Source organism: Pseudomonas sp. S2_A02 (assembly GCF_054668495.1).
In genome coordinates this window covers 3,451,325-3,508,995 of record NZ_CP162776.1, presented here as the reverse complement: position 1 = coordinate 3,508,995, position 57,671 = coordinate 3,451,325, and the positions used below count along the sequence as shown (strand labels likewise).

Genomic DNA, 57,671 nt, shown 5'->3' with positions numbered 1-57,671 from the left:
CGGTGGTTTTCCCCGCTTCGATGGTAATCACGGCGCCGTTGCTGAGCGTCACGGTCACTGGTGTACCGGCCGCGTTGCTCAGGGTCGCCGTGTAAGTAATCTGGCCCCCTTCATCCACGGCGCCGGTCGCGGTCAGCGACAGGTTGGTGGTGTCCTGGGTATCAGTCACCGAGGTGTCGGCTGATTTGCCGTCAACTTCCAGCTTCTCGTAGTTGCCGCCCGTAGCGCCGTCGATTTTGACGCTCAGGGAGTTACCACCGGTCAACGCATCGTTTGGCGCAGTGAAATTGACGCTGGCGCTGCTTGAGCCGACCGGGATGGTGATGGTCTGGCCGTTGGACAAAGTGACAACCACCGGCGAACCAGTGACCGGTGAGGTTACGGATGCGGTGTAGACCACCGTCCCGCCTTCAGCCACAGTGCTGGTCGCGGTGAGGTTCACGGTCGAGGTGTCGATGGTGTCAGTCACCTCGGTGACCGCAGCCGCCGGATTGGTCGCCAGATTTTCAAAGTTGCCGCCCGCGGCATCCTTGATGGTGGCTTCGACGGTGCCGGCGTCTTTGTAGACGTCGTCTTTCGGTGCGTCGACGGTCACGCTGCCGGTAGTCGCGCCGGCGGCGATGGTGATGACGGCGCCGTTGCTCAGCGTGACGGTCACTGGTGTGCCGGCGGCATTGGTCAGGGTCGCGGTGTAAACGATCGAACCACCTTCAGCGACCGAGTCGGTCGCGCTCAGGCTGAGAGTGGTGGTGCTCGCGGTATCGGTCACCGAGGTGTCGGCTGATTTGCCGTCAACTTCCAGCTTCTCGTAGTTGCCGCCCTTGGCGTCGTCGATCTTCACGCTCAGGGATGTACCGCCGTTCAGGGCATCGTTTGGTGCGGTGAAGTTGACGCTGGCGCTGCTCGACCCGACCGGGATGGTAATGATCTGGCCGTTGGAGAGGGTCACGACGACTGGTGAACCGGTGACCGGTGCGCTGACGGACGCGGTGTAGACCACCGTCCCGCCTTCAGCCACAGTGCTGGTCGCGGTGAGGTTCACGGTCGAAGTGTCGATGGTGTCGGTCACCTCGGTGACCGCTGCCGCCGGGTCAGTCACCAGGTTTTCAAAGTTGCCACCGTCGGCGTCCGTGATGGTCACTTCAACCTTGCCGGCATCTTTATAAACATCATCGGCAGGCGCATCGACGCTCACGCTACCGGTGGTCGCGCCGGCGGCGATGGTGATCACTGCACCGTTGCTCAACGTCACGGTGACCGGCGTACCGGCTGGATTGGTCAACGTCGCGGTGTACAGAATCTGACCACCTTCGGCCACTTCGGTGGAAGCCGACAGGCTCAGACCAGTGTCGTCTTTCGAATCGGTGATGGTAGTGAGTGCCGGTTCGATGCTCGGGGTCAGTTGCTCGAAATTGCCGCCGGTGGTGCCGGTGATCGTGGTGCTGACGGTGCTGCCATTGTTGTAGACGTCGTTGGCCGCGGTGTCGACAGTCACGCTGCCGGTGGTCTTGCCCGCTTCGATGGTAATGACCGAGCCGTTGCTCAAGGTCACGGTCATCGGCGTGCCGGCCGGGTTGGTCAGGGTCGCGGTGTAGGTGATCTGGCCGCCTTCGACGACGCTGCCGGTGGCACTGAGGCTCAGGCCGGTGTTGTCGATCGAATCGGTGATGGTGGTGACGGCCGGCGTGGTGCTCGGTACGAGGTTCTCGAAATTGCCGCCGGTAGCGCCAGTGATCGTGGTGCTGACGGTGCTGCCGTTGTTGTAGACGTCATTGGCCGGGGTGTCGACGTTCACGGAACCGGTGGTTTTACCCGCTTCGATGGTGATGGTCGAACCGTTGGACAAAGTGACGGTGACCGGTGTCTGCGCCGGGTTGGTCAGGGTGGCGGTGTAAGTGATCTGACCGCCTTCGGTCACAGTCGAGCCGGCCGTCAGCGTGACGGTGGTGGTGTCGACCGAATCGGTAATGGTGGTGACGGCCGGGGTCGGGTTCGGCACCAGATTTTCGAAATTGCCGCCGGTAGCGCCCGTAATCGTGGTGCTGACGGTACTGCCGTTGTTGTAGACGTCATTGGCCGGGGTGTCGACGTTCACGGAACCGGTGGTTTTACCCGCTTCGATGGTGATGGTCGAACCGTTGGACAAAGTGACGGTGACCGGTGTCTGCGCCGGGTTGGTCAGGGTGGCGGTGTAAGTGATCTGACCGCCTTCGGTCACAGTCGAGCCGGCCGTCAGCGTGACGGTGGTGGTGTCGACCGAATCGGTAATGGTGGTGACGGCCGGGGTCGGGTTCGGCACCAGATTTTCGAAGTTGCCGCCGGTAGCGCCCGTGATCGTGGTGCTGACGGTGCTGCCATTGTTGTAGACGTCATTGGCCGGCGTCGGAACGTTCACGCTGCCGGTGGTGTTGCCCGCGGCGATGGTGATGGTCGAACCGTTGGACAGGGTCACGGTGACCGGTGTCTGCGCCGGATTGGTCAATGTCGCGGTGTAGGTGATCTGGCCACCTTCGGTGACGGTTGAGCCCGATGTCAGTGTGACCGTTGTGGTGTCGACGGTGTCGGTGACCTGGGTCACGGCCGGAACGGTGGGCGGGGTGACCACGATACCGCTGCCGCCCGTGGTGCCGGTGACGGTCACATTGATCTGGGTTGGATCGTTATAAACAGTGTCGTTGGGTGCCAGCGGAACGTTGACGGTACCGGTGGTTTGGCCGGCTGCAATCACGATCACCGAGCCATTGGACAAGGTGATGGTCAGGTTGGTCAGCGGCGCCTGAGTCAGGGTCGCGGTGTAGACCAGCACGCCGCCGGCCTCGGTGATGGTTGGCGTGGCGCTCAGGCTCAGGGTCGATTCGCGCAGGGCGTTGGTGCTGGTATCGGCAGTCTGGCCGCCGGTGGTGTTTTGTGTTGCCAAAGCGGCAGTGCCGATGCCTGCGGTCGGGAAACCAATGGTCGGGTCGACCCGGCCAGCGGTTGCATCCAGCACCACGAAGCTGTGGCCACCACCGGCAGCACCACCCGTGCCCGCAGCCGTAGGGCCGGCGGCGGTGGCTTCAAGAGCGGTGGTCGGGTCGACGCCAGCGGCGATGGCTTGCTGCAATTCGTCAACCGATGGCGCGGCTTGTGCAGTGGCTTGCGCAAGGTCGGTACTGGAATCCGGGTTGCTGCCGCTCCACTGCGTGTCGCGGCCCAGGTCCAGGGTTCGGCCGTCAGCCAGTTCGAGCGTAATGGCGCCGGCGGCACCGGTGTCTATCTGATCGCCGACGAATAACCGGTCGCCTTCAACGAGTACGCGGCGGACGCCTTCTGGCGACACCGCAAAAACCTGACCAACAATGCTTTTGACGATGGCAACAACACTGCTCATTGAAGACTCTCCGGGTGTCACGTTCAGTTGACTTCCATGAACCGCTCGGCGTGTTCACCGATAGGGGCTGGACGTTGTTACAAAATTCGATACATAACTTTGACGCGTGAATCGTCAATAATTTGGCTATATTTTTTCGAAATTAACTTTATGCCAAACTATTGACCTTCCGGGTGCCATCCTAAACAATCGTCCCGGTAATGTCACATTGATATTTAAGCGGCGACCTGTCCTACAGTGTGTGATCCAGTTCCGATTTTGAACTTTCCGACATGCGGTCATTCCGGTTGCCATCATCCGATGCAGTGCCACGTTCTGCAGTGATTCCAAGACAAGAAGTCCCGGGAAATTCCAACTATGCGTTTGCACCTGTTCAAGGTTCTACCCTTCGCCCTTGCCACCAGCTTTGTTCAGGCACAAAGCCTTCCGCAAGCCATGCAGCAGGCGCTGGATGTCCATCCGGAAATCCAGGCAGGGGTCAACAGTCGATTGGCCGCGGATTATCAGTTAAAGGCCGCCAAAGGGGGATACCTGCCAAGGGTCGATCTGCTGGGCGGTTATGGTCGCGAAGGCACCGACAGCGTCACTACCCGTACCACCGGCAACAACAATCACTGGGAAACGCTGAACCGCAGCGAGTCAAGTTTACGTCTGTCGCAAATGGTTTTTGACGGTTTTGCGACGTCCAGCGAAGTGGGGCGTCAACAAGCCACCGTTAATTCCCGCGCATATTCCTTGATGGGCACGTCGGAACGAACCGGGCTGACCGTCGCTCAGGTCTATCTCGATGTGTTGACCCGTCGCGAATTCGTGCGCCTGGCCGAAGACAATCTGAAGAATCACGAACGGATTCTCGACCAGATCAAGTTGCGCACCCAGCGCGGCGTGGGCAGCGGTGCCGACCTTGATCAGGCTGACGCGCGTATGGCCCAGGCCCGCAACAACCTGATCACTGAACAGACCAACCTGGCGGATGCCGAAACCAACTTCCTCAGCGCCGTCGGCCAGATGCCCGATCAACTGGAGCGGCCTGCCGATTTCATGGCGCTGTTGCCGGCCAACCTGAATGAAGCCCGGGCGCAGATGCTGGAAAACAGCCCGATCCTGCGTTCCGCCGAATCCGATATCGCCGCCGCCGAGAAGCAGTACGAAGCCGCCAAGTCGAGCTTCTACCCGCGCTTCGATGCCGAACTGGGTCGCACCGCCGATAACGATCTCGATGGTCAGAACGGTCACAACAACGAATGGCAGGCCATGCTGCGCATGCGCTTCAATCTGTTCGCCGGTGGCAGCAACAAGGCTGACCTGGAATCCAAGTCCTACCTGTCGAACCAGGCGCTGGATGTTCGCAACAACGCCCTGCGCGTATTGAATGAAGAGCTGGGTCTGGCCTGGAACGCCCTGAACAATGCCAACGCCCAAGTGCCGATCGCCCAGCAATATGTCGATCGCAGCGCCAGTGTACGCAGCGCGTATCAGAAGCAGTTCAGCCTTGGCGAACGCACCTTGCTCGACCTGCTCGACAGTGAAAACGAGCTGTTCAGCGCTTCCCGTCGGCTGGCCGAGATCAAAAACATTCAGTTATTTACTCAGTACCGAATCAAGGCGACCATGGGCGAATTGCTCAAAAGTCAGGGCGTAGTCGCACCGTTGGCATCCGTTGTGCAGAACGACGTGAAGCCCAAGGTTCAGCTGCCCGGGATGAATTGAGTCCTGCCCCATTTTAATCGTTAGCCAAGAGTGTCGAGCGTGGAATCAGAAGTCAGTCGAGTTCAACTCATTCATGATCCGCGCGCGCTGCATGACGATCCGTTACTGGACGGCCTGTTAGCCCTTTGCACTTTGCACCAGAAACCGGCCAGCGCCGCGATGCTGACCACCGGCCTGCCGCTGCCCAAACAACGCCTGAGCGTCGAACTGCTGCCCCGTGCGGCCGCTCGCGCCGGGCTGCAAGGGCGGGTGTTGCAACGCAAGCTGGAGCAGATTCCGGCGATTGCCATGCCGGCGCTGTTGCTGCTCAAGGACGGTCGCAGTGCGGTGCTGCTCGGTTGGCACGGTGAAGACCAGGCCCGCCTGCTGCTCAGCGAAAGCGATGGTGGCGAGGTCTGCGTCAGCCGTGAACTGCTCGCCGACGATTACAGCGGCAAAGTCTTCTTCGCCCAACCCCAACATAAATTCGACGTTAACCACGGCACGCTGATCCCGCGCGCACGCTCGTGGTTTCGCGACACCCTCAAGCGTTCGCGCTGGCTGTATGTCGATGCCATCGCTGCCAGTTTTCTGATCAACATCATTGCCATGGCCGCGCCGCTGTTCGTGATGAATGTCTACGACCGCGTGGTGCCGAACCAGGCCGAGTCGACCCTTTGGGTCCTGGCCATCGGCATTACGGGCGCTTATCTGTTCGACCTGATCCTCAAGAGCCTGCGCAGCTTGTGCCTGGACCTGGCCGGCAAGAAAACCGACCTGATCATCTCCGCGACGTTGTTCGAACGCATCGTCGGCATGGCCATGAAGTACCGCCCGGCTCGGGTCGGCAGCTTCGCCCAGAACATCCATGAGTTTCAGAGCCTGCGGGACTTTCTCGCGTCGCTGACCCTCACCAGCCTGATCGACCTGCCGTTTACGCTGCTGATCTTCATGGTCATCGCGATTCTGGGCGGGCATCTGGTGTGGATTCCGGTGTTGGCGTTCCCGATTGCCTTGCTGATCGGTTATGCCTTGCAGAAACCGCTGGTGGCGACCATGGAACGAACCATGGCCCTGGGCGCCGAGCGCCAGTCGAGCCTGATCGAAACCCTCGCCGGTCTCGATGCGGTGAAGGTCAACAACGCCGAAAGCGAACGCCAGTATCAGTGGGAACAGACCATCGGCACCCTCAGCCGCCTCGAACTGCGGGTGAAAATGCTGTCCGGTCTGGCGATGAACATCACCTTGCTGATTCAGCAACTGGCCGGGGTGATCATGATTGTCTTCGGCGTGTACCAGATCATCGACGGCCATCTGAGCATGGGCGGTTTGATTGCGTGCTACATGCTCAGCGGTCGCGCCCTCAGCCCATTGGCTTCGTTGTCCGGCCTGTTGACCCGCTACCAGCAGGCCCGCGTGACCATGACCTCGGTCGATCAGATGATGGAGCTGCCGCAGGAGCGCAATTTCGAAGAGCGTCCGCTGAGCCGCAAGGTGCTGCAGGGCGCCATTGAATGCCGCCAGTTGAACTTCACTTATCCGGATCAGCAGAACCCCGCGCTGAAGAACATCAACCTGATCATCAAGCCCGGCGAGAAGATCGGCATCATTGGCCGCAGTGGCTCGGGCAAAAGCTCCCTGGCTAAATTGCTGGTGGGCCTCTATCAGCCGGACGACGGCGCGTTGTTGGTGGATGGTGTGGATATCCGTCAGATCGACGTCAGCGAATTGCGCCACAACATCGGCTACGTGCCCCAGGACATTCAATTGCTCGCCGGCACGTTGCGCGACAATTTGGTATCGGGCGCGCGCTATGTCGAAGACGAGCTAGTGCTGCAAGCCGCGGAACTGGCCGGCGTTCATGAGTTCGCCCGTCTGCACCCCCAAGGTTATGAGCTGCAAGTCGGTGAGCGTGGGCAGAACCTCTCCGGCGGTCAGCGTCAGAACGTCGCCCTGGCCCGAGCGCTGCTGCTCAACCCGCCGATCCTGTTGCTGGACGAACCGACCAGCGCCATGGACAACACCGGTGAAGAACGCCTCAAGCAACGCCTCGCTGCAGTGGTTGAAAACAAGACCGTGGTGCTGGTGACGCACCGGGCTTCGCTGTTGTCGCTGGTGGATCGTCTGTTGGTGATCGACCGTGGGCAGATACTCGCCGATGGCCCGAAAGCCGCCGTGATGGAAGCGTTGAAGAAGGGGCAGATCAGTGTTGCTTAAGTCCGGGGTCAAAGATTCCATCCGCCGCTACTTCAAAGGCTCCGCGTCGCTGCAAGGCCAGCCTCTTCCCGAGGTCAACAAAGCGCTGATCGAAGACGCCCCGCGCGTGGTGCGATTGACGATCTGGGCGATCATCGGCTTCTTCGTGTTCCTGATGCTCTGGGCCAACTTCGCGGTGATCGATGAAGTCACCAAGGGCGACGGCAAGGCGATTCCGTCGTCGAAGATCCAGAAAATCCAGAACCTTGAGGGCGGCATCGTCTCCGAGTTGTTCGTCGCTGAAGGGCAGATCGTCGAGGCCGGCGCGCCGCTGATTCGTCTGGACGACACGCGGTTTGCCTCCAACGTCGGTGAAACCGAGGCCGATCGGCTGTCGATGCTGCTGCGTGTGGAGCGCTTGAGCGCCGAGGTCGATGACCGTCCGCTGAACTTCCCCGCCGACGTGCTCAAGGCTGTTCCCACTCAGGCTGCCAGTGAAGAGTCGCTGTACATCAGCCGTCGTCAGCAATTACACGATGAGATCGGTGGCTTGAAGGAGCAGTTGATTCAGCGTCAGCAGGAGCTGCGCGAATTCACCTCCAAACAGGCTCAGTACCGCAGTGGCCTGGCCTTGCAGCGTCAGGAAATCAACATGTCCGAGCCGTTGGTGGCTCAGGGCGCGGTGTCACCGGTTGAGGTTTTGCGCCTCAAGCGTGCCGAGGTCGAAACCCGCGGGCAACTGGACGCCACCACTCTGGCGATCCCGCGCGCCGAATCGGCGATCAAGGAAGTTCAGCGCAAGATTGATGAGACTCGCGGCAAATTTCGCAGCGAAGCCCTGACCCAACTCAACGAAGCACGCACCGACCTGAACAAGGCCAAGGCCACCGGTAAGGCGCTGGAAGACCGGGTCAGCCGGACGCTGGTGACATCGCCGGTGCGCGGCATCGTCAACAAGTTGCTGGTGAACACCATCGGCGGCGTAATCCAGCCGGGCAGCGATCTGGTGGAGATCGTGCCACTGGATGACACCTTGCTGGTGGAAGCCAAAATTCGTCCGCAAGACATCGCCTTCCTGCATCCGGGACAGGACGCCACGGTGAAGTTCACGGCTTACGACTACACCATTTATGGTGGACTGAAGGCCAAGCTGGAGCAGATCGGCGCCGACACCATCACCGACGAAGACAAGAAGACCACGTACTACATCATCAAATTGCGCACCGAGCGCAGCCACCTCGGGACGGATGAAAAACCGTTGCTGATCATCCCGGGGATGGTGGCGTCGGTGGACATCATTACCGGCAAGAAGACCATACTCAGTTATTTGCTCAAGCCGATTATCCGGGCTCGCGCCGAGGCGTTGCACGAGCGGTAATTCTCGAGTGGGGTTGATGGCCTCTTCGCGGGCAAGCCTCGCTCCTACAAGAAATTTGTGAACACACCATCCCCTGTAGGAGCGAGGCTTGCCCGCGAAGGCGCCCTCAAAGACACCACATCTCAATTGCCATATCGTTATTCACTAACGGTATTTAAATTTCAATTCTTATACCTATAAAGTCAATCCCCTGCGTACCTGCCGACCAATCGGCGCGCCGCACGACACGAACCAACACGGGACCTCCGTGAGTTTCTGATCGACGCGCGCCCTTGAGCGTGCCGTGCGTGGGAGTGATTTTTATGTCAGCCGTCTCTTTTTCTCTAAAGCCTGCGTCAGCCAGCGCCGCCACCCTTGCGTCGCAAGTCTTCGAAGTCCGTCCGTTCAGCGGTGCCGTCGGTGCCGAAATCATCGGGCTGGACCTGTCTCGCCCGATCAACGATCAAGATTTCGCCCGCGTCCATCGCGCACACCTGGATCATCACGTGGTGGTGTTCCGCAACCAGCGCATTACCCCCGAACAGCAGATCGCCTTCAGCCGCCGTTTCGGCGTGTTGCAGATCCACGTGCTCAAACAGTTCCTGCTGACCGGGCATCCGGAAATCCTCATCGTTTCCAACATCATCGAAAACGGCCAATCCATCGGCCTCGGTGACGCCGGCAAGTTCTGGCACTCGGACCTGTCCTATAAAGAACTGCCAAGCCTGGGCTCGATGCTGCATGCCCAGGAGCTGCCGTCCGAAGGCGGCGACACGCTGTTCGCCGACATGCACAAAGCCTGGGACAGCCTGCCCGAAGCACTGCGTAAAGCCGTCGAAGGCCGCTCGGCCGCGCATTCCTACACAGCGCGCTATAGCGAGACAAAGTTTGAAGGCAACTGGCGCCCGACCCTGACGCCGGAGCAACTCGCTCAGGTTGCCGAAGTGGTTCACCCCATCGTCCGCACTCATCCGGAAAACGGCCGGAAGGCGTTGTTCGTCAGCGAGGGTTTCACCACCCGCATCGTCGGTTTGCCGGAAGACGAGAGCAAGCAACTGCTCGACGAGCTCTACGCCCACAGCGTGCTGCCGCAAAACATTTACCGCCATCAATGGCAGGCCCACGACCTGGTGTTCTGGGACAACCGTTCGCTGATTCACCTCGCCGCCGGATGCCCCAGCCATCTGCGCCGCAAGTTGTATCGCACCACCATCCAGGGCGACGCGCCTTTCTGATTTCGGAGAACTCCCATGTCCAAACGTCTTCCATTCGCACCCTTGGCTGCGGCCATTGGCCTGGGTTTCAGCCTGCTCGCCGGCAGCCTGGTGGCGCCGACCGTGGCTCACGCCGAAGGTGAAATCCGTATCGCCGAACAGTTCGGCATCGTGTATCTGCTGCTCAATGTGGTGCGCGATCAGAACCTGATCGAGAAATACGGCAAGCAGGAAGGTATCGACATCAAGGTCGACTGGACCCAGCTCTCCGGCGGCTCGGCGGTCAACGATGCGTTGCTCTCCGGCTCCATCGATATTGCGGGGGCGGGCGTCGGTCCGTTGCTGACCATTTGGGACCGCACTCACGGCAAACAGAACGTCAAAGCCGTGGCTTCCCTGGGCAACTTTCCTTACTACCTGGTGAGCAATAATCCCAAGGTCAAAACCATCGCCGACTTCACCGAAAAGGACCGCATCGCGGTGCCGGCGGTCGGGGTGTCGGTGCAGTCGCGCTTCCTGCAATACGCGGCGGCCAAGCAGTGGGGCGACAAGGAATTCAATCGCCTCGACAAGTACACCATCGCCGTTCCGCACCCGGATGCCACCGCGGCACTGATCGCCGGCGGCACCGAGTTGAGTGGGCACTTCTCCAACCCGCCGTTCCAGGATCAGGCGCTGGAAAACCCCAACGTGCATGTGGTGCTGAATACCTATGATTTGCTCGGCCCGAACTCGCCGACCGTGCTGTTCGCCACCGAGAAATTCCGCGACGAGAACCCGAAAACCTACAAAGCCTTCATCGCCGCGCTGACCGAAGCGGCCGAGTTTGCGCAGAACGATAAAGGTGCGGCGGCCGACACTTATATCCGTGTCACCAAGGCCAAAATCGATCGCGCGGCGTTGCTGAAAATCATCGACAACCCGCAGTTCGAATTCAGCATCACACCGAAAAACACTTACCCGCTGGCCGAGTTCCTCTACCGCGTCGGCGCGATCAAAAACAAACCGGATTCGTGGAAGGACTACTTCTTCCAAGACACTAAATCGCTGCAAGGGAGCTGACCGACATGAACGCCCCTTTGCAAGGCCACACGGCCAGCAAGCCGATCGCGGCAGCTCAAGCGCTGCTGTCGGTCGACCAGGTCAGCCTGGAATACCGCACGCCTGCGCGGGTGGTTCGAGCGACCCATCAGGTCAGTTTCGAGATCGATCCGGCGGATCGCTTTGTGCTGCTCGGTCCTTCCGGCTGCGGCAAGTCGACGTTGCTCAAAGCCGTTGCCGGGTTCATTCGGCCCTGTGAGGGCGAGATACGCCTGCAAGGCCAGCGAGTCGATGCGCCAGGGCCGGACCGGATCGTGGTGTTCCAGGAGTTCGATCAACTGCCGCCGTGGAAAACCGTCAAACAGAACGTGATGTTTCCGCTGCTCGCTTCCAAAACCCTCAAACGCAAAGAGGCTGAAGAGCGGGCGCTGCACTATCTGGACAAGGTCGGTTTGGCGGCGTTTGCCGATGCCTATCCGCATACCTTGTCTGGCGGCATGAAAGCTCGCGTGGCCATCGCCCGTGCCTTGGCCATGCAACCGAAAATCCTGTTGATGGACGAACCCTTCGCCGCCCTCGACGCGCTGACCCGGCGCAAGATGCAGGAAGAGTTGCTGCTGCTCTGGGAAGAGGTGCGTTTCACGCTGCTGTTCGTCACTCACTCCATCGAAGAGGCGTTGGTGGTGGGTAACCGGATCCTGCTGCTGTCGCCCCATCCGGGTCGGGTGCGGGCGGAAGTCCACAGCCATCAATACGACTTGCACAGCTTGGGTGGCGTGGCGTTCCAAGAATCGGCGCGGCGGATTCATCGGCTGTTGTTCGATGAAGGTCAGTCGCCGGAAACCGAGCGTGCGCTGGATTTCGCCGACATTCGCATCGCTTATTGAGCCATTGGAGGATTGCCCGATGAGCCATTCATTATCTGCGCGTAAAGAGTACGAAACTGTTTTGCAGCCGCTGACCAGCGTACCGCTGGAGCGTGAATTGCCGCTCGGCCAGCGCCTCTGGCAGCAGGGCTGGCTGCGTAAAAGCCTGATCCTGATGTTGCTCGCGGTGCTTTGGGAAGCCGTCGCCCGCTATCAGAACAACGACTTGCTGCTGCCGAGCTTTTTGCAAACCGCCAGCGCGCTGCAGGATGGCCTGCTCAGCGGCGAACTGCTGAGCAAGGTATGGATTTCGCTGGTTGTTTTGCTCAAGGGTTACCTGATCGGCATCGTTCTGGCGTTTGTCCTGACAACGCTGGCGGTGTCGACCCGGTTCGGTCGTGATCTGCTGAGTACACTGACCTCGATGTTCAACCCGCTGCCGGCCATTGCCTTGTTGCCGCTGGCGCTACTGTGGTTCGGGCTGGGGCAGAACAGCCTGATTTTTGTACTGGTGCATTCGGTGCTCTGGGCGTTGGCCTTGAACACCTATGCCGGGTTTCTTGGTGTCTCGGAAACCTTGCGCATGGCCGGGCGCAATTACGGCCTCAAGGGCATGCGATTCGTGTTGTTCATCCTGATCCCGGCCGCGCTGCCGTCGATCCTCGCCGGGCTGAAAATCGGCTGGGCCTTCGCCTGGCGTACGCTGATTGCCGCCGAACTGGTGTTTGGTGCTACCAGTGGCAAGGGTGGTTTGGGCTGGTACATCTTCCAGAACCGTAATGAGCTGTACACCGATAAGGTATTTGCCGGGTTGGCGGTGGTGATCCTGATTGGGTTGCTGGTGGAGAATCTGGTGTTTGATACGTTGGAGCGGGTGACGGTGAAGCGGTGGGGGATGCAGCGCTGAGTTTTGCAGTGTCTGATCTGGCGCCATCGCGGGCAAGCCCGCTCCCACAGGGTTCTGTGTCGAACACATAGTCCGCATTCACTGAAGATCACTGTGGGAGCGGGCTTGCCCGCGATGGCGGCAGACCTGCCGATACATCAGTCAGGAGGATGTTTGCTAGCATTGCGTCTGAATCAATCTAGATCAGACACGAGTGCTCAGCATGCAACTCCCGGACATGAACCTGTTAGTCGCCCTCGACGCCTTGCTCGACGAGGGCAGTGTGGTGGGCGCTGCGCGGCGGATGAATCTCAGCCCGGCGGCGATGAGCCGGACGCTGACGCGGATTCGCGAGGCCATCGGCGATCCGATTCTGGTGCGCGCCGGTCGTGGTCTGGTGCCGACGCCCAAGGCACTGGAGTTGCGCGAGCAGGTGCGGGACCTGGTGGAGCAGGCCGCTTTGCTGTTCCGCTCAGCCGATGACGTGGATCTGGGCAGTTTGCGCCGGCGGTTCAGCATTCGCGCCAATGATTTCTTTGTTGGCGTCTACGGCGGCAAGCTATTCGACACGATGGAACGCCAGGCTCCGCATTGTGAATTGCGCTTTGTCCCCGAGGGCGATAGGGACGACGAAGCCTTGCGTGAAGGACGCATTGATTTAAGCGTCAGCAACAACCGGCCGCTGATGCCGGAAGTGAAGGTGCAGAACCTGTTTTCCACTCACTTTGTCGGGCTGGTGCGTGAAGATCACCCGTTGTTCGATGAAGAGATCACCGCCGAACGGTACGCCGGTTTTTCCCATATCAGCATGTCGCGCCGGGGGATCGCCCGTGGGCCGATCGACACGGCGCTCAACGCCTTGGGGCTGGAGCGGCGGGTGGCGGTGATTGCACCGAGTTTCCATGCGGCGATGTTCGCCTTGCCGGATTCCGATCTGATTCTGCCGGTGCCCAAGGAGGCATTGCTCAGCGTGCGACGCCTGGGTTTGAAACTGCGCTCGTTTACCCTGCCGATTCCGTTACCGACCCTGATGCTGACCCAGGCCTGGCATCCGCGTTTCGACAAGGATCCGGCTCATCGCTGGATGCGCGAAACCCTTAAGACCTGTTGCGATGAGACCTGGTTGGCGGCGCAGCCAACCTAAAGTTGATCCCCCAATCCCACAGGGGTTCTGTATTGCTGCATAAAACACACTTATAAGCTGCCAATAAGTCAATTTTCGTAAGCTTCCATGCTCCCTAAAATGCTTCGGTATTCCCCTTCCGGAGCTTGCAGTACATGACTTCCCTCACGGTCGCGGCGCCTCTCGTTGCGGCCAAACCAGCGACCGCCATCACGCCTCCGGTCTTCGGCCCGCGAATCATCATTGGCTTGGTGGGCGTGTTGCTGGCGGTGCTGGTGTCGGGCCTGAACGAGATGGTGACCAAGGTCGCCCTGGCCGATATTCGCGGCGCGTTGGCCATCGGTTACGACGAAGGCACCTGGTTGGTCGCCAGTTACACCGCGACCTCGGTGGCCGCCATGGCGTTTGCCCCTTGGTGTTCGGTGACGTTCTCGTTGCGGCGCTTCACGCTGTGCGCGATCAGTGCGTTCACCCTGTTGGGTGTGTTGTGCCCGTTCGCTCCGAATTACGAAAGCCTGCTGGTCATGCGCACCTTGCAAGGTCTGGCCGGCGGTGCGCTGCCGCCGATGCTGATGACCGTTGCCCTGCGGTTCCTGCCGGCCAACGTGAAACTCTATGGCTTGGCCGGTTATGCCCTGACGGCGACCTTCGGCCCCGGCCTCGGCACGCCGCTAGCCGGGTTGTGGACCGAGTACGTCGGCTGGCAATGGACCTTCTGGCAAATCGTCGTGCCGTGCCTGTTTGCCATGGCGGCGGTGGCTTACGGTTTGCCTCAGGATCCGCTGCGGCTGGAACGCTTCAAGCAGTTCAACTGGCGCGGCTTGCTGCTGGGGTTTGCGGCGATCGGCATGTTGGTGATCGGCATTCTGCAAGGCAATCGACTGGACTGGTTCGAGTCGAGCCTGATTTGTGGACTGCTCGGCGGCGGGCTGCTGTTGCTGGTGCTGTTTCTGATCAATGAGTGGTCGCAACCGATTCCGTTCTTCAAGTTGCAGATGCTCGGTATCCGCAACCTGTCGTTCGCGCTGTTGACCCTGGCCGGCGTGCTGGTGGTGTTGCTCGCGGTGGTCCTCATTCCTTCCAGTTACCTGGCTCAGGTCCAGGGTTATCGCCCGGTGCAGACCGCGCCGATCATGCTGCTGGCGGCATTGCCACAATTGATCGCGCTGCCGTTGGTGGCGGCGCTGTGCAACCTGCGCTGGGTCGATTGCCGCTGGGTGCTGGGGATCGGCCTGAGCATGCTGACGCTGTCTTGCCTCGGTGGTTCGCAGCTGACGCCGGCGTGGATTCGCGACGATTTCTATGTCCTGCAATGGCTGCAGATTTTCGGCCAGCCTATGGCCGTGCTGCCGCTGTTGATGCTCTCCACCGGCAGCATCACGCCGATGGAAGGGCCGTACGCCTCGGCCTGGTTCAATACCGTGAAAGGCCTGGCGGCGGTGATCGCCACCGGTGTGATCGAGGCGCTGACCACGGCAAGGCTGCATTTCCACTCGACCATGCTGGTGGACAACCTGGGTAATTCGCCTCTGGTTGACGGTGCTAGCGCTGGTCTCGCTCACCGACTGCATCAACAGGCCGTGGTGCTGACGTCCTCCGATCTTTATCTGTGCATGGCCGGCGTCGCCGTGGCGCTGATCCTGCTGATTTTCTGGCTGCCGACGCGGATCTATCCACCGCGCGCGCCGACTTGAATGTTTCACTGAAACAGAAGGTTTTTATGACGACTCAATCAAAGCAAAAAGTTGCTGTCGGCGTTGCTGCAGTGATGGCGCTCGGCGTGTTGGTTTATCTGCTGGCGCCGGGCTTGTTCGGCAAGCGTACGCAGCAGAGCACCAACGATGCCTTCGTTTCGGCGGACTTCACCCTGGTGGCACCGCGCGTGGCGGGGTTCATCAAGGACGTGCTGGTGGAAGACAATCAGCAGGTCAAGGCCGGACAGCTACTGGCGTTGATCGACGACCGCGATCTGCGCGCTGCCGCTGAGGCTGCCGATGCAGAAACCCTGGTGGCCAGGGCGCAACTTCAGAACGCTCGTTCAACCCTTGAGCGCCAGACATCGGTGATCGCTCAGGCCCAGGCCACCGTGGTTTCGGCGAAGGCAGAAATGGCCTTCGCCGAGCATGAACTGAACCGCTACAACCACCTCGCCGGGGTAGGCGCCGGTACGGTGCAGAATGCTCAGCAAGCGCGTACACGTATCGATCAAGCCACCGCTCGATTGGCCAATGCCACAGCGGTGCTGGCGGCGGAACGCAAGCAGGTGGAGATATTAGCCGCCCAGCGTGATGCGGCCGAAGGAGGGCTGAAGCGAGCGCAAGCGGCGCTGGAAATGGCCAGCTATGAGCTGTCCTATACGCGCATCGTCGCGCCCCAGGACGGCATGGTTGGCGAGCGCGCGGTGCGGGTCGGTGCCTATGTCACACCGGGCAGCAAGATTCTGGCCGTGGTGCCGTTGGAACGGGCCTATGTGGTCGCCAATTTTCAGGAAACCCAACTGACTGACGTACAGCCGGGGCAGAGCGTGCAAGTGCACGTCGACAGCCTCGGCGGCGAAGCTCTGCGCGGTCGCGTCGAGAGCATCGCACCCGCCACTGGTGTGACCTTTGCCTCAGTCAAACCGGACAACGCCACCGGCAATTTCACCAAGGTTGTGCAACGGATTCCGGTGAAAATCGTTCTGGAGTCGGGTCAGGCGTTGGCCGAGCGGTTGCGGGTGGGGATGTCGGTGGAGGCAAGGATTGATACTGCAAGCGCCAGCGAGCATGAGGTTGCGCAACGATGAAGATTTTTGTTGATGGGGCTGACGTCTTCGCGAGCAAGCCCGCTCCCACATTCGATCTGCTGGGTGCTCAAGCTTTATGCTCAAAAGGAGATCCAGTGTGGGAGCGGGCTTGCTCGCGAAGAGGGCAGTGGCCTCACATCCCCCTTTATGTCTTGCTGGTCATGAGCCTTTCGGCTTGCACTGTCGGCCCGGACTTCCAGAAACCTCAGCCGCAACAAGTGGCCGAATGGTCCAAACCAACCAAAGCCGCCGCCAGTCAGATCGCTCCCGCCGAAATGGACGAACGCTGGTGGGAAGTATTCCACGACCCAAAACTCTCGGCCCTGACCCAACGCGCCCTGACCGACAACCTCGACCTGAAACTCGCCAGCAGCCGCTTGCAGCAAAGCCGCGCCGCGCGCCAGGTGATCACCGCCAACCGCTATCCCAACACCGCCACCACCGGCAGCTACGGACGCAAACGCAACAGCGGTGAAGGCTTGAGCGATCCGTCGGGCAACAACGGCGACTCGGCGTTCAATCTGTGGGACGCAGGCTTTTCCGCCTCTTGGGAGCTGGATTTCTGGGGCCGTGTGCGCCGCGAAACCGAAGCCGCTGATGCCACTCTGGAAGTGGCGGAAAACAATCGTCTCGGCGTGCTGCTGTCGGTGCTCGCCGAAACCGCTCAGGACTACATTCAACTGCGCGGTGTGCAAAGCACGCGGGCCGTCACCGAGCAGAACCTCGATGTCGCCCGGCACAGTTTGAAACTCTCGCAACTGCGTCTGGCCGATGGTGTTGCCACGGATCTGGACGTTGCCGAAGCTGCTGCGCAAGTCGCGGCCATCGAATCACGTTTGCCGGCGCTGGAGCAGCGTCAGTCGCAATTGATCAACGCCCTGAGCCTGTTGATGGGCGAACCGCCGCAAGCGCTGTCCGCCGAGTTATCCACAGACGCTCCCGTGCCGCAAACCCCGCGTCAAGTCGCCATCGGTTTGCCGTCGCAATTGGCCGAACGCCGCCCCGATATCCGTCAGGCCGAAGCTCGTCTGCATGCCGCTACCGCCAGCATCGGCGTGGCCAAGGGCGATTTTTATCCGCGGATCACCCTGTCGGGCAATATCGGTTCGCAAGCCATGCAATTAAGCGATTTCGGTTCCTGGGGTTCGCGTTCGTTCGGCATCGGTCCGCAGTTCAGCCTGCCCTTGTTCGACGGCGGTCGCCTGCGCGGCATGCTGCACCTGCGTGAAGCCCAACAACAGGAAGCGGCGTTGGCCTACCAGCAAACTGTGCTGCGGGCCTGGCATGAAATCGACGATCAACTCACCGCCTACAACGCCAGCCAACTGCGCCGGGACAGCCTTGCCGAGGCCGTGCGCCAAAACCAGATCGCCCTGCGAACCGCGCAACAGCAATACGTCGAAGGGGTGGTGGATTTCGTCAACGTCCTCACTGTGCAAGGCGAATTGCTGGCGACCCAGCAGCAGTGGGTCGAGAGTTCGACCGGGGTGTCGTTGGCGATGGTCGGTTTGTACAAGGCGTTGGGCGGGGGATGGGAGTCGGTGTATCCGGTGGCAGTGACGGCGCAGCGCTGATCTGCTCGCAGAAAAACGAAAAAACCGGCCGGAGCCGGTTTCTTCACCCTGACTGCCAGCGAACTTAATCGCTGCGTACAAGGTTTAGTTCGGTGAGATTAAAGTGTCAGGTCTACGTCTGCAATCTGTGGCCGGCTTTGGTGTAGGAACCTTCTGGATGATTTGTAAGGCAATTAATACTGATCGGCGAGCACGCTCTTTCAACCAATGATGGCCATCCGGCTTGACGCTCACCCCCGCTGTCATAGACTCCGCTCATCCGTCAGGGAGTTACGGTTATGCGGCGTGTTCGTATTTTGGTTATTGGATTGACCTTCGTAACGTGCGTAGTACAGGCACAAACGCCTGCGCCAGACGATCCGTTGCTGGAAAACAGTGCGGTCGGTGGTAACGCGTCGGCCAGCAGTGATGCCCGTGGTGTGCTGCGGGCCCGGGATCAGGCGGTGCTGGCCAGTGAGTTGTCGGGGCGGATTGTCGAGTTGCCGTTCAGTGAGGGCGAGTCGTTCAAAAAGGGCGACACCCTGGCGCGGTTTGACTGTTCGGCTTATCAGGCCCAGCTCAACGCGGCTCAGGCTGCCAGCCGGGGTGCTGGTGAAGAGCTGGCGCACAACAAACAACTGGCGGCGTTGAATTCGGTCGGGCGCTTTGAAGTGGCGCGGGCCGAGGCCAAGGTTAGCGAGATTCAGGCGCAGTCTCAGGTCTATCAGGTTCAGGTCAAACGCTGCAATGTGGTGGCGCCGTTCGATGGTCAGGTCGTCGAGCGCAAGGTCAAGCGCTACGAAAGCGTCGCCGCCGGCGCGCCGTTGCTGGACGTGGTCGATAACCGCACCCTGGAAATTCACCTGTTGGTGCCGTCGCGCTGGATGGGCAAACTCAAGCCCGGCCAGACGTTCAGTTTTGTCCCCGATGAAACCGGTCAGCCGCTGGATGCCACAGTCAAACGCCTCGGTGCGCGGATCGACGAAGGCAGCCAGACCTTGCTGCTGGTGGCGGTGCTGCCCAATGCCAACGGTCTGTTGGCCGGCATGAGCGGAACGGCGCATTTCGCGGAGCTCAAATGAACGCCCCGGTGACCGGCGGCGCCGAGCAGGTGTTCGCAAGGTTTCTCGACCTCGAACGCCAGACCCGCGCCGCGCGCACGCCTTCGCAACTGGCTTACAGCCTGGTGAATGACGGTCAGGCGCTGTTCGGTTTCCGCCATGCCGCGCTGTTGATCGCCGGCAAGGTGCAGGCGGTCACCGGTGTCAGTGCCGTGGAACCGAATGCGCCGTTCGTGGCATTTGTCGAGCAAGCGGTTGCGCAGCTGTTCAAGCTTGAGGTGTTGAAACAGGCACGGGTGATCACGCCCGATCTTCTCAGTGAATCGATTCTGGCGGATTGGCAAAGTCTGTCAGCCACTCAGGTGTTCTGGCTGCCGCTGATCGATCATCAGGGCGATGTGTTCGGCGGCCTGTGGCTGGCGCGGGATGTGCCGTGGAACCCTTCCGAACAAGTGCTGCTGTCGCAACTGGGCGACACCTACAGCCATGCCTGGCTCGCGCAGCAACCGCGCAAACCCTGGCGACTGCGCTGGACACGCAAGCGCCAAGTGGCGCTGGTTGTCGTGTTGTTGCTCGGGTTGCTGATCCCGGTGCGCCAATCGGTGCTGGCACCGGCCGAAGTCGTCCCGTTGGGCGGTCGGGTGGTCGCGGCGCCGCTGGACGGGGTGATCGCCGAGTTTCTGGTCAAACCCAACCAGACGGTGAAAACCGGCGACCTGCTGCTGCGCTTCGAAAGCACCACGCTCAAGGCTCAGGCCGATGTGGCCGAGCGCGCCCTGGGCGTTGCCGAAGCGGAACTCAAGGCCAATTCCCAACGCTCCTTTGCCGATGCCGAATCCAGTTCAAAAATCGATTTGCTGGCGGCGCGAGTGGAGCAGAAACGCGCCGAACGGGATTACGCCCGTGAGCTGCTCAAACGCAGCGAAGTACGCACAGAGCGGGACGGTATCGCGGTGTTCGCCGACGCCGAACGCTGGACCGGCAAACCCGTGCAAACCGGCGAGCGGCTGATGGAAATCGCCGACCCGAATCAGGCCGAGCTACGCATCGAATTGGCCGTGGGCGATGCGATTGCCCTGGAATCGGGGGCGCAGGTCGCACTGTTTCTCGACAGCGATCCGCTGCAGCGACACTTGGCCAAACTCGAACGTTCGGCTTACGAAGCGCAGCCCACCGCTGCCGGGCAACTGGCTTATCGACTGGATGCGACGTTCGACGCCGCACCGCCGCGTATCGGCCTGCGCGGCACCGCGAAAGTCTTCGGCGACCGTGCACCACTGGCGTTGTACCTGTTGCGTCGACCGTTGGCCGGGTTGCGTCAGAGTGTGGGCCTGTAGATGAGCCTGCCGAGCCTGCGGGCAGACCTGCAATTGTCGACGGCGGCCCCAGCCCTCGACGGATCGCCGCGCTGGACCTTGGCCGACCCGGTGCGTGGGCGCTATTTCAAACTCGGTGCGGCGGCGATGCGCCTGCTGCGCCATTGGTCCCTGGGTGATCCGGAGCAAGTGCTGCGTGCCGCCAACCGCGAACCGGGGTTGCCGCTGGATGGTGCGGCGCTTGAGCAATTACTGGAGTTTTTGCGCGGCCACGACCTGATCAGCGCCCTCGACCCGTCGCAGCGCGCCAGTTACAGCCTCAAGGCCTCGGCTCAGCGCCAAAGCCTGTGGCAAATCCTGCTGCATCAATACCTGTTTTTCCGGATTCCGCTGTGGCGCCCGGACGCCTTTCTCAATCGGGCCTGGCCATGGCTGGAGCGTTTCGGCCCGCGTGCATTGCGCTACGGATTGCCCGCAACACTGGGGCTCGGGGTGTTTCTGGTCTCACGGGATTGGCAGCGCTTTATCGCCACCTTTCCGCACCTGTTCAGCCTTGGCGGTGCGCTGGCGTTTGGTGTGGCGCTGTTTTTCGCCAAGCTTTGCCACGAGTTCGGCCACGCCTTCATGGCCAAGCGCGCCGGTTGTCGGGTGCAGAGCATGGGCGTCGCGTTCATGGTGCTGCTGCCGATGTTTTATACGGACGTCAGCGACGCCTGGCGCGTCAATGATCGCCGTGCGCGGTTGCTGATCGGTGCCGGCGGGGTGCTGGCGGAGCTGGTGTTGGCGTGTATCGCGCTGCTCGCCTGGTCACTGCTGCCTGACGGCCCCGGGCGCACGGCGGCGTTTATGCTCGCCAGTGCGACCTGGATCACCACGCTGGTGATCAACCTCAATCCTTTCATGCGTTTCGATGGCTACTTCTTGCTCAGTGATTTCTGGGAAGTGGACAACCTTCAAGGGCGAGCCTTTGCCTTGTGTCGCTGGCGGCTACGCGAGTTTTTGTTCGGCTACGCGGCCCCGGCGCCGGAGCCTTGGTCGCCGAAGATGCAGCGGCGTTTGCTGATCTGGGGGTATGGCGCGTGGTTGTGGCGGGCGGCGCTGTTTTTCGGGATTGCGCTGGCGGTCTATCACCTGTTCTTCAAGGTGTTGGGGATTTTCCTGATGCTGGTGGAACTGGTGTGGTTCATTTTTCTGCCGATCCTGAGCGAGTGGCGGCAATGGTGGAGCCGTCGTGAACAGGCGCATGCGCCTCGGGTACTGCTCAGCGGTCTGGCGTTGCTTGGGTTGTTGCTGCTGCTGGCGCTGCCATGGCGCAGTGCGGTGGAGTTGCCGACGATGCTTGAGGCCGGACGTGCCAGCGCCCTGCACGCGCCGGTGGCGGCGCGGGTCAAAACGGTGAATGTGCACGACGGCCAGATCGTCGCTCAAGGTGAGGTGCTGATCGAGCTGGAATCCCCGGATCTGGACTCACGTCAGGCCATCGTCCGTCGCGAAATCCAGATCCAGCAGTTGCAGATGCGCCGTCAGGCCGGCCGCAGCGAAACCGCCGCCGATGCCGGTATCGTCGAACAGCGCCTGGCGGAAGCGGTGGCCGAATATCGGGGTCTGGCCGCCCAGCGTGAACGTCTGCTGCTGCGCGCACCCCACGGCGGCAAGGTGCGCGATCTGCTGCCGCAGCTCACGGTCGGCCGCTGGCTTTCGACCAAGGATCCTTTGGCCCGGGTTGTAGAGGACGGCGCGCGGTTGCGCGGTTATCTGGCCGAAGCCGAACTGTGGCGTGTCGCCCCGGGTGCCAGCGGACGGTTCATCGCCGATGACCCGATGCACCCGGCGATCGCCGTGCAATTGAGCGAAATCGACACCAACGGCGTGGCTTATGTCGATCAGGAAGCACTGACTTCCGATCACCACGGGCCGATCGCCGTGCGGCGTGATCAGCATCAGCGCGCCGAGCCGGTGCAGGCGCAGTACGGCGCGCGGTTGAGCATCCTCGAAAATACCCCGACACCGGTGCAACCCTTGCGCGGCATTGTGGTGTTGCAAGGCAGTGGCGAGTCGTTGCTGGGTGTTGCCTGGCGACGCTTGGCGGCGTTGGGTGTCAGGGAAAGCGGTTTTTAACGGAGAGCAGCGATGGCGAAAACCGATTCAGTGGCAGCGGATGGCTTGGTGGTCAGGCCTTCGCGGACCAGCGACGGACCTTTTCTGCACAGCCTTTACCAGGCGGCGCGGCCGGATCTGCAATGGATCGACGGTGAGGAGGAAGTGGTTGAGCAGGTGGTTGCCCAGCAATTCAAGGTGCAGGAACAAGGGCTGGGGGAGAACTTCCCCAACGCCATGCATTACGTGATCGAGAAACTCGACACGGCCATTGGCGCGTTGACCACCGACTTCGGCCCCAATGAAATTCGCGTGCTGTACCTGGCTTTTATCCCACAGGCCCGCGGCAAGGGTTACGGTCGGACGGTGCTGCAAGGCGTGCAAAAAGCCGCACAGCAAATCCGCTGCCCGGTGGCGACGGTGGTTTGGGCCAACAATCCCCATGCACGCCAGCATTACCTGGCGCTGGGGTTTCAGGTTGAAGAGCGCAACCCGGCTGCGGAGCGGTTGGTGTGGTACCCACAGGGGTGAATCCATACCACCCCTTGTGGGAGCGAGCCTGCTCGCGAAAGGGCCATCACTTTCAAAATCATTATTGAATGACCCACCGCTATCGCGAGCAGGCTCGCTCCCACATTGAGATCCATGTTCAGTTGAACGCGATGTAGAAGTACCCCAGTTGCGGATCACGTCCCATTGCTGGTACCCGCGACACGAAAATGTCTTCTACCCGGCCCAGCTCCGGCAACTCCAGCGCACACAAGCCATCGACAAAATCGGTGGGTTGCAGGCTGTTGAGCTCGACGCTGAACGGCATGCGCTCGCTGTTTGGCATCTGTGAGCGGGGCGTTTCTGCAAGGGTGTCGATATGGATTGGCAATTCACTGCCATCGGGCAGCCGTAGCGTCCCCGCCTTGCCCAGCAGCGCCTGAAAGTGTTGGCTTTGAACCTGTTGCAGCATGGCATCACTCCATCAGTAAAAGTGGCCGGGGGATTTGCATCCCCCGGCCAGACCCTCAGTTACGTGAAGGGAAAAGACCGTTCAGGGCGATGCTGAAGTTAAGCACCAGGAATGGGTTCATCACTTCCATGGGCAAGCCGTTGCCGGCGGACGAGATTTCCCCCGTTACCGTAGTGGCCACGCCCTTGAGCGGTACGGCCGCGGCACCTTGCTGATCGGAGTAAATACTCGCCGAGCCGGGGCCGCCGCCGGAGGCACCGATGTACGAGTTGGTAGCGGTCGGGTTGGTGACCGGGTTGCTCGCCGGGCTGGCCAGTTGCAGGGTGGTGGTGGCCGTGAGCCCGGACAACGCGTGGGTGTGGTTGGGCAGGTTAGTGATGGTCGCGGTGACGTTCTCGGTCCCGGAGACTTCGCCGATGACGCGTGGGGTCAGGCCCAGGCCGTTGCCCATGGCGACCGGCATGCGACCTTGCAGGTTGGGCAGCATGAAACTGGTGGTGCCATTGCCTCCGAAATTGACTCCCAGCAGTGCGAAAACCGTGTTGTATTGCGCGATGCTCAGCGTCTGGCCGTTGCATAGGGCCCAGCCGTTGGGCGCGAAGTTAAAGGCGAAAGGCTGGATAGTGCCGATGAATACTTCCATGATTCCTCATCCCTCAGGTTAGTGTCTGATACGTCACGTTGCAGGCCCGGTTATCCGGGCAGTTCGCGCTGATCAGCCGACTCCTTTCATCTCCGTGGCTGGGTCACGCCACGCCAAAGCGTAGACGCTGATCGGAATGATTGCCGGACGTCGTCCGTCGCAAGGCCAGCATCGACGACGGCCCCGCGCCTGACCTAAAGTGCTGGTGAAGCTTCGGTTTTTACATGGCCGTTGCAAGGGGAGGTAATGGAGGCGCGCAGAGAAACTCCGCTGGGCGATACCCAGGACCCGCATGCGATGCCGGGGTTGTGGGCGGCTGTCCGCCGCTTGCTGCGCTGGGCGCGCGAGCACTGGCTATTGTCGATCCTGGTATTGGCCGCCCTGGTGCGTTTTTACGACCTGACGGCGGCAGCGATCTGGGGCGACGAAGGGTCCAGCCTGTTGCTGAGCCAGTATTCCCTGGCCGGGATCTGGGAACATGCGGCTCATGATGTGCATCCACCCCTGTATTTCATGCTGCTGCACGGCTGGATCGGCCTGTTCGGCGACGGCATTTTTTCGATTCGCAGCCTGAGTGCGCTGCCGGGGATTGCCACGGTTGGGCTCGGAGTCTGGTTGGTGGACCTGCTCGCTACCCGCCGCGCCGCGTTGCTGGCCGGGGTCCTGCTGGCGCTGTTGCCCACGGCGGTGCGTTACAGCCAGGAAGTGCGGATGTATTCGCTGCTGGGGTTGTGGCTGATCGGTGCCACGATCGCCTTGATGTATTGGATCAGGCGGCCGCAACGCACGCGCTATCTGGTGATTTACACCCTGCTGATGAGTGCGGCGTTCTACACCCATTACTTCACGGCGCTGTGTGTGCTTTGCCACTGGCTGTATCTGGGACTGATCCGCGTGCAATCAGGGTATCGATTACGGCACATTCAGCGCTCTGGCTGGTGGCTGGCCAATGCGACGATTGTGGCGCTGTACCTGCCGTGGGTGCCCAATCTGATCGATCTGATCCAGCACATGGATCAGCTCAAAGCCAATGGCGATGTGGGGTGGGAGGTGCCGGTCACGCTCGGCTCATTGCCTTCGATGATCTGGTCGTTCCTGATTCAGGACGATGGCGAGAACCTGCCCACGCTGGTTTTTATCGCACTGCCACTGACGCTGCTGGCCCTGGCTGGCGTGGCGTTGGCGCGGGATCGCAGTGTTTTCCGTGGCAGTGCACTGGCGTTGATCTACACCGTTCTCCCGGTGTTGCTGGTGTTTGTGGTGTCGTTCATCTCGCCGGTGTTTATCGAGCGTTACCTGACCGCTTATGCCCTGGGCTTGCCGATGCTGGTGGCGCTGGCCATCGATCGCTTGTACGCGGGCTCCAGGGTATTCGCGCTGGCAGTGCTGATGCTGTTTGTCGGCATCGAACTGGTGGGCCTGAAGAACAACGCCACGGTGGATACGGACGATCAGATCAGCGTCATGGTCAACTACGTGAACCAGCACTTCACCCCCGGCGATCGAATCGTCACCAGCGACATGCTTTGGTACCTGAGTTATGTCTATTACAACCGCGCTGACGCCAAACCGTTGCTGTACACGCCGCCATTGGCCGATGGCAGGTCGAGCCGGCCGAACGCTTACGGTTTCGGCACGTTGGTGACCCATGATATCTACCTGGATAGTCTTGGCGCATTGCCCAAAGGTAATGGTCGAGTTTGGCTGGTCGGTACCATCGATGGACCGGACGAATTCGCCCCCTTGCCTGCGGGTTGGCAACGCCTCAGTGAAACCCACGCGGGAGGCGTCGAGGCGCGCTTGTATGTGCTGAAGTAGCGTTGGGCTTAAAGGCTTAAACGATTCATCTTTTCTGAGCTTGTTAATCGTATTTTTCCAGTCGATTTAGCTCCGATTTGATATCAAAACACCACTCGCTGTAAGGCAATTCATGGTCTACGCTCCGTCGTACAAAGGACTGTCGACGGGTGAATGGATTGCAACAATTCCACTTTATTTCCGGCTTGCCGCGTTCAGGCTCAACCCTGCTTTCTGCGATTCTGTTGCAGAACCCGCGCTTTCATGCCGGTATGACCAGTCCCGTGGGGGCGCTCTTTTCCGGGGTGCTGGAGCAATGCAGCGCCGGCAGCGAATTCGGTGCGGTGATCGACACCGACCTGCGTCGCCGCCTGTTGCGCGGCCTGTTCGATTCCTTCTACGCCGACAAGGCCGACAAACCGGTGGTGTTCGACACCAACCGTCTGTGGAGTTCGCGCCTGCCGGCGATCAGTGATCTGTTTCCTCAAGCCAAGATCATTGCCTGCGTACGCAATGTCGCCTGGGTCATGGACAGCATCGAGCGCCTGTACCGCGCCAACCCCTTCGAAAACACCAAGCTGTTCGGCGATGCGGTCGAACGCAACACGGTCTACAGCCGCTGCGAAACCCTGGCCCAGCGTAATCGGCTGGTGGGGTTTTCCTGGGCCGCCCTCAAGGAAGCCTATTACGGCGAACACGCCGACTCGTTGCTGATCATCGATTACGACTTGCTGAGCCAGGCGCCGGAGCGGGTGATGCGACTGGTCTACGACTTCATCGGCGAACCCTGGTTCGAACATGACTTCGATCATTTGGCCTACGACGCACCGGAATTCGACCAGGCCCTCGGCCTCTCGGGGCTGCACAAGGTGAAGGCCAAGGTTCAATTGCAATCCAGGCGCACGATCCTGCCGCCGGACTTGTTCAAGCAGTACGCCGAGTTGTCCTTTTGGCTCGATGGCTCAGCCAGCGCTGCCAATGTCATTCGTATGAAAGCCGACGCCGCGATCAGTTGATCGCGGCGTTTTCATTGATGCGTCAGAAAGTTCGAGTCCGGGTGAGCAGCATGTGGTGGAGCAAAGGCAAGTCGCGGGTTACCGAAGGCGCACGAGCGCTGGCCTCGCCAATGATCATGTCCCTGGAGCCGCGAATGCTGTTCGATGGCGCGGTGGCCGCCACGCTTGCCGACACTGCCCAGGCTGACAGCCATGCCACCGCCGAGGCGGTCAAGGCGCCGACGGCCGACCAGCCGGTCGCCAGCAAAGACACCCACGGCCAGGCCGATGCCACGCCAGCACCGGCCCCCGCTGCGGTGCCGGGGCAGAGTGTGGTGTTCGTCGATTCGCGGGTCAAAGATGCTGGCAGCCTGCTTCAGGGCATCGCGCCTGGTACTCAGGTGGTTCAGCTGGATGCCAGCAAAGATGGCTTGCAGCAAATCGCTGATTATCTGGACACCCATCAGGGCGTCAGTTCGGTGCAGATCATTGCTCACGGCAACGCTGGCGATCTGTGGCTAGGCGATAGTTATCTGTCGGCCGACAACGTCGCGGCCCGCAGCGCAGTGCTGACGGAAATCGGCAAGGACATGAACGTCGGTGGCGACATTTTGATCTATGGCTGCTACACCGCCGAAGGTGAGCGTGGCTTGAGTTTTATCGACTCGCTGGCTCAAATGACTGGCCGCGATGTGGCTGCTTCCAGCAATCGCACCGGGGTCGGTGGCGACTGGAATCTGGAAATTGCCACCGGCAACATCGAAAGCGCCAACGTCCTCTCGACCACGGCCATGAGCGAGTATCAGTGGGGGCTGGCCACCTGGACCGCCACCAACAACGCCAACACGGGCGTCGGCTCGTTGCGTGCCGCCATCGCCTCGGCGCAGAACGGCGACATCGTCACCTTTAACAGCAGCATGACGGTGCAGTTGACGTCCGAACTGCTGATCAACGAGAACATTACCGTTGATGGCGACTTGAACAACGACGGCGCGGCTGATGTGATTCTCGATGGTCAGTACCGGACCCGAGTGATTGAAATAGTGGCGGGCAAAATCGTGACGCTCGATGGCCTGGTAATCACCCGAGGCCTGGTGTCGGGCACGGGCGGCAACGGTGGTTACGGCGCCACCGGCGCGATGGCCGGGGGGATTTTCAACGCAGGGATTCTGACCCTGAACAACGTTACCGTGACCTCCAACGGCGCTTCCGGTGGCGGTGGCGGCGGTGGTGTCACCGGCGCTTTTTACGGCGGTGGCGGTGGTGGCGGCGGCGGTTTGGGCGGCCAGGGCGGCGGGCATGGCGGTTCGGTAGGGCCGGGCACTGGCACCATGGAGGGTCAGGCGGGTATCGGTGGTATCGGTGGTAACGGCGGTTATTATGGCGGGGTCGACATAGGCGGTCACGGTGGCACCAGCACTGGCGGAGCTGGCGGGCTGGGCGCTTTCAATTACACCAACGGCGGTAACGGTGCGACGGCCACCAATGGCACGCTTTCCATTGGCGGCGGTGGCGGCGGGGCCGGTTGGGACAAGGTAGGTGGCGCTGGCGGCAACGCGGTGGGCGGGATCTACAACGCCAGTACCGGCACCATGACCATCGTCGGCACGTCGACCATTAGCAACAACATTGGCGCCGGTGGTGGCGGCGGCGGTGGTGGTGGCTATGCCAATGCCAGCAATGGCGGCGTAGGCGGCCGGGGCGTCGGTGCGATCTGGAACAAAGGCACACTGTTGATCACGGCAGCCAACTTCGCGGCCCTGGCCGGTAATGCCGGGGCTAGTGGTGCAGGCGGTACCGCGCAGGGCGGAGGTACAACCGGCACCTCGCCGACCTCCGTCGCGACCATCTACAACGACGGAGGTGTACTTAACACCGCGTATTCGCCGCCGCCGACCGCGACCATTGTGGTCGCTGACACCACACTGAGCATCGGCGAAACGTCCTTGGTAACGATCACGTTCTCCGAGGCCGTGACCGGTCTCACCAATGCGGACCTGACCATCGCCAACGGCACGTTGACGGCAGTGAGCAGCGGCGATGGCGGCATCACCTGGACGGCAACGTTCACGCCGACCGCCAGTCTTTCCGATACGACCAACGTCATCACCCTGGACAACACCGGGGTAATAAACGGTCTGGGCACCGCCGGCGTCGGTACCACCGACTCCAATAATTATGTCGTCGATACGGCGCGGCCAACCGCCAGCATTGTGTTCACCGACACGGCCCTCAGGGCCGGCGAAACCTCGTTGGTGACCATCACCTTCAACGAAGCGGTCACCGGTCTCACCAATGCCGACCTGACAATTGCCAACGGCACGTTGACTGCAGTGAGCAGCAGCGACGGCGGCATCACCTGGACGGGGACCTTCACCCCGACCGCCAGCATCACTGACGCGACCAACCTGATCATCCTGGACAACACCGGGGTCAGCGACCTGGCGGGCAATGCCGGCAGTGGCACCACCGACTCGAACAACTACGCCATCGATACCGTGCGGCCAACGGCAACCATCGTGGTGACGGACACGGCGTTGAGAATCGGCGAAACCTCTCTGGTAACGATCACCTTCTCCGAGGCGGTGAGTGGTTTCACCAACGCCGACCTGACCATCGCCAACGGCACGTTGACCTCGGTGAGCAGCAGTGACGGCGGCATCACCTGGACTGCTACGTTCACCCCGAACGCGAGCATCAATGACACGACCAACCTGATCACCCTGAACAACACCGGGGTGGCTGATCTGGCGGGCAATGCCGGCAGTGGCACTACCGATTCCAACAACTATGCCATCGATACACTCCGTCCAACCGCGACCATCGTGGTGACGGACACGGCGTTGAGAATCGGCGAAACCTCTCTGGTCACGATCACCTTCAGTGAAGCGGTCAGCGGTTTCACCAACGCCGACCTGACCATCACCAACGGCACGTTGACCTCGGTGAGCAGCGGCGACGGCGGTATCACCTGGACGGCGACCTTCACCCCGACCGCCAGCATTTCCGACACGACCAACCTGATCACGCTGGACAACACTGGCGTCAGCGACCTGGCGGGCAATGCCGGCAGCGGCACTACCGATTCCAACAATTACGCCATCGATACCGTGCGCCCAACGGCCACCATCCTGGTCGCAGATACGGCACTGAGAATCGGCGAAACCTCTCTGGTGACCATCACCTTCTCCGAAGCGGTCAGCGGTTTCACCAACGCCGACCTGACCATTACCAACGGCACGTTGACTGCGGTGAGCAGCAGCAACGGCGGTATCACCTGGACCGCCACCTTCACACCCTCCGCGAGCATCAACGACACGACTAACCTGATTACCCTGGACAACACCGGGGTCAGCGACCTGTCGGGCAACGCCGGCAGTGGCACCACCGATTCCAACAACTACGCCATCGACACGGTTCGCCCGACCGCCACCATCGTGCTGGCCGATACAGCGCTGACAGCAGGCGAAACCTCCTTAGTGACCATCACCTTCTCCGAGGCAGTTACGGGTTTCACCAACGCCGACCTGAGCATCGCCAACGGCACGTTGACCTCGGTGAGCAGCAGTGACGGCGGCATCACCTGGACCGCCACGTTTACTCCGACAGCAGGCATTATCAGCGCGACCAACGTCATCAGCCTGGCCAACACCGGCGTGGCGGATCTGGCGGGCAACACCGGCAGCGGGATCAGTTCCTCGGGCAACTACGCCATCGACACCGCCCCGCCGACTGCGACGATTGTGGTGGCGGACACTGCGTTGAGAATCGGTGAAACGTCACTGGTGACCATCACCTTCAACCAGGCCGTGAGCGGTTTCACCAACGCCGACCTGACCATCGCCAACGGTACGTTGACCGCGGTGAGCAGCAGTGACGGCGGCATCACCTGGACGGCAACTTTCACCCCGACGGCCAGCATCACCGATACGACCAACCTGATCACCCTGGACAACACCGGCGTGCAGGCTGCCGCCACCGGTAATGTGGGCAGTGGCACCACCGATTCCAACAATTACGCCATCGACACCGTGCGGGCAACGGCCACCATTGTGGTTGCGGACACCGCGCTGAGAATCGGCGAAACCTCGCTGGTGACCATCACCTTCTCCGAAGCGGTGAGCGGTTTCACCAACGCGGATCTGACCATTACCAACGGCACTTTGACCTCGGTGAGCAGCGGCGACGGCGGGATCACCTGGACCGCGACTTTCACGCCTTCTGCGAGCATCAACGACACCACAAACCTGATCACCCTGGACAACACCGGCGTGGCCGATCTGTCGGGCAACGCCGGCAGCGGCACCACCGATTCCAACAATTACGCCATCGACACGGTCCGACCCACCGCGACCATCGTTGTGGCCGACGCTACCCTGAGCGCCGGCGAAACCTCGCTGGTGACCATCACGTTCAGCGAAGCGGTGAGCGGTTTCACCAATGCCGACCTGAGCATCGCCAACGGCACGCTGAGCGCGGTCAGCAGCAGTGACGGCGGCATCACCTGGACGGCCACGTTCACGCCAACCGCCAGCATTACCGACGCCACCAACCTGATCACCCTGAACAACACCGGGGTCAGCGATCTGTCCGGCAATGCCGGTAGCGGTACCACCGATTCCAACAACTACGCCATCGACACCACCCTGCCGACCGCGACGATCGTGGTGGCCGACAATGCGCTGAAAATCGGTGAAACGTCGCTGGTGACCATTACCTTCAGTGAAGCGGTCAGCGGTTTCACCAACGCCGACCTGACCATTGCCAATGGCACCTTGACGGCTGTGAGCAGCAGTGATGGCGGCATTACCTGGACGGCAACGTTCACGCCAACCACCAGCATTACCGACGCAACCAACCTGATCACCCTGGACAACACCGGCGTGCAGGCTGTCGGCACCGGTAACGTGGGCATCGGCACCACCGATTCCAACAATTACGCCATCGACACCGTGCGGGCAACGGCCACCATCGTGGTGTCGGACACGGCGCTGAGAATCGGCGAAACCTCTCTGGTGACCATCACCTTCTCCGAAGCGGTGAGCGGTTTCACCAACGCGGACCTGACCATTACCAACGGCACATTGAGCTCGGTGAGCAGCAGTGACGGTGGCATCACCTGGACCGCCACCTTCACCCCGAACGCGAGCATCAACGACACGACCAACCTGATCACCCTGGACAACACCGGGGTCAGCGACCTGGCGGGCAATGCCGGCAGCGGCACCACCGATTCCAACAACTACGCCATCGACACGGTCCGACCCACCGCGACCATCGTTGTGGCCGACGCTACCCTGAGCGCCGGCGAAACCTCGCTGGTGACCATCACGTTCAGCGAAGCGGTGAGCGGTTTCACCAATGCCGACCTGAGCATCGCCAACGGCACGTTGAGCGCGGTCAGCAGCAGTGACGGCGGCATTACCTGGACCGCGACCTTCACCCCAACCATCGGCGTGAATGACTCGAGCAACGTCATCACCCTTAACAATACCGGCGTGACCGATGGGGCTGGTAACACCGGCAGCGGCACCACCAACTCCGGCAACTACACCATCGATACGGTGCTGCCGACGGCCACTATCGTCGTTGCCGATAATGCGTTGAGCGTCGGTGAAACCTCGCTGGTGACCATCACCTTCAGTGAAGCGGTCAGCGGTTTCTCCAATGCCGATCTGACCATCGCCAATGGCACCTTGAGCGCCGTGACCAGCGGTGATGGTGGCATCACCTGGACCGCAACCTTTACGCCGACCAATGCCATCACCGACACCAGTAACCTCATCACCCTGGATAACAGCGGTGTACAAAACGGCTCGGGCAACGCCGGCAGCGGCACCACCGATTCCAACAATTACGCCATCGACACCGTGCGCCCGACGGCCACTATCGTGGTCGCGGACGCGGCACTGGCCGTGGGTCAAACATCGGTGGTGACCATCACGTTCTCCGAGGCGGTGACCGGATTTACCACGGCCGACCTGACGGTGAGCAACGGTACCCTGAGCAATCTGAGCACCAGCGATAACATCACCTATACCGCAACCCTGACGCCGACGGCGAGCGTCACCGATTCCACCAACCTGATTACCCTGGACAACACCGGAGTGATCGACGGGGCTGGCAATACGGGCAGCGGCACCACCGATTCCAATAACTACGCCATCGACAGCCTTCGTCCGACCGCAACCATCGTGATGAGCGACACGACCCTGAAACCGGGGGAAACCGCGCTGGTGACCATCACCTTCAGCGAGGCGGTAACGGGTTTCGACAACAGTGATTTGAGCATCGCCAACGGTACCTTGAGCGCGGTAAGCAGCAGCGACGGCGGCATCACCTGGACCGGAACTTTCACCCCGACTGCCGGGATTACCGACGCCAGCAACCTCATCATCCTGGCCAATACCGGTGTAACGGATGTGGCCGGCAATACCGGGGCGGGCACCACCAACTCGGCCAACTATGTGGTGGAAACCCAGGTGCCGACCGCCACCATCGTGGTTGCCGACAATGCGCTCAAGGTCGGTGAAACGTCGTTGGTGACGATCACCTTCTCTGAAGCGGTCAGCGGTTTCAGCAACGCCGACCTGACTATTGCCAACGGGACTCTCAGCAACGTTTCGTCCAGCGATGGCGGCGTCACCTGGACCGCGACCTTCACGCCAACGGCCAGCGTGACAGACACCACTAACCTGATCCGCCTGGACAATAGCGGTGTGATTAACGCGTCGGGCAACAGCGGCGTCGGCGTGACCGATTCCAACAACTACGCGATCGATACCGCTCGCCCGACCGCAACCATTGTGGTCGCGGACAATAAACTGGGCATTGGTGAAACCACCACGGTGACCATTACCTTCAGCGAAGCGGTGTCCGGTTTCGATTTGTCGGATCTCAGCGTTGCCAATGGCGTGCTGTCCAATCTGGTCAGCAGCGACGGCGGTATGACCTGGACCGCCACGCTCACGCCGACCGCAAGCCTTAACGATACGACCAACCTGATCCTGCTCGACACCGGCAATGTGCTCGACGCGGCGGGCAATGCCGGCGCCAGTATCGCCATTTCCAACAACTATGCGCTCGATGCGACTCGCCCGACCGTCACCATCGTGGTTGCCAGCCCGACACTGGGCATTGGCCAGACGACGCTGGTGACCTTCACCTTCAGCGAGGCGGTCAGCGACTTCGATTTGTCGGACTTGAGCGTCACCAACGGCGAGTTGACCAACCTGGCCAGCAGCGACGGCGGCAAGACCTGGACCGGAACGTTCACCCCTACCGCGAACATCACCGACCCGAGCAACTTCATTGCGCTGGACACCAGCAATGTCACGGACCTGGCGGGCAACATAGGTGCCAGCGTTGCGGTTTCCAACAACTACACGATCAACACCGTGGCCGAGTTTGTGGTCTTGCCACCTGTCACCGTGCCCGCTCAGCCCAACGTGACATTACAACCGATCATCTTCGCTCCGCCCACTGGCGATCTTGGTTCGCCGCTGACCTTTACCCCGCTGTTTGAACAGCGGGTGATCGGCAACGGCATTCGGCCTCTGGGCGACATTTTCATGAACCACGGTGCGCTGACGCCAAGCTTTATCGCACAAGTATTCAGCAGCAGTGATAACGGTGGCGATGGCTCAGGCCACGGCTTCCTCGGCTTTGGCGGGGGGGACGGCGGGGTCTTCGGCAGCAGCACGCTGTCGAATCTGTTCAATCAGGACACTGGCAGCGAAGGGGATTCGCTGAGCACCTTTGGTAATAACTCAATCAGGATGGGAGATGCTTCCCAAGGGTTGCGCGGGGTGTTTGGCGCACCGAGTCTCGGCCAGCAATTGCAACAACTCAAAGACACCGAGCAGCGGCAGGTCGAAAGCCTGGCCGCGGCTTTGCAACAGGTCGGCATCAGTGAAATGCAGGTCTGAAAAAACCATTAAAGCAGGGCGGCACCTGGGGGCTCCAAGGATGAAGAGAAGTCAGAAGTTATTCGGCGCCAGCCTGCTGGCGCTGGCGATCAGCGGGTGTGCAGTCACCAGTAAACCGATCGAACGCAGCGTCAGCCAACAGCGCGCCAAGAGCGATCTGCAAAACATGTACACGGGTCAGGAGCCCCTCAGCGGGCCGCTGACCCTGCACCAGGCCATGGCCCGCGCGGTGAAGTACAACCTCGAAGGCCGGCTCAAGATTATGGAAGAGGCCCTGGCCAAGCGCCAACTCGACCTTGCCAGTTTCGATATGTTGCCACGCATGGCGCTGGACGCCGGGTACGTGGGGCGTAACAACGTCAACGCTTCCAGCAGTCAGAGCGTGGAAACCGGCACCCAGTCCCTGGAACCGTCGACCTCCCAGGATCGCGATCGTGACGTGGCGGACCTGACCATGGTCTGGAACGTGCTCGACTTCGGTGTCAGTTACATCAGTGCCAAGCAGCAGGGCGATCAGCGGCTGATCGTGCAGGAGCGTCGGCGCAAGGTGATCAACACCATCGTTCAGGACGTACGCTCGGCCTATTGGCGAGCCATGGCCGCCGAACGTTTGCTCAAGCAAATCGACAGCCTGATGGCTCGGGTCGAAACCGCTCGCAACAATAGCCAGAGCATGAGCGAGCAGCGCATCGGGGATCCGATTCAGGCATTGGGTTATCAGCGCTCACTGATCGAAGCGACCCGCCAACTGGAAGAACAGCGCCGTGCGTTGTCGCTGGCGAAAACCGAGCTGGCGACCCTGATCAATCTGCCGCTGGGCACTGACCTCAAGTTGGCGACCCAGGACGATTACGTCATCCCGGAGCTCAAGATCGACCTCGCCAGCCTGGAACAGGAAGCCCTGACCAGTCGGCCGGAGTTGCGAGAGCAGGATTACCAGACCCGCATCAGCGCCGCCGAAACCCGCAAAGCCATGCTGCGCCTGCTGCCGGGGCTGGAGTTTTCCGCCGGTGGGCATTACGACAGCAACTCGTTTTTGGTGGAGCAGGGTTGGGCGGATTATGGGGTGAAAGTCACCTGGAACCTGTTCAATGTGATTTCCGCACCCGCCGCGATCGACGTTGCCAAGGCCGGTGAAGAAGTCGCCACGGCGCGTCGACAGGCGATGTCGATTGCCGTACTGGCGCAGCTTTACGTGGCTAACGCCAACTATCGCGAGGCGATGCGGCAGTTCAAGACCAATCAGCAACTGTCAGACATTGATGGGCAAATCGTTGGCCAACTGCGCAATCGTTATCAGGCGGCCGGGCTGGGCGAACTGGACCTGATTCAGGGTGAGCTGAACACATTGCAAGCAGATCTGCGACGCGACTTGTCTTACGCCGACCTGCGCAACGCTTACGGGCAAATCTTCGCGAGTGCCGGTCTTGATCCGTTGCCTGACGAAGTGCAATCGACCGAAGTCCAATCCATCGCCACCGCCCTGGCCAATCGCGAAGAGGCGTGGGCGGCGGGCAACATCTCAGTGCCGGTGGCCCATGCCCCGGTCCAATAACCTGCTGGCGCCGACGGCGAGCATCAGCCGCGCCCAAAGGGAGACCCGCAACGGCCATCGCGGCACGGCGATTCTGCTGACCGGTTTACCGGCCGCGGGCAAGTCAACCTTGGCCCAGGCACTGCACGCCGAGCTGTTCGAGCATGGCGTGCAGAGTGTGGTGCTCGATGGCGACGGACTGCGGGTGGGGCTCAATCGCGATCTGGGGTTTACCGACAGTGATCGCCTGGAAAACATCCGCCGCGCCAGCGAACTCGCGGCGCTGTTGGTCGAGAACGGGCAGATTGTCATTCTCGCGATGATCGCGCCTTTGGTGGAGTTGCGTGAAGTGTTCGCCCGACGGTTGGGCGAGGATTACCGCGAAGTCTGGTGCAGCGCTTCTTTGGCGGTGTGTGAACAGCGTGATCCCAAAGGTCATTACGCTCGGGCTCGACGGGGTGAGTTGGCGGGGTTTACCGGTGTCTCCGCGCCTTATGAACCACCGCCGTGTGCGTCGCTGGTGCTCGACACGGGCGCGCAGTCGGTCGAGGCCTGTCTCGACCGTTTGCTGACCTGGCTCGGCGAGTGCGCGGTGCTGCCGAAACGATGAGTCGGCCGGCCTTCTCCCGGTTGCCGGTTACGGTGGATTTGCCGTTGCTGTTGCAGGCGCTGGCGACAATAGGCGAGGGCGATTGGCACAGCCATTTCAATAGCGATTATTACGCTGGCGACTGGAGCGGTGTGGCGCTGATTTCCGCAGCCGATGCCTTGACTGAACTGTCGCCCGGTCGCGGTGAGCCTTTATTGCGTGCGCCTTGGCTGCAAGATGTTCGATGGCAGCAAGGGCTGCGGGATCTGCCGCTGCAGATCGTCTGCGCGCGCCTGTTGCGGCTCGGCCCGGGCGGGCGTATTCACGAGCATCGCGACTATGACCTGGGCGAACCAGACGCTGATTTGCGTCTGCACATTCCGCTGCTCAGCCCACCCCGAGTGGACTTTCTGCTGGACGGCCAGCGCATGCCGATGGCCGCAGGCGAATGCTGGTTTCTCGACCTGTCGCGGCCTCATCGCGTGGACAATCGCGATACCCAGGCACGGATTCATCTGGTGCTCGATTGCCGACGCCTGGTTGGAGCAGGCGGTTATCGACGGGCTGGCAACCACGCCGTCGCCGCAAATCGGCCATAACGCTTTTGTGTGGTTCCAGGCGTTGGTGGCCAGCGATCCGCAGCTGTGCAAGTCCTTGCAGGGGTTGCAGGACAACGAAGCTTTCATCGTCCGTACGCTGGAGCTGGGGGCCGAGCGGGGTCTGCTGTTCACCCGTGAAGAACTGCGCGCGGCGATGCGCGACGGTCGCCGTCAATGGAATGAACAATGGAGTGCCTGAACCTCGAAGGCTGGTTGCCGATCCGCGTCTGGAAAGAGGCCGGGCAATGGCAAGTCGACTGGTGCTGGTTCGGTGACACGCGTCTGCATCAGCCGTTTTTTCGTGATGCGGTGGAGGATGCGCTACGGCTGCCGTTCAATCAGGCGTTTCGCCGGAAAACTGCATTGTCGAGCCTCGCTGCCTGGCAGGTTTGCAGTCCCGGCCTGACGCCGAGCGCCTTTATCTTTCACGCCTCTCGCTGCGGCTCGACCCTGATCAGCCAGATGCTCGCGCAACTCGATAACCACATCGTCATCAGCGAACCACCGCCGCTGGATGCGTTGCTGCGCAGTGATTTGCCTGCCGTCGAACGCTGTGCCGCCATCAAAGGGTTGCTGTCTGCCTACGGGCAACGTCGGCTTGGCGTGGAGCAACGGCTGGTGATCAAACTCGACGCCTGGAACATCGGTGAACTGCCGTTGCTGCGCGAGTGCTTCCCCGAAACGCCTTGGCTGTTTGTTTATCGCGATCCGCTGGAAATCGCCGTCTCGCATCTGCGTCGCCCGGGCATGCACATGGTGCCGGGGATGATCGGGGCGAGTGTGCTGGATGAGGAATCTCCGTTCAGCAGCCGTGAGGATTTCATCGCCCGACGATTGGGGAGGTTGCTGACGGTGGGGTTGGCGCAATGCCGGGCGTTTGGGGGATGGGTGGTGAATTACAGCGAACTGCCGCAGGCCATGACGGGGCGGTTGGCGGTGTTCTTTGCTTTGGATATCGAACAACGCAAACGGGTGTTCACGGCGGCGGGACAAGATGCCAAGCAGCCGTCGCAGGTGTTTGTCGGGGACAGCGATGACAAGCGTCGCGAAGCCTCGGTGCTGCTTAACGAACGCATACAACAATGGGCGCTAGCGCCTTATGAGGCGTTGGAGCGATTGTGCAAAATATGATCGCAATGGCCTTTGTGGCGAGGGAGCTTGCTCCCGCTGGGTCGCGAAGCGGCCCCAACACCTGCGACTGCTGCGCAGCCGAGCGAGACGGTGCGGCGATCCGACAAGCTCCCTCGCCACAGGTCATCAGAGCATCAAGGTTTTGACGACAAATCCGCCATCCCCTTGAGCAACTCAATTGGCAGCGGGAAAACAATGGTCGAACTCTTGTCCCCGGCAATCGAACTCAGCGTCTGCATGTAACGCAACTGCATGGCTCCCGGCTGACGCCCGAGCATTTCGGCAGCCTGCATGAGTTTTTCCGAGGCCTGCAATTCGCCTTCGGCGTGGATCACCTTGGCCCGGCGTTCCCGTTCGGCCTCGGCCTGTTTGGCGATGGCGCGAATCATCGATTCGTTGAGGTCCACGTGCTTGATCTCGACGGTGGCCACCTTGATGCCCCAGGCATCGGTTTGCGCATCAAGCACTTGCTGGACGTCGACGTTCAGCCGTTCCCGCTCGGCCAGCAATTCATCGAGTTCATGTTTACCGAGCACCGCCCGCAACGTGGTCTGCGCCAGTTGGCTGGTGGCCATGAGAAAGTCTTCGACCTGAATGATCGCCCGTTGCGGATCGAGCACGCGGAAATACAGCACCGCATTGACCTTGACCGAGACGTTATCGCGGGTGATCACGTCTTGCGGCGGTATGTCGAGCACCACGGTACGCAGGTCGACACGAACCATTTGCTGAACCACCGGAATCAGCAGGATCAGGCCAGGGCCTTTGACTTGCCAGAAACGTCCGAGCTGAAACACCACGCCGCGTTCGTATTCGCGCAGGATGCGGAAGGTCGACCCCGCCAATGCAATCAGCAATAACAGCAGCGCGGCAAAACCCAGTTGCAGGCCCATGACTATCCTCCGCCATCATTGTTCATTGCGGGCGCCGCGTCAGCCGCGGCCACTTCCAGCAGTAGACCCTTGCGTGCCACCACCCGGACCTGTTGACCCGGTTGCAGCGGTGTTTCGCTCAGTACCTGCCATTGTTCGCCTTGCAGATGGACCCAGCCGATATACGCATCGCCAGCCTGCAACGACGTTACCGGCGTCACGCTGCCGAGTAATTCGTCATCGCCGCTGACGTTGCGGCGCGGTCGGGTTTTCAAGGCGTGGATCAGCAGGAAAATCAGCAGCAAAGCACTGATCAATCCCAGGCCGATCATCAAGGGAACAGGGACCTCGGTATTGGTCAGAATCACCGCGCCAATTACGAACATCACAATGCCGCCCAGACCGACCACGCCATAATTGGGCAAGGCCGCCTCGGCAATCAGAAATGCTATGCCGAACGTGATCAGCCAGATCCCGATAGGGTTGGGAACCAGCAGGACGACGGTATCCGCTGCGAAGACCGATCCGCTCAAGGTCAACAGCAGCGCAATTGCACAGCAACGAGTGTTCACTTGACCCTCCGGGAGAGTCATCCGTCCGCGAGCTGTTCGTAGCTCTGTATACAAGTCTAGTTGAGCCTGCACTTGTATGAATTTTGACCCGTTGTCGACAGCGTCCGACGGGCGGATTTCCTGCCGGGTTCCACTAGCGGGCCTAGACTTTCAAGGGAGATAAAAAGTTAACCATCGTCCGCGATTCGTTGCTGCGGACACCGAGGTGCATCATGCGTATGGCAAAAACCGTGCAGAACAGCCTGGACAAGGCTCACTGCGAATATGACATCGTTTCCCACCCGCACTCGGCCAGCAGCCTTGAAACGGCTCGGCTCGCGGGCATTCCTGCCGAAAGGGTCGCCAAATCGGTGATCCTCGACGACCGCCACGGGCATTACTTGATGGCCGTGCTGCCCGCCAGCCGTCACCTGGACCTGAGCAAAGTACGTGGCAGCGGCGAATGGCAAGTCACCCGGGAAAGTAACCTGCCGCACCTGTTCGACGATTGCGAACGCGGCGCCGTGCCTGCACTGGGCGAATCTTACGGGATGGACATGGTCATCGACCCACAGCTGACCCGGCAAAAAGACATCTACCTCGAAGCCGGCAACCACAACAATCTGGTACACATGAGCGTGCCGGAATTCTTGAAAATGGTGCCGCACGCCGAGGTGTGCGAGTTGAGTCAATCGGCGTAGCGTCGACATCACTGCCGTCATCGCGGGCAAGCCTCGCTCTCACATTGAAACGCAATCAATTGTGGGAGCGAGCCTGCTCGCGATCGACCGCGCAGCGGTCATCCCATTTAGCCATTACGAAGGAGCCCGACATGGAATCCCCTACCCACAGCCTCCCATCTCTGTTCAAACAACTCGGCCTGCCTGATGACGCCGAAAGCATCGATAAATTCATCGCTACCCATTCACCGCTCAAACCCGAACTGCACCTGGCGGACGCGTTCTTCTGGAGCGAGAGCCAAGCAGAGTTGCTGCGTGAGGAGATTCTGGATGATGCGGATTGGGCGGAGGTGGTGGATCAGCTGGATGTGCTGCTGAGGAAGGGGCGAGGGGTGTAAAAATCATCTTTCTGGTGGCCACTGTCGGGACGTATGCGCTAGAGCGAGTATCCAGATCGCATCTGGCCCCAATTCATAAACGACGCGATAGCTCTGATGTGGAATTAACTCGCGGGTACCTGCAATGATTCCGACAGGGCCGCTTTCAGGGTATAGCGCAATGCGGGATATCGCGTCTTTGAAGCGGTTGTCCATGTCGATGGCGGCTTGCGGGTTGACGGCATGCAGGTAATCCCAAATGTCTGCACGATCCTGTGCTGCTGTTGGCGTCCAGATTATTTTCATTCTTGTATAGCTGCTCGCACCCGCCTGGCAGTGAATTCTGCTTCAACTTCTTCATTTGTCAGGCCATCCCCAGCGCGCATGGACACTCGGGCCTTGTCGACCTTACGTTGCAAGAATGCTTCGTACTCACGCGATTCTCGTTGGGTTTGAACGAATTGACGCATCATTTCCCTGACAATTTGAGAGGCAGGACGATGAGACGCTTCTGCTTCGGCCATGAACTGTTCACGCAATTCGGGTTCGAGTTTCATCGTGAAAACGGCTTGTTTTGACATGTCCAAGTCCTCGGAATATGTACTGACGAAGTATATACACCTTCACTACTTTCATTGGTTCGAGCAGTGCTTGTTACGACAGACGGCGGTAAATTGTTTCAAAACTTGACCAACTTTCCCCTCCAGTGACATATTGATAGTTAGCAAACTAACAGTGTGTGCATTCCCTCGTGCCAAAAAACCTCGACGCTCTCCAGATGAATATCAGCAGCTCCATGGTGGTGGCCGCCAGGCATTGGCGGAAGATCTGTCAGACCACGCTGGTCAACTATGGAATCTCTGAAGCCTGCGCCGCGCCCTTGTTGATGATCGGGCGTTTGGGCGAGGGTGTGCGGCAGGTGACGGTCGCGCAAGCGGCGGGGATGGAGAGTCCTTCTCTGGTGCGTTTGCTGGATCAGCTGTGCCATGCCGGTTACGTGTGTCGTACCGAAGACACCCAAGACCGCCGCGCCAAGTGCCTGAGCCTGACCGAGACCGGTCGCGAACTGGTGCAGGCCGTCGAAGTCGAGTTGGTGCGTTTGCGCCATGAAGTGCTCGAAGGGATCGCCCCGAGTGATCTGGAAGCGGCGCTGCGGGTACTGAAAGCTTTCGAAGCGGCCAATCATCCAGCGGTGGCTCAACCTTGAGCGGATTTTTTACCGGCGTGCCCCCGGCGCGGGACTGGTTCTACGGTGTGCGCACGTTCGCGGCATCGATGATCGCGCTGTACATCGCCATGCTGATGCAAATGCCGCGTCCATATTGGGCGATGGCCACGGTGTACATCGTTTCCAGCCCGTTCGTCGGCCCTACCAGCTCCAAGGCGTTGTACCGCGCCATTGGCACTTTGCTCGGTGCGGCGGCAGCTGTTTTTTTTGTGCCGATGTTTGTGCAAAGCCCTTATGTGCTGGTGTTGGTCATCGCGCTGTGGACCGGGATTTTGCTGTTTCTGTCCTTGCATCTGCGCACTGCCAACAGCTACGCCTTGATGCTCGCCGGTTACACCTTGCCGCTGATCGCCCTGCCGGTGGTGGATAACCCGTTGGCGGTGTGGGACGTGGCCGAGGCGCGCACCGAAGAGATCTTTCTCGGCATCGCCTGTGCGGCAGTGGTCGGCGCCATGTTCTGGCCACGGCGGCTGGCGCCGGTGTTCAACGATTCGGTGAATAAATGGTTCGCCGATGCCTCGACCTACAGCCTGCGCTTCCTCAGTCGCAACGTGCAGCCGGACGAAGTCAGTGCCCTGCGTTCATCGATGGTGGCGAACTTCAACAGTCTGGAATTGATGATCGGTCAGTTGCCTCATGAAGGTGCGCGACCGCAAACGGTGCGCAACACCAAGGAACTGCGCGGGCGAATGATCCATCTGCTGCCGGTGATCGATGCCCTCGACGACGCGCTCTATGCCCTCGAGCGACGCACGCCGGAGCTTGTGGATAAGTTCGCGCCACTGCTGACCGCGACCACCGAATGGCTCGACCACAAAGACGCGGACCTCGACCGCTGGCAAGCCCTGAAAAACCAGCTCCAAGCGCTGCAACCGAATGCCGAGGCGCTGGAGGATCGCAAGCAGTTGCTGTTTTCCAACGCGCTGTATCGCCTCGGCGAATGGATCGATGTGTGGCAAGACTGCCGCAGCCTGCAATACGCCATTCAGTGCGAGAGCCAGGACAGTTGGCGCGCGGTGTATCGGCACTGGCGCCTCGGTCGGCTGTCGCCGTTTCTCGACCGTGGCTTGATGCTCTATTCGGCCGCGTCCACGGTCACCGCCATCATCGTCGCCTCGGTGCTGTGGATTCTGCTCGGCTGGACCGACGGCGGTAGTGCGGTGATTCTGGCGGCGGTGGCGTGCAGTTTTTTCGCTTCGATGGACGACCCGGCACCGCAGATCTACCGGTTCTTTTTCTGGACCGCGATGTCGGTGCTGTTCGCCAGCCTTTATCTGTTTCTGATCCTGCCGAACCTGCATGATTTCCCGATGCTGGTGCTGGCGTTTGCCATTCCATTCATTTGCGTCGGCACCCTGACGGTGCAACCGCGCTTCTATCTGGGCATGTTGCTGACCATCGTCAACACGTCGTCCTTCATCAGCATTCAGGGTGCCTACGACGCGGATTTCCTCAGCTTCGCCAACTCCAACCTGGCCGGGCCCATGGGCTTGCTGTTCGCGTTCATCTGGACCCTGATCGCCCGGCCATTCGGCGCGGAACTGGCGGCCAAGCGCCTGACCCGTTTCAGCTGGCATGACATCGTCAGCCTGACCGAGCCCGCCACGCTGGCCGAACACCGGCAATTGGGCGTGCAGATCCTCGATCGCCTGATGCAGCACTTGCCGCGGCTGGCCATGACCGGCCAGGACACCGGGATTGCATTGCGGGAAGTTCGCGTGGCGTTGAATCTGCTCGACCTGCTGGCCTATACGCCGCGTGTGGTGGGCGTGCCGCAGGTGCTGCTGCAACAAGTGGTGGGCGAAGTCGGCGAGTACTTCAAAGCGTGCCTCAAGGCAGACGAACGCTTGCCAGCGCCGAGCCCGTTGCTGATGACTCTCGACCGCACCCGTCGTGCCCTCGACACCGAGTGCGATGACGGCGCCCGTCTGCATTTGCTGCACGCCCTGAGCGGCTTGCGCCTGGCCTTGCTGCCGGGTGTGGAGTTCGTCGGCGCCGGTGAGCTTGAAGAACCGCTTCCCCATGGCATCGATGGAGCGCCTTTATGATCGGTGATCTGGATATCAGCGGGGTGTTCCTGCCCACGCTGCTGGTGCTGATGGGCATTACCTACGTGTTGTACCTGTTGGTGCACGGGCTGCTGACACGTCTGCACTTTTACCGTCTGGTCTGGCACCGGGCATTGTTCAACGTGGCTCTCTACGCTGTGCTGCTAGGCGCCGTGGACTCACTCAGTCGATACCTGATGACATGAAAAAACCTTTTTGACCCTCGGTCGCGTGGTCCTGACGCTGTTGATCGTAACCTTCGCCGTTGTCGTGGTCTGGCGCATGGTCATGTATTACATGTTCGCGCCCTGGACCCGGGACGGGCACATCCGCGCCGACATCGTGCAGATCGCCCCGGACGTGTCGGGGCTGATCCAGCAAGTGGAGGTGCGCGATAACCAATGGGTGAAACGCGGCCAGGTGCTGTTCAGCATCGATCAGGACCGTTTCAAACTGGCGTTGCGCCAGGCAAAGGCTGCCGTCGCCGACCGCCAGGAAACCCTGGCCCAGGCTCAGCGCGAGGCTAAGCGTAACCGTGGCCTCGGCAATCTGGTCCCGGCCGAACAACTGGAAGAAAGCCAGTCCCGTGTCGCCCGCGCCGAAGTGGCGTTAATGGAGGCGCAGGTGGCGGTGGACAGTGCCCAGCTCAACCTCGACCGTTCGCTGATCCGCAGCCCGGTGGATGGCTACGTCAATGACCGTGCGCCGCGTTCCCAGGAGTTCGTCACCGCCGGACGGCCGGTGTTGTCGGTGGTGGACAGCAATTCGTTCCACATCGACGGTTATTTCGAAGAAACCAAGCTGGATGGCATTCATGTCGGCCAAGGCGTCGATATTCGGGTCGTCGGCGACCGCGCTCGGCTGCGCGGGCACGTGGAAAGCATCGTCGCCGGCATCGAAGACCGTGATCGCAGCAGCGGCAGCAATTTGTTGCCCAACGTCAATCCGGCGTTCAGCTGGGTGCGGCTGGCGCAGCGGATTCCAGTGCGTATTGCCTTCGACGAGGTGCCAGCGGACTTCCGCATGATTGCCGGCCGTACGGCCACGGTGTCGATCATCGACGATCAAACCCGGGAGCCGGCGCAATGAGCAGGGCCTCGGGTTTGGCGGTGGCCGGGTTAGGGCTGCTGCTGTCGGCCTGTCAGGTGGTCGGGCCGGATTATCACTTGCCGGACGAGGCCGCCGTGCACCGCGATGACTTTCAGGGTGATCTGGCGGTGAACGGCAAGAGTGTCGTCTCGGCACCGGTGCCCAGCGATTGGTGGCGGTTGTATCAGGATCCGCGACTGGACCAATTGGTGCAGCAGGCCATGGCCTCCAACACCGATTTGCGGGTGGCGGCGGCGAATCTTTCTCGGGCTCGCGCTCAGGTCGACGAAGCGCAGGCGGCGGGCGGTTGGAGCGGCGGCGTGAAAGTCGGTGCCCAGCGTTTGCAGGAGTCCGGCGAGGCGTTCTTGCTGGCGGATAAAGTGCCGGTGGCCAACGTCGGTGACATCGGGATCACTACGTCCTATCAGTTCGACCTGTTCGGCACGTTGCAGCGCGGCATCGAAGCGGCCAAAGCCAATGCCGATGCGACCCAGGCAGCAGCGGACACCGCGCGCATCACGTTGGTGGCCGATGTGGTGCGGGCTTACACCCAGGTCTGCGCGGCCAACGAAGAGCGGGCGATCGCTCAGCATTCCCTCGACCTGCAAGCCCAGAGCACCACGCTGACCCAGCGCTTGCGCGATGCCGGGCGCGGTGATGAAACCCAGGTCACCCGTTCACAAACCCAATTCAAATCCTTGCGTGCCGAATTGCCGCGTTATGAAGCGGCACGTCAGGCCGGACTGTTCCGCTTATCGATGCTGCTGGCCAAACCGGTCGAGCAATTGCCCGCGGGCACCAGCGACTGCGCCGAGCTGCCAAAAATTGCGCAATTGTTGCCGGTGGGTGACGGTGCCACACTGCTCAAGCGTCGACCCGACGTGCGGCAGGCCGAGCGCAGATTGGCGGCCGCAACCGCCGGTATCGGCATTGCAACCGGCGAGTTGTACCCGGACATCAGCATCGGCGCGACCGTTGGCACGGTCGGGATTCTGGAAAACCTCGGCAAACCGGCGACCAATCGCTGGGGCTTCGGCCCGCTGCTGAGCTGGACCGTGCCGTCCAACGGCTCTCGCGCGCGAATCCGTGAGGCCGAGGCAGCGACCCAAGGCGCGCTGGCGCATTTCGATGGCGTAGTGCTCAACGCCATCCGCGAGACTCAGACCGGCCTGGCGCAATATTCCGCGCAGCTTCAGCGCCGCGATGCGTTGGCAGATGCCGAGCAATCGGCGCAACTGGCGGCAGACCAGACCCACCGCTTCTTTCAGGCCGGCCGCGCGTCGTTTTTAGCGGACCTGCAAGCCACCCGCACCTACACCGACGTACGGGCGCAACTGGCCTCGGCCAACACCCAAGTCGCGATGAGCCAGATCGATTTGTTCCTGGCTTTGGGCGGCGGCTGGGAAAGCGGACGAACGCAAGGGTCACAACCCGGCAAACCCTGAGGCCGTTGCTATGCTTTGAATTGATGGGGGCGCGCGGCGAACCCATCGATCAGGCTTGCGTTGGTCATGGGGATCTAATAATGAAAAACCCTTATGCTCCCGGCTTCTGGTGCGCCATTGCGGCATTGGTTTTGCTGTCGGCCACCTATTTCTACGGCGTCATGCTTGCCCACCAGCTCGACACGGCGCTGATATTCCTCGACAGCGTGGCGGCGTTGATCGCCGTGATGGCTATCGTGGTGGTCGCCTGGGCTTCATTACAGGGCCAGCGCATCAAGAAACGGCAACTCGAACAAGGCAAGATCCTGGTGCAGATCTGGGACACCAAGGTGGCTTTGCGTCGCGTCGAAACGGTGTTCGACCGGTATTTCTGGGGCAGTTACTGGCAACCGGGGCGCACGTTCCAGGAAGTCATGGGCGAACTCACCGGTACGCCGCTGGAAAAAAGCCTCGAAACCTTGAAAAAACAATGCCTGGCGCTGGACAAGCAAGTGGCCGACGAGGGGTGGCACTGGCTCAACAATGCGCGAGAGTTGTCTGATGTCGCCAACGCCATGGCCCGTGAACGCTATCAGCTGGATTTCTGCGACCCGCGCGCGGAAGTGACCGGCGGGGCGGTGATCAATCGGGATTTTGAAGTGCTGGTGTATACGTGGACGGCGCGGCTCAAGAGTTTTGATCATCAATTGGATGAGATTGAGGTTCAGTATTCCTGAGTTGAGGTTGGCTGGACTGACGCCTTCGCGGGCAAGCCTCGCTCCTACAGGTTCGGTGTGATCCTTTGTAGGAGCGAGGCTTGCCCGCGAAGGCGATTGCATGACCGCCGAAACTCTCAACCCTTGCCAGTTGTCCACAAGCAGCAATATCCCATAGACACTCTTTCACCTTTAATCATTGGGCCGCTTTGCGGCGCAAATGCTAATCTCCATCCCACTTTTAGCGCAGTCGTGACCGCAACCCGTCATGGGTTCAGGGAAGACGACCACACTTTCAACAACGGACATTGACGGGTACTTCATGAATAAATCAGCAGGCGTGCTTCTAGGAATTGTCGTGGCCATCGGTGCAATCAGTGCCGGCGGTGCGTGGTACACCGGCAGCAAACTCGATGGGGTGCTGAACACCTCGATCGCCGATGCCAACAAAGAGCTGCAAGCCGCGCTGGCAGGTTCCAACGGCACGGCGTCGCTGGAGCTGGTCTCGCTGGAGCGCCATGTGTTCAGCAGTACCGCGCACTACCGCCTCAAGGGCGAGGGCGAGATGTTTGGTGAAGCGCCGATGGAGATGTTGTTCGTCGACCATATCGAACACGGCCCGCTGCCGTTCTCGCGTCTGGTGTCGCTGAAATGGTTGCCGGTCCTGGCCACCAGTCACTACGAGCTGGAAAAGACCCCGTTGACCGAGAAGTGGTTCGCGGCCGCCAAGGACAACTCCCCGGTCAAAGGCGTGGTCAACATCGGCTACGACAACTCCACCAAAGGCACCCTCGAATTTCTGCCGCTGGAAGCAGCCCTGGATGACAAGTCCAATCTGACGTTCTCCGGGTTGAAACTCGACGTGGCTGCCAGCGCCCAGGCGCAAAAGGTCAAGGCTGACGGTTACATGGACAGCCTGAAGCTGACCACCGTGGCCGAAGATCAGACCCCGGTGCAGGTCGAGCTCAACGGCTTGACCCTGGCCAGTAACCTGAACAAAAGCACCTACGGCTATTACGTCGGCGACAACACCCTCGAGCTGACCAACAGCAAAACCACCTTTGGTCCCAAGCAATCGGTACTCGGTTTCAAGAATTTTGAAATGAAGAACAAGACCGAGGAGTCGGGCACCAACGCTTCGGGGCGTGCCGATTACAAGGTCGGTGAAGTGTCCTTGAACGGCAAGGTTATCGGTTCCGCACAGATGGCAATGAGCCTGAAAAACCTCGACATCCCGTCAACGATGTCGCTGATGCAGATCTACCAGACCAAACTGCAACCGTACGAGAAGGCCGCCGCTGAAGCCGCTGCCGCGGGTGAACCGGCGCCGGAACTGAACCTGACCCCGGCTGAAGAGGCGCAAGTCAAAATTGGCCTGGAGAAACTGCTGGCCGCCGGCCCGCAGGTGGCCCTGGAAAACCTGTCGTTCAACACCAGCAACGGCGAAAGCCGCGCCAACCTGGTGCTGGACCTGACCAAACCGCAGTCCATGGACCTGCCACCAGACCAGTTGGTCAAGCAATTGATCGCGCTGCTGGACTTCAACGTACTGGTGTCCAAGCCAATGCTGGTTGACGTGCTCACCGTGCAGTCGCAAATCGACGGCCAGACCGACGCCAAGCTCATTGCCGATCAGGCGAGTGCAACCGCCGACATGTTCGGCAGCATGGCGGTCGGCACGCAACTGGCGAAACTGGACGGCAACAATGTCGTCACCAAACTGCACTACGCCAATAATCAAGTGGACTTCAACGGCCAGAAAATGACCCTGGAGGAGTTTGTCGGCTTCGTAATGAGCAAACTCGGCGGCACTGGCAACGTCACCATCCAGTAAAACCGCAGGCTTCAGCGCAACGCCCGGCCTCTGCAACACGCAGACGCCGGGCGTTTTGCTGTCTGGGGTTTTGAAACGAGGAGAGGGGAAAGGAGGCCCTGATGCCTGTCAGTCAAGGACATGAACACTGCAACCTCTGTGGGAGCGAGCCTGCTCGCTCCCACAAGGGCTGCGCTGGGCTGACTGGCACCAGAGAAGACCCGAGCGTCAGGAATCTGAATAATTATTGTGTTCTGAATAGTCGACTACGCTTGCATGCAAGACTGCGTCGATAAAGCTTGGCTGGGTCTTTCGCCCCGGCTTTTCTCGTTACGAATGGGCAAGGGACATTGCGACCCGGCTAGCCATGTAAGGATGCTGACGAATGCCGTGTTTTGCTGGTCCCTTTATTCATCGTGGGTTGCGCCCCTTGTTTCGCGTTGCGCTCTGCGGCCAGTTGCTGTGGCCGATGCCAGCGCTCGCCGACCCCCCCTACGACCAAATGGTTCGCGATGCCCGGGCCGGCAATTACACGCCTGCGCTGACTGCGTTGCGTCAGGTGCCGGTAAGTCAGGCCACCACCGGCCAGATCAGCGATCACTTGCAGATCGCCAGCTGGGCTGGGCTGGATGCCGAAGTGGTCCAGGTCTATGAAACCCAGGGGCACAATCGGGCGTTGCCGGTTCAGGCTTTGACCGCCACCGCGCGCGCCTATCGCAACCTCAAGCGCTGGGACTCGGCGACCCAGGTGTACAACAAGGCCTTGGCCCTTGAACCGCAAAATGCCGATCTGCAGCTGGGGCTGGCGATGACTCAGGCCGACGCCGGTAAACCTGACGAGGCGGTTGCCCGCGCCAGGGCGCTGGTGGCGGCGAAACCGGATGATCCTTCCCGCCGCCTGGCCTTGGCCTACGCCTTGACCCGCGCCGGTGCCACCTACGACGCATTGTTTGAATACGACCAGGCCTTCATCCGCGCCGGCAGCAAGCCCGATGTCGCTCGGGAATACGTGATTGCCCTGCAACGCGCCCGTTTGCCGGAACCGGCCTTGCGCCTGGCGCGTCAGCGGCCGGGATTGCTGGATCCGGTCACGCTGCGACGTATTGAAGGTGATCTGGCCGCAGAGCGCGTGCGGTTGGCCGAGCTGGCCACTCGCAGCGAAAAAGAACGTTATGTGATCGCTGATCGGGCGCTGGCCGATTACGACCAGTTGCTGGCGACCTGGACGCCTGATCCTCAGGCCCACGATGACGTCATCCGCTGGCGAATCGATCGGATGGGCGCCCTCAAGGCCCGTGCGCGCACCGCCGATGTGATCGCCGAATACCAGAAGCTGCTCGCCGAAGGCGTGAAGATTCCGATCTACGCCCTGCGTTGGGTGGCGTCGTCCTATCTGGACCAGCGTCAGCCAGAAATCGCCACCGATTTGTATCGTCAGGTGCTGGTGGCGCCGGATGCCGATGTCGGCGACCGCCTGGAAGACAGCACCGCGCTCTATTACGCCTTGCTCGAAAGCGATAAGGCCAATGAAGCGCGTCAGGTCGCTGAAGACCTGGCCAAGACTCAGAAACCACGCGTCGAGCTCAAGGGCTTGCCGGTGGGCAATCCCAACGATGAATGGATGGACGCGCAGCAACTCGCTGCCCAGGCCGGCACCTATGGCGCTGACCTGCCGTCGGGCGAACAGCGTTTGCAGGCGCTGGTGGAGCAGGCGCCCGGCAACCTCGGCCTGCGTCTGGCCCAGGCCGATTTGTACCTGGCCCGGGACTGGCCACGGCGCGCCGAAAATCAGCTCAAGGAAACCGAGAGCACGGCGCCACGGGACATCGGCCTGGAAGTTGCGCAAGGTCACACCGCCATGGATCTGCAGGAATGGCGGCAGATGGATGCGCTGACCGACGATGTGGTCGCGCGCTATCCGAACAACCGTCAGGTCCAGCGTTTACAGCGTCAGCGTGAAGTCCATGACATGGCCGAGCTGCGGGTGGAGGCCTATGGCGGCAAGAGTTATGGCGGCGGTAACGGCGACGCCGGTGCGGTCAACGGCAGTCGCGATTTCGGCATCGAAACCACGTTGTACAGCCCGCCCATCGATGAAGACTGGCGCGTGTTCGCCGGTGCCGGTTACGCCACCGGCGACTTCCAGGAAGGCACCGGCCACCATCGTTTTCAACGCGTCGGGCTTGAGCGTCGAACCCGCGACATGACCCTGGAAGCGGAAGTCTCCAACCATTCCTATGGCTTCGGTGACAAACAGGGCGCTCGCCTGGCGATTGCCCGAGACATCGACGATCACTGGCAGTACGGCGGGAGCCTCGAATACCTGTCGGCGCAGACGCCGCTGCGGGCCTTGAACAGCGACATTACCGCCAACGGCGGCAGCGGCTTCATCCGTTGGCGCGCCAATGAGAGCCGAGAATGGAGACTGGCGGTCAGCCCCTCGCACTTCAGCGATGGCAACAATCGTGTCGAAGCCTTGCTCACCGGTCGCGAGGGTGTTTACCGCGCGCCTGGACTGCAGGTCGACCTCGGCCTGGAGGTCGGCACCAGCCATAACTCCAAGTCCGACGACGTGCCGTACTTCAATCCCAAATCCGACTTCAGCGTGCTGCCGACGGTGAACGTCAACCACGTGCTCTATCACCGCTATGAAACCTCCTGGAGCCAGCAGTTCCAGGCCGGTGCGGGTACCTATAGCCAGCGCGATCACGGGACCGGCGGCGTCGGCCTGCTGGGTTACGGCCAGCGCTACAGCTGGAACGACGTATTGGAGGTGGGTGGCCTGCTGAGCGTGATCAACCGGCCTTATGACGGCGACCGCGAAACTGATCTGCGCCTGCTCGTCGACCTCACTTACCGCTTCTAGAAGAGTTTGAAGATGCCTTTTATTTCGCGTTTCATCCTTCTGCTGGGAGCGCTGTTGATCAGCGCCTGCGCCCAGCAAGCCCCGGCCTTCGCACCGCCGTCCGAACGCCCGGTGTCGGCCAATGAAAAGCCGTGGCCGAAAAACCACGTACTCGGGATCGCTTACCACGATGTCGAAGACCGCGACCCCGATCAGGCGGTAGTGGCCGTGCGCACCGAGCGCCTGCTCGAGCAACTGGCATGGCTGCGGGAGAACAACTACAAGCCGGTTACCGTCGACCAAGTCCTGGCTGCTCGCAACGGCGGCCCTGAACTACCGCCCCGGGCGATCATGTTGAGTTTCGATGACGGTTATTCGAGCTTCTACACCCGCGTGTTGCCAGTGCTGCGCGCCTATAACTGGCATGCCTTGCTGGCGCCGGTCGGGGTATGGATCGATACGCCGCTGAACCAGCCGGTGGATTTCGCCGGTACACCGCGCAAGCGTTCGGACTTCCTGACTTGGGATCAGATCCGCGAGACTTCCCGATCCGGTCTGGTGGAAATCGCCGCCCACACCGACGCCAGCCACAAAGGCGTATTGGCCAACCCGCAAGGCAACCTGCAACCGGCGGCCGCGACCCGGCGCTATGACGCTGTTAACGGACGCTATGAAACCGAAGCCCAATTTCAGGCCCGGATGCGCGCCGATGTGGCGGCCATTTCGGAGAAAATCCGCAAGGTCACCGGTTACAAACCGCGTGTCTGGGTCTGGCCATACGGCGCGGCGGACGGCACCTCACTGCAAGTGGTCAACGAACAGGGTTATCAGATGGCCCTGACCCTGGAAGATGGCCTCGATGCCCTCGACAACCTAATGAGCAACCCGCGCTTTTTGGTGGCTTCGGATCCGAATGGCGAGCGTTTTGCCAACAGCATCGTCTCGGTGCAGACCGAATCACCTATGCGTGTGGTGCATGTGGACCTGGACAACGTCTACGACCCGGACCCGGCCCAACAGGAAATCAACCTCGGCAAACTGATCCAGCGCATGGCCGACATGGGCGCCAACACGGTGTTCCTGCAAGCCTTCGCCGACCCTGCGGGTGATGGCCTGGTGCACTCGCTGTACTTCCCTAACCGGCACCTGCCGGTGCGCGCCGACCTCTTCGACCGTGTGGCTTGGCAGTTACGCACTCGGGCTAACGTCAAAGTCTTTGCATGGATGCCGGTGCTGAGTTTTGCCCTGAACTCGAAGTTGCCACGGGTCACTCGTTGGGACCCGAAAACCGCTACCACGTCGATCGATCCGGACCAATACAAGCGCTTGTCGCCATTCGATCCGAACGTGCGGCGCATCATCGGTGAAATCTACGAAGACATGGCACGCCTGACCTCGGTCGACGGCATCCTCTATCACGATGACGCGGTATTGTCGGACTTCGAAGACGCCGGGCCTGAAGCCCTGAAAGTCTATGCCGCCAACGGTCTGCCCGGTTCGATTGCCGCCCTGCGTGCCGATCCGGCCACCTTGCAACGCTGGACGCGATTCAAGAGCCGCTACCTGATCGATTTCACTCACGAACTGACCGCCAAGGTTCGCGCCATTCGTGGCCCGCAAGTGAAAACGGCGCGCAATATTTTCGCCGAACCAATGCTCAACCCCGAGAGCGAAGCCTGGTTCGCGCAGAACCTCGATGACTTCCTGAGCGCCTACGACTGGACCGCGCCAATGGCCATGCCACTCATGGAAAAACAGAGCCGCCAGCAATCCGGCCCTTGGCTCGAAACGCTGGTGGCGACGGTGAAATCGCGCCCCGGCGCGCTCGACCGCACGGTGTTCGAATTGCAGGCCCGTGACTGGACGAAAAACGCCGACATCGGCGGCAAACAGTTGGCTGACTGGATGGGCCGTCTCAAGCGTCAGGGCGCCACCAGTTTCGGCTACTACCCGGACAACTTCCTCGAGAACCATCCGGATCTGAAAACCGTGCGGCCCGCGCTCTCTAACAAGTGGAATCCATAACATGCTGGACAGACTTTTAGCCCTGCTGGTTCTGGCGATCGTCCTTGGGGTTCCCCTCGGGCTGATCTTTCTGCTCACCGGGCAATTCCTGATGGACTTCGTGTTCTTCTATCCACTGTTCATGTCGGGGCTGTGGATCGCCGGCGGCCTGTATTTCTGGCTGCACTGGGAGCGGCACTGGCCGTGGCAGGACAACACTTTGCCGCCACCGCTGGCCGGCGAGCCGCTGATCTCGATCCTGATCCCTTGCTACAACGAAGGGGACAACGCGGCCGATACCATTCACGCGGCGCTGGCCCAGCATTACCCGAACATCGAAGTGATCGCGATCAACGACGGCTCCAAGGACAACACCGCCGCGGTGCTCGATGCACTGGCGGCGCAGGATCCGCGTCTGCGGGTGCTGCACCTGGCGGAGAACCAGGGCAAGGCCGTGGCTCTGCGCATGGGCGCCATTGCGGCGCGCAGCGAGTATCTGGTGTGCATCGACGGTGACGCGCTGCTGGCGCCGAACACCGCGGCGTATCTGGTGGCGCCGATGCTCGACAATGCGCGACTGGGCGCCGTGACCGGCAATCCGCGAATCCGCACCCGTTCGACCTTGATCGGCCGCGTGCAGGTCGGCGAGTTCTCGTCGATCATCGGCCTGATCAAGCGCACCCAGCGAGTGTTCGGGCGGATCTTTACCGTCTCTGGGGTAATTGTCGCCTTCCGTCGCACAGCGCTGAACCGGGTCGGCTACTGGAGCCCGGACATGATCACCGAAGACATCGACATCAGTTGGAAGCTGCAACTGGATCACTGGAGCATTTTCTACGAGCCCCGTGCGTTGTGCTGGATCCTCATGCCGGAAACCCTCGGCGGCCTGTGGAAGCAGCGTCTGCGCTGGGCCCAGGGCGGCGCCGAGGTGCTGTTCAAGAACATCCGTGGCATCTGGCAATACCGCCATCGTTACCTCTGGCCGCTGCTGTTCGAATATTGCCTGTCCACTGGTTGGGCGTTCACCTTTCTGCTGTCAGTGATTTTCTGGGGCGTTGGCAAGTTCGTCGAAATGCCGCCAGCCATTGCCGTTGATCACCTGATGCCGCCGGCGTTTACCGGGCTGCTGTTGGCAGTGGTCTGCCTGGTGCAATTCGCAGTCAGCATCTTGATCGACCGCCGTTATGAAAAGGGCCTCGGCAAGACCATGTTCTGGGTGGTCTGGTATCCGCTGGTGTTCTGGCTTATCAGCTTGTTCACCACTCTGGTCAGTTTCCCCAAAGTGCTGTTCGGCCAACATCAAAAGCGCGCGCGCTGGGTCAGTCCGGACCGGGGCATCAAGCCGCTGAATGATGATGAAGAGGAGGTCATCAAATGAAAATCATCAGAACCCGGCAGCGGCCCTTTCTGGTCGTGATCGATGTTTTCTTCACTGTGCTCGCCTGGGTCGGGCTGCTGTATTTGCTGGCGCAGGGTTTGTGGCCGTTGTTCGATACCCATGACGGCCCACGCATCAATACGTCATTTTTCGACGCCCTGGGCACGTTGCAGATTTACCTGTGGGTGGCGTTGTTGAACGCGGTGATCTTGATCACGTGGGCGCGTTATCAACAGCGCAAAAGCAAGAGCTTCGCCCAGCGCCGTTTGCCGGCGCCGGTGGTGGATGATCAGGGGCTCAGCAAAAGCTTCAAGTTGACCGGCGACCGGCTGGCGAAACTGCGCACGCCGGGTTCGATGACCATTCATAACGATCAGGATGGCGATGTCAGTCATATCGTTACGCACTTCTTCCCGGTCGCCCCGGCCCAACTGCCATCGCCTTTGGCGCCGCTTGAGCATCCGTTCGTGATTCGCTTACCGGCCGAAGATGACGACAATCGAGAGCCGGTGAGTCACGTCTGAGCCTGGTACGTTCCTGTTGTTTCATCCGTTCGGCGAATAGCGCATTGCCCGCCCTTTGTCCGTTAGGCGAACACCGTATGGCAGCTCCAGGGAATGCGGAGGATTTGGAGAGGTCGGTCAGCCAACGTCCCGAATCAGGCGCCAGGCCTCATCCACCGACAACGGTTGTTTCATGCGTTCGGCGAGCATCGCCATCGCACGCTCCTGATCGCAGGCAACGACCGCCGCCACCACGCCGTTTTTGCCGAACAGGCCGATAAACGGTGGATGGTCAGGGTCGCCCTTGAACTCGACCTCGTCCCAGGCTTCGGCGTGTCCGAGGTAGTCATAGTTTTTGCCGAAATGCCAGGTCCAGAAATACGGCACGTCGAGGTAGCGCTCATCGCCGCCGAGCATATTCGCCGCCGCAATCCGCGCCTGTTGTTGGGCCAGGCGCCAATGCTCAATTCGTCGGGGCTGGCCATTGAGCGGGAAGGTCGCGATGTCGCCGACGGCCCAGAGCCCGTCGGTCACGCGCATTCCACCATCGACCTTCAATGACTGGTCTTTTTCTTTTGGCAGATCGGTAAACGGACCGGTTGCAGGGGTGACGCCAATGCCGACCAACACCAGATCCGCCGCAAAGCGCTGGCCATTGTCCAGCCGCACCGCTTCGACCTTGCCTGTGCCTTCGATCTGCGCGGCCTCGCCATCGGTATGAAACACCACGCCATTAGCCTCGTGCAGGGCACGAATCGCTTTGCCGACGGCCTCGCCGAATTGCGCCTCGAACGGGATGGCATGGCGGGCCAGGACGGTGACCTCCAGGCCGTACTGACGCAGGGATGAAGCGGACTCCAGAGCAATGAAACTGTCACCGACAATCACTGCCCGTTGACCAGGTTTGGCGGCTGAAAGAATCTGCTGCGCCTGTGCCTTAGAACGCAGTACGAATACCTGCGGCAGGTCGGCGCCGGGCAGCGGCAGAGACTTGGGTATGCCGCCGGTGGCGATCACGGCGCCGTCATAGCTCAACGATTGGCCATCAGACAGGCGCAGAGTCCGGTTCGGTGCATCCAGGCCCATCACATCGCTGTTTATCCGTTCAATGCGCTGTTCGCTGTAAAAACCTTCATCACGCAGTGACGGGACTTCGTCGGGCGGCATCTGCCCGGCAATCACGAATTTGCTCAACACCGTCCGGTCGTAACCGGCCTCAGGCTCACGGTCGATCAGCAATACCCGGCCACCGAAACCTTTCTCCCGCAACGCCGCCGCACAAGCCGTACCGGCGGCACCGGCACCGATGATCACGAAGGTTCGCTTATCGTCCGCCGGCGGTGTACTGGGGGTGGGCATCGGCTGGTCATCGACCCAGACCTCGTCGTCGCGGATTTCGAGTGGGTAGCGCA

The 57,671-nt window shown here is 60.9% G+C and carries 42 protein-coding genes and 1 pseudogene (2 of these 43 running past the window's edge); 35 read left to right on the top strand and 8 right to left on the bottom strand.

Annotation, left to right across the window (positions count from 1 at the left end):
* Nucleotides 1–3,370 carry the start of a retention module-containing protein gene (locus AB4O41_RS16010; RefSeq protein WP_460143873.1) on the bottom strand. 9,866 nt of this gene lie to the left of the window's left edge, so the window shows 3,370 of its 13,236 coding nt (coding positions 1–3,370); the start codon lies at nt 3,368–3,370; the stop codon falls past the left edge of the window.
* Nucleotides 3,371–3,727: 357 nt separating this feature from the next.
* Between AB4O41_RS16010 and AB4O41_RS16005 the strand changes: the two genes are divergently transcribed.
* The 15 genes from AB4O41_RS16005 to AB4O41_RS15935 all read left to right on the top strand — a co-directional run bounded on the left by AB4O41_RS16005 (nt 3,728) and on the right by AB4O41_RS15935 (nt 23,085).
* Nucleotides 3,728–5,080 (top strand): TolC family outer membrane protein, encoded by a 1,353-nt coding sequence (locus tag AB4O41_RS16005; RefSeq protein ID WP_460143872.1) that lies wholly within the window; start codon nt 3,728–3,730, stop codon nt 5,078–5,080.
* Nucleotides 5,081–5,119: 39 nt separating this feature from the next.
* Complete coding sequence (locus AB4O41_RS16000) at nt 5,120–7,276, top strand: type I secretion system permease/ATPase (RefSeq protein ID WP_460143871.1); 2,157 nt, start codon at nt 5,120–5,122, stop codon at nt 7,274–7,276.
* On the top strand, nt 7,266–8,633 hold the full coding sequence (locus tag AB4O41_RS15995; protein WP_460143870.1) for an HlyD family type I secretion periplasmic adaptor subunit: 1,368 nt from the start codon (nt 7,266–7,268) through the stop codon (nt 8,631–8,633). The genes AB4O41_RS16000 and AB4O41_RS15995 overlap by 11 nt, the downstream gene beginning before the upstream one ends.
* A 302-nt stretch (nt 8,634–8,935) precedes the next feature.
* Complete coding sequence (locus AB4O41_RS15990; protein ID WP_460143869.1) at nt 8,936–9,847, top strand: TauD/TfdA dioxygenase family protein; 912 nt, start codon at nt 8,936–8,938, stop codon at nt 9,845–9,847.
* Between the two features lie 15 nt (nt 9,848–9,862).
* Nucleotides 9,863–10,888 (top strand): ABC transporter substrate-binding protein, encoded by a 1,026-nt coding sequence (locus tag AB4O41_RS15985; protein WP_460143868.1) that lies wholly within the window; start codon nt 9,863–9,865, stop codon nt 10,886–10,888.
* A gap of 5 nt (nt 10,889–10,893) precedes the next feature.
* Nucleotides 10,894–11,754 carry an ABC transporter ATP-binding protein gene (locus AB4O41_RS15980; RefSeq protein ID WP_460143866.1) on the top strand — a complete coding sequence of 287 codons (861 nt, stop codon included), beginning with the start codon at nt 10,894–10,896 and terminating at the stop codon, nt 11,752–11,754.
* A 19-nt stretch (nt 11,755–11,773) separates the two neighbouring features.
* On the top strand, nt 11,774–12,640 hold the full coding sequence (locus AB4O41_RS15975; protein WP_460143865.1) for an ABC transporter permease: 867 nt from the start codon (nt 11,774–11,776) through the stop codon (nt 12,638–12,640).
* Between the two features lie 202 nt (nt 12,641–12,842).
* Nucleotides 12,843–13,763, top strand: a complete 921-nt coding sequence (locus tag AB4O41_RS15970; RefSeq protein ID WP_460143864.1) for a LysR family transcriptional regulator — start codon at nt 12,843–12,845, stop codon at nt 13,761–13,763.
* Between the two features lie 134 nt (nt 13,764–13,897).
* Nucleotides 13,898–15,436 carry an MFS transporter gene (locus AB4O41_RS15965; RefSeq protein WP_460143863.1) on the top strand — a complete coding sequence of 513 codons (1,539 nt, stop codon included), beginning with the start codon at nt 13,898–13,900 and terminating at the stop codon, nt 15,434–15,436.
* Nucleotides 15,437–15,462: 26 nt separating this feature from the next.
* Nucleotides 15,463–16,527 carry an HlyD family secretion protein gene (locus AB4O41_RS15960; protein WP_460143862.1) on the top strand — a complete coding sequence of 355 codons (1,065 nt, stop codon included), beginning with the start codon at nt 15,463–15,465 and terminating at the stop codon, nt 16,525–16,527.
* Nucleotides 16,524–18,101, top strand: coding sequence for an efflux transporter outer membrane subunit (locus AB4O41_RS15955; RefSeq protein WP_460143861.1), 1,578 nt, complete (start codon nt 16,524–16,526; stop codon nt 18,099–18,101). Before AB4O41_RS15960 ends, AB4O41_RS15955 begins: the two co-directional genes overlap by 4 nt.
* Before the next feature lie 278 nt (nt 18,102–18,379).
* A complete protein-coding gene (locus AB4O41_RS15950; protein WP_460143860.1) occupies nt 18,380–19,162 on the top strand; it encodes an efflux RND transporter periplasmic adaptor subunit in 783 nt (260 codons plus the stop codon).
* Nucleotides 19,159–20,478, top strand: coding sequence for an efflux RND transporter periplasmic adaptor subunit (locus tag AB4O41_RS15945; RefSeq protein WP_460143859.1), 1,320 nt, complete (start codon nt 19,159–19,161; stop codon nt 20,476–20,478). Before AB4O41_RS15950 ends, AB4O41_RS15945 begins: the two co-directional genes overlap by 4 nt.
* The gene (locus AB4O41_RS15940) at nt 20,479–22,575 is read left to right on the top strand and encodes a biotin/lipoyl-binding protein (protein WP_460143858.1); all 2,097 of its coding nucleotides are present in this window, start codon (nt 20,479–20,481) and stop codon (nt 22,573–22,575) included.
* 12 nt (nt 22,576–22,587) lie between these two features.
* Nucleotides 22,588–23,085: a GNAT family N-acetyltransferase gene (locus AB4O41_RS15935; protein WP_460143857.1), complete on the top strand. Its 498-nt coding sequence runs from the start codon at nt 22,588–22,590 to the stop codon at nt 23,083–23,085.
* Nucleotides 23,086–23,203: 118 nt separating this feature from the next.
* Here the strand turns inward: AB4O41_RS15935 and AB4O41_RS15930 are convergent, their stop codons facing one another.
* Together AB4O41_RS15930 and AB4O41_RS15925 are read right to left on the bottom strand one after the other, a co-directional pair.
* Nucleotides 23,204–23,515: a DUF6916 family protein gene (locus tag AB4O41_RS15930; protein ID WP_460143856.1), complete on the bottom strand. Its 312-nt coding sequence runs from the start codon at nt 23,513–23,515 to the stop codon at nt 23,204–23,206.
* 55 nt (nt 23,516–23,570) lie between these two features.
* Nucleotides 23,571–24,158, bottom strand: coding sequence for a phage tail protein (locus tag AB4O41_RS15925; protein WP_048395974.1), 588 nt, complete (start codon nt 24,156–24,158; stop codon nt 23,571–23,573).
* Nucleotides 24,159–24,404: 246 nt separating this feature from the next.
* Here AB4O41_RS15925 and AB4O41_RS15920 point away from each other — a divergent pair, with 246 nt between their 5' ends.
* The 7 genes and pseudogenes from AB4O41_RS15920 to AB4O41_RS15890 all read left to right on the top strand — a co-directional run bounded on the left by AB4O41_RS15920 (nt 24,405) and on the right by AB4O41_RS15890 (nt 38,731).
* Entirely contained in the window at nt 24,405–25,976 is a 1,572-nt protein-coding gene (locus AB4O41_RS15920; RefSeq protein ID WP_460143854.1) for a glycosyltransferase family 39 protein, read from the top strand.
* Between the two features lie 149 nt (nt 25,977–26,125).
* Nucleotides 26,126–26,971 carry a sulfotransferase family protein gene (locus AB4O41_RS15915; RefSeq protein WP_230174075.1) on the top strand — a complete coding sequence of 282 codons (846 nt, stop codon included), beginning with the start codon at nt 26,126–26,128 and terminating at the stop codon, nt 26,969–26,971.
* 50 nt (nt 26,972–27,021) lie between these two features.
* The gene (locus AB4O41_RS15910) at nt 27,022–34,878 is read left to right on the top strand and encodes an Ig-like domain-containing protein (protein WP_460148354.1); all 7,857 of its coding nucleotides are present in this window, start codon (nt 27,022–27,024) and stop codon (nt 34,876–34,878) included.
* Nucleotides 34,879–34,918: 40 nt separating this feature from the next.
* Nucleotides 34,919–36,433 carry a TolC family protein gene (locus tag AB4O41_RS15905; protein WP_460143853.1) on the top strand — a complete coding sequence of 505 codons (1,515 nt, stop codon included), beginning with the start codon at nt 34,919–34,921 and terminating at the stop codon, nt 36,431–36,433.
* On the top strand, nt 36,417–37,022 hold the full coding sequence (gene cysC / locus AB4O41_RS15900; protein ID WP_460143852.1) for an adenylyl-sulfate kinase: 606 nt from the start codon (nt 36,417–36,419) through the stop codon (nt 37,020–37,022). The genes AB4O41_RS15905 and cysC overlap by 17 nt, the downstream gene beginning before the upstream one ends.
* A pseudogene (locus AB4O41_RS15895) lies at nt 37,019–37,799 on the top strand (aspartyl/asparaginyl beta-hydroxylase domain-containing protein). The gene cysC and the pseudogene AB4O41_RS15895 overlap by 4 nt, the downstream one beginning before the upstream one ends.
* A complete protein-coding gene (locus tag AB4O41_RS15890; protein ID WP_460143851.1) occupies nt 37,787–38,731 on the top strand; it encodes a sulfotransferase family protein in 945 nt (314 codons plus the stop codon). The pseudogene AB4O41_RS15895 and the gene AB4O41_RS15890 overlap by 13 nt, the downstream one beginning before the upstream one ends.
* Nucleotides 38,732–38,865: 134 nt before the next feature.
* Here AB4O41_RS15890 and AB4O41_RS15885 read toward each other — a convergent pair whose 3' ends face one another.
* Nucleotides 38,866–39,624 (bottom strand): slipin family protein, encoded by a 759-nt coding sequence (locus tag AB4O41_RS15885; protein WP_258618729.1) that lies wholly within the window; start codon nt 39,622–39,624, stop codon nt 38,866–38,868.
* A gap of 2 nt (nt 39,625–39,626) precedes the next feature.
* On the bottom strand, nt 39,627–40,175 hold the full coding sequence (locus AB4O41_RS15880) for an NfeD family protein (protein WP_460143850.1): 549 nt from the start codon (nt 40,173–40,175) through the stop codon (nt 39,627–39,629).
* 212 nt (nt 40,176–40,387) lie between these two features.
* Between AB4O41_RS15880 and AB4O41_RS15875 the strand changes: the two genes are divergently transcribed.
* Complete coding sequence (locus AB4O41_RS15875) at nt 40,388–40,855, top strand: aminoacyl-tRNA deacylase (protein WP_460143849.1); 468 nt, start codon at nt 40,388–40,390, stop codon at nt 40,853–40,855.
* A gap of 131 nt (nt 40,856–40,986) precedes the next feature.
* Nucleotides 40,987–41,232: a DUF2789 domain-containing protein gene (locus AB4O41_RS15870; protein WP_008068578.1), complete on the top strand. Its 246-nt coding sequence runs from the start codon at nt 40,987–40,989 to the stop codon at nt 41,230–41,232.
* A gap of 3 nt (nt 41,233–41,235) precedes the next feature.
* Here AB4O41_RS15870 and AB4O41_RS15865 read toward each other — a convergent pair whose 3' ends face one another.
* The gene (locus AB4O41_RS15865) at nt 41,236–41,517 is read right to left on the bottom strand and encodes a type II toxin-antitoxin system RelE/ParE family toxin (protein WP_460143848.1); all 282 of its coding nucleotides are present in this window, start codon (nt 41,515–41,517) and stop codon (nt 41,236–41,238) included.
* Nucleotides 41,514–41,792 (bottom strand): hypothetical protein, encoded by a 279-nt coding sequence (locus tag AB4O41_RS15860; RefSeq protein ID WP_008068580.1) that lies wholly within the window; start codon nt 41,790–41,792, stop codon nt 41,514–41,516. The genes AB4O41_RS15865 and AB4O41_RS15860 overlap by 4 nt, the downstream gene beginning before the upstream one ends.
* Before the next feature lie 197 nt (nt 41,793–41,989).
* On the opposite strand from AB4O41_RS15860, the gene AB4O41_RS15855 reads away from it, so the two are divergent.
* The 11 genes from AB4O41_RS15855 (at nt 41,990) to pgaD (ending at nt 56,280) form a co-directional block, all read left to right on the top strand.
* Nucleotides 41,990–42,418 carry a MarR family winged helix-turn-helix transcriptional regulator gene (locus AB4O41_RS15855; RefSeq protein WP_460143847.1) on the top strand — a complete coding sequence of 143 codons (429 nt, stop codon included), beginning with the start codon at nt 41,990–41,992 and terminating at the stop codon, nt 42,416–42,418.
* Complete coding sequence (locus tag AB4O41_RS15850) at nt 42,415–44,487, top strand: FUSC family protein (RefSeq protein WP_460143846.1); 2,073 nt, start codon at nt 42,415–42,417, stop codon at nt 44,485–44,487. The genes AB4O41_RS15855 and AB4O41_RS15850 overlap by 4 nt, the downstream gene beginning before the upstream one ends.
* Complete coding sequence (locus AB4O41_RS15845) at nt 44,484–44,693, top strand: DUF1656 domain-containing protein (RefSeq protein ID WP_007899582.1); 210 nt, start codon at nt 44,484–44,486, stop codon at nt 44,691–44,693. Before AB4O41_RS15850 ends, AB4O41_RS15845 begins: the two co-directional genes overlap by 4 nt.
* 10 nt (nt 44,694–44,703) lie before the next feature.
* Nucleotides 44,704–45,576 carry an efflux RND transporter periplasmic adaptor subunit gene (locus tag AB4O41_RS15840; RefSeq protein WP_460143844.1) on the top strand — a complete coding sequence of 291 codons (873 nt, stop codon included), beginning with the start codon at nt 44,704–44,706 and terminating at the stop codon, nt 45,574–45,576.
* Entirely contained in the window at nt 45,573–47,021 is a 1,449-nt protein-coding gene (locus tag AB4O41_RS15835) for an efflux transporter outer membrane subunit (RefSeq protein ID WP_460143843.1), read from the top strand. The genes AB4O41_RS15840 and AB4O41_RS15835 overlap by 4 nt, the downstream gene beginning before the upstream one ends.
* A gap of 80 nt (nt 47,022–47,101) precedes the next feature.
* Nucleotides 47,102–47,737, top strand: coding sequence for an NADH:ubiquinone oxidoreductase subunit N (locus AB4O41_RS15830; RefSeq protein WP_460143842.1), 636 nt, complete (start codon nt 47,102–47,104; stop codon nt 47,735–47,737).
* 301 nt (nt 47,738–48,038) lie between these two features.
* On the top strand, nt 48,039–49,550 hold the full coding sequence (locus AB4O41_RS15825) for a YdgA family protein (protein ID WP_460143841.1): 1,512 nt from the start codon (nt 48,039–48,041) through the stop codon (nt 49,548–49,550).
* A gap of 364 nt (nt 49,551–49,914) precedes the next feature.
* Complete coding sequence (pgaA, locus tag AB4O41_RS15820; protein ID WP_460143840.1) at nt 49,915–52,395, top strand: poly-beta-1,6 N-acetyl-D-glucosamine export porin PgaA; 2,481 nt, start codon at nt 49,915–49,917, stop codon at nt 52,393–52,395.
* Nucleotides 52,396–52,407: 12 nt separating this feature from the next.
* A complete protein-coding gene (gene pgaB, locus AB4O41_RS15815; RefSeq protein WP_460143839.1) occupies nt 52,408–54,399 on the top strand; it encodes a poly-beta-1,6-N-acetyl-D-glucosamine N-deacetylase PgaB in 1,992 nt (663 codons plus the stop codon).
* A gap of 1 nt (nt 54,400) precedes the next feature.
* On the top strand, nt 54,401–55,756 hold the full coding sequence (gene pgaC / locus AB4O41_RS15810) for a poly-beta-1,6-N-acetyl-D-glucosamine synthase (RefSeq protein WP_460143838.1): 1,356 nt from the start codon (nt 54,401–54,403) through the stop codon (nt 55,754–55,756).
* On the top strand, nt 55,753–56,280 hold the full coding sequence (gene pgaD, locus AB4O41_RS15805) for a poly-beta-1,6-N-acetyl-D-glucosamine biosynthesis protein PgaD (protein ID WP_460143837.1): 528 nt from the start codon (nt 55,753–55,755) through the stop codon (nt 56,278–56,280). The genes pgaC and pgaD overlap by 4 nt, the downstream gene beginning before the upstream one ends.
* A 117-nt stretch (nt 56,281–56,397) precedes the next feature.
* Here pgaD and AB4O41_RS15800 read toward each other — a convergent pair whose 3' ends face one another.
* A protein-coding gene (locus AB4O41_RS15800; RefSeq protein WP_460143835.1) for an FAD-dependent oxidoreductase crosses the window boundary here: on the bottom strand, nt 56,398–57,671 show its 3' portion. Its footprint extends 256 nt past the window's final position; the window shows 1,274 of its 1,530 coding nt (coding positions 257–1,530); its start codon lies beyond the right edge, outside the window; its stop codon occupies nt 56,398–56,400.

Bases quoted from the DNA above. Each gene is read 5' to 3' on its own strand.
- AB4O41_RS16005 (WP_460143872.1), top strand. From the start codon at position 3,728: ATGCGTTTGCACCTGTTCAAGGTTCTACCCTTCGCCCTTGCCACCAGC.
- AB4O41_RS15990 (WP_460143869.1), top strand. From the start codon at position 8,936: ATGTCAGCCGTCTCTTTTTCTCTAAAGCCTGCGTCAGCCAGCGCCGCC.
- AB4O41_RS15985 (WP_460143868.1), top strand. From the start codon at position 9,863: ATGTCCAAACGTCTTCCATTCGCACCCTTGGCTGCGGCCATTGGCCTG.
- AB4O41_RS15980 (WP_460143866.1), top strand. From the start codon at position 10,894: ATGAACGCCCCTTTGCAAGGCCACACGGCCAGCAAGCCGATCGCGGCA.
- AB4O41_RS15975 (WP_460143865.1), top strand. From the start codon at position 11,774: ATGAGCCATTCATTATCTGCGCGTAAAGAGTACGAAACTGTTTTGCAG.
- AB4O41_RS15970 (WP_460143864.1), top strand. From the start codon at position 12,843: ATGCAACTCCCGGACATGAACCTGTTAGTCGCCCTCGACGCCTTGCTC.
- AB4O41_RS15965 (WP_460143863.1), top strand. From the start codon at position 13,898: ATGACTTCCCTCACGGTCGCGGCGCCTCTCGTTGCGGCCAAACCAGCG.
- AB4O41_RS15960 (WP_460143862.1), top strand. From the start codon at position 15,463: ATGACGACTCAATCAAAGCAAAAAGTTGCTGTCGGCGTTGCTGCAGTG.
- AB4O41_RS15955 (WP_460143861.1), top strand. From the start codon at position 16,524: ATGAAGATTTTTGTTGATGGGGCTGACGTCTTCGCGAGCAAGCCCGCT.
- AB4O41_RS15950 (WP_460143860.1), top strand. From the start codon at position 18,380: ATGCGGCGTGTTCGTATTTTGGTTATTGGATTGACCTTCGTAACGTGC.
- AB4O41_RS15945 (WP_460143859.1), top strand. From the start codon at position 19,159: ATGAACGCCCCGGTGACCGGCGGCGCCGAGCAGGTGTTCGCAAGGTTT.
- AB4O41_RS15940 (WP_460143858.1), top strand. From the start codon at position 20,479: ATGAGCCTGCCGAGCCTGCGGGCAGACCTGCAATTGTCGACGGCGGCC.
- AB4O41_RS15935 (WP_460143857.1), top strand. From the start codon at position 22,588: ATGGCGAAAACCGATTCAGTGGCAGCGGATGGCTTGGTGGTCAGGCCT.
- AB4O41_RS15930 (WP_460143856.1), bottom strand. From the start codon at position 23,515: ATGCTGCAACAGGTTCAAAGCCAACACTTTCAGGCGCTGCTGGGCAAG.
- AB4O41_RS15925 (WP_048395974.1), bottom strand. From the start codon at position 24,158: ATGGAAGTATTCATCGGCACTATCCAGCCTTTCGCCTTTAACTTCGCG.
- AB4O41_RS15920 (WP_460143854.1), top strand. From the start codon at position 24,405: ATGGAGGCGCGCAGAGAAACTCCGCTGGGCGATACCCAGGACCCGCAT.
- AB4O41_RS15910 (WP_460148354.1), top strand. From the start codon at position 27,022: ATGTGGTGGAGCAAAGGCAAGTCGCGGGTTACCGAAGGCGCACGAGCG.
- AB4O41_RS15905 (WP_460143853.1), top strand. From the start codon at position 34,919: ATGAAGAGAAGTCAGAAGTTATTCGGCGCCAGCCTGCTGGCGCTGGCG.
- cysC (WP_460143852.1), top strand. From the start codon at position 36,417: ATGCCCCGGTCCAATAACCTGCTGGCGCCGACGGCGAGCATCAGCCGC.
- AB4O41_RS15890 (WP_460143851.1), top strand. From the start codon at position 37,787: ATGGAGTGCCTGAACCTCGAAGGCTGGTTGCCGATCCGCGTCTGGAAA.
- AB4O41_RS15885 (WP_258618729.1), bottom strand. From the start codon at position 39,624: ATGGGCCTGCAACTGGGTTTTGCCGCGCTGCTGTTATTGCTGATTGCA.
- AB4O41_RS15875 (WP_460143849.1), top strand. From the start codon at position 40,388: ATGCGTATGGCAAAAACCGTGCAGAACAGCCTGGACAAGGCTCACTGC.
- AB4O41_RS15870 (WP_008068578.1), top strand. From the start codon at position 40,987: ATGGAATCCCCTACCCACAGCCTCCCATCTCTGTTCAAACAACTCGGC.
- AB4O41_RS15865 (WP_460143848.1), bottom strand. From the start codon at position 41,517: ATGAAAATAATCTGGACGCCAACAGCAGCACAGGATCGTGCAGACATT.
- AB4O41_RS15860 (WP_008068580.1), bottom strand. From the start codon at position 41,792: ATGTCAAAACAAGCCGTTTTCACGATGAAACTCGAACCCGAATTGCGT.
- AB4O41_RS15855 (WP_460143847.1), top strand. From the start codon at position 41,990: ATGAATATCAGCAGCTCCATGGTGGTGGCCGCCAGGCATTGGCGGAAG.
- AB4O41_RS15845 (WP_007899582.1), top strand. From the start codon at position 44,484: ATGATCGGTGATCTGGATATCAGCGGGGTGTTCCTGCCCACGCTGCTG.
- AB4O41_RS15835 (WP_460143843.1), top strand. From the start codon at position 45,573: ATGAGCAGGGCCTCGGGTTTGGCGGTGGCCGGGTTAGGGCTGCTGCTG.
- AB4O41_RS15830 (WP_460143842.1), top strand. From the start codon at position 47,102: ATGAAAAACCCTTATGCTCCCGGCTTCTGGTGCGCCATTGCGGCATTG.
- AB4O41_RS15825 (WP_460143841.1), top strand. From the start codon at position 48,039: ATGAATAAATCAGCAGGCGTGCTTCTAGGAATTGTCGTGGCCATCGGT.
- pgaA (WP_460143840.1), top strand. From the start codon at position 49,915: ATGCCGTGTTTTGCTGGTCCCTTTATTCATCGTGGGTTGCGCCCCTTG.
- pgaB (WP_460143839.1), top strand. From the start codon at position 52,408: ATGCCTTTTATTTCGCGTTTCATCCTTCTGCTGGGAGCGCTGTTGATC.
- pgaC (WP_460143838.1), top strand. From the start codon at position 54,401: ATGCTGGACAGACTTTTAGCCCTGCTGGTTCTGGCGATCGTCCTTGGG.
- pgaD (WP_460143837.1), top strand. From the start codon at position 55,753: ATGAAAATCATCAGAACCCGGCAGCGGCCCTTTCTGGTCGTGATCGAT.